Origin of the sequence: Methanoculleus sp. MH98A (assembly GCF_000691865.1) — an archaeon.
In the GTDB taxonomy this organism is placed as follows: domain Archaea; phylum Halobacteriota; class Methanomicrobia; order Methanomicrobiales; family Methanoculleaceae; genus Methanoculleus.
Window position 1 is genome coordinate 1 of sequence record NZ_JMIO01000012.1, and the last position, 54,310, is coordinate 54,310.

At 62.2% G+C, this 54,310-nt stretch carries 54 protein-coding genes and 1 tRNA gene; 15 read left to right on the top strand and 40 right to left on the bottom strand.

The window, feature by feature from the left end; translation table 11 throughout:
* Positions 1–260 precede the first annotated feature (260 nt).
* Together ilvD and EI28_RS02275 are read left to right on the top strand one after the other, a co-directional pair.
* Complete coding sequence (ilvD, locus tag EI28_RS02270; RefSeq protein WP_048112318.1) at positions 261–1,904, top strand: dihydroxy-acid dehydratase; 1,644 nt, start codon at positions 261–263, stop codon at positions 1,902–1,904.
* A 336-nt stretch (positions 1,905–2,240) separates the two neighbouring features.
* Positions 2,241–2,822, top strand: coding sequence for a carbonic anhydrase (locus EI28_RS02275; protein ID WP_048112320.1), 582 nt, complete (start codon positions 2,241–2,243; stop codon positions 2,820–2,822).
* Here the strand turns inward: EI28_RS02275 and EI28_RS02280 are convergent.
* Both EI28_RS02280 and EI28_RS02285 read right to left on the bottom strand, forming a co-directional pair.
* Positions 2,819–3,163, bottom strand: a complete 345-nt coding sequence (locus tag EI28_RS02280; protein ID WP_048112322.1) for a hypothetical protein — start codon at positions 3,161–3,163, stop codon at positions 2,819–2,821. The two genes, EI28_RS02275 and EI28_RS02280, sit on opposite strands and share 4 nt — an antisense overlap.
* A 28-nt stretch (positions 3,164–3,191) precedes the next feature.
* A complete protein-coding gene (locus EI28_RS02285; RefSeq protein ID WP_231476540.1) occupies positions 3,192–4,103 on the bottom strand; it encodes a flavodoxin family protein in 912 nt (303 codons plus the stop codon).
* A 114-nt stretch (positions 4,104–4,217) separates the two neighbouring features.
* Here EI28_RS02285 and carA point away from each other — a divergent pair, with 114 nt between their 5' ends.
* Both carA and carB read left to right on the top strand, forming a co-directional pair.
* The gene (gene carA, locus EI28_RS02290) at positions 4,218–5,273 is read left to right on the top strand and encodes a glutamine-hydrolyzing carbamoyl-phosphate synthase small subunit (protein WP_048112323.1); all 1,056 of its coding nucleotides are present in this window, start codon (positions 4,218–4,220) and stop codon (positions 5,271–5,273) included.
* On the top strand, positions 5,273–8,443 hold the full coding sequence (carB, locus tag EI28_RS02295) for a carbamoyl-phosphate synthase large subunit (RefSeq protein ID WP_048112324.1): 3,171 nt from the start codon (positions 5,273–5,275) through the stop codon (positions 8,441–8,443). Before carA ends, carB begins: the two co-directional genes overlap by 1 nt.
* Positions 8,444–9,061: 618 nt before the next feature.
* On the opposite strand, the gene EI28_RS02300 is transcribed toward carB, so the two are convergent.
* The 3 genes from EI28_RS02300 to EI28_RS02310 form a co-directional block, all read right to left on the bottom strand.
* Positions 9,062–9,931 (bottom strand): glycine betaine ABC transporter substrate-binding protein, encoded by an 870-nt coding sequence (locus tag EI28_RS02300; protein WP_048112325.1) that lies wholly within the window; start codon positions 9,929–9,931, stop codon positions 9,062–9,064.
* A 406-nt stretch (positions 9,932–10,337) separates the two neighbouring features.
* Entirely contained in the window at positions 10,338–11,165 is an 828-nt protein-coding gene (locus EI28_RS02305; RefSeq protein ID WP_048112326.1) for a proline/glycine betaine ABC transporter permease, read from the bottom strand.
* Positions 11,152–12,411, bottom strand: a complete 1,260-nt coding sequence (locus tag EI28_RS02310; protein ID WP_082223057.1) for a glycine betaine/L-proline ABC transporter ATP-binding protein — start codon at positions 12,409–12,411, stop codon at positions 11,152–11,154. Before EI28_RS02310 ends, EI28_RS02305 begins: the two co-directional genes overlap by 14 nt.
* 421 nt (positions 12,412–12,832) lie before the next feature.
* Here EI28_RS02310 and EI28_RS02315 point away from each other — a divergent pair, with 421 nt between their 5' ends.
* Positions 12,833–14,020, top strand: coding sequence for an argininosuccinate synthase (locus EI28_RS02315; RefSeq protein ID WP_048112328.1), 1,188 nt, complete (start codon positions 12,833–12,835; stop codon positions 14,018–14,020).
* Between the two features lie 8 nt (positions 14,021–14,028).
* Here EI28_RS02315 and EI28_RS02320 read toward each other — a convergent pair whose 3' ends face one another.
* On the bottom strand, positions 14,029–14,433 hold the full coding sequence (locus tag EI28_RS02320; protein WP_048112329.1) for a pyridoxamine 5'-phosphate oxidase family protein: 405 nt from the start codon (positions 14,431–14,433) through the stop codon (positions 14,029–14,031).
* 418 nt (positions 14,434–14,851) lie between these two features.
* Between EI28_RS02320 and EI28_RS02325 the strand changes: the two genes are divergently transcribed.
* Positions 14,852–16,348 (top strand): methanogenesis marker 14 protein, encoded by a 1,497-nt coding sequence (locus tag EI28_RS02325; protein WP_048112330.1) that lies wholly within the window; start codon positions 14,852–14,854, stop codon positions 16,346–16,348.
* Between the two features lie 12 nt (positions 16,349–16,360).
* Complete coding sequence (locus tag EI28_RS02330; protein WP_048112331.1) at positions 16,361–16,594, top strand: hypothetical protein; 234 nt, start codon at positions 16,361–16,363, stop codon at positions 16,592–16,594.
* Positions 16,595–17,329: 735 nt separating this feature from the next.
* Here the strand turns inward: EI28_RS02330 and argF are convergent.
* Genes argF through EI28_RS02350 form a run of 4 tightly spaced genes read right to left on the bottom strand, consistent with a single transcriptional unit; the run spans position 17,330 to position 20,581 of the window.
* The gene (gene argF, locus EI28_RS02335) at positions 17,330–18,259 is read right to left on the bottom strand and encodes an ornithine carbamoyltransferase (RefSeq protein WP_048112332.1); all 930 of its coding nucleotides are present in this window, start codon (positions 18,257–18,259) and stop codon (positions 17,330–17,332) included.
* Positions 18,256–19,548, bottom strand: coding sequence for a phosphoribosylamine--glycine ligase (gene purD, locus EI28_RS02340; protein WP_048112393.1), 1,293 nt, complete (start codon positions 19,546–19,548; stop codon positions 18,256–18,258). The genes argF and purD overlap by 4 nt, the downstream gene beginning before the upstream one ends.
* A gap of 26 nt (positions 19,549–19,574) precedes the next feature.
* Entirely contained in the window at positions 19,575–20,087 is a 513-nt protein-coding gene (pyrE, locus tag EI28_RS02345; protein ID WP_048112334.1) for an orotate phosphoribosyltransferase, read from the bottom strand.
* Complete coding sequence (locus tag EI28_RS02350; RefSeq protein WP_048112336.1) at positions 20,081–20,581, bottom strand: CDP-2,3-bis-(O-geranylgeranyl)-sn-glycerol synthase; 501 nt, start codon at positions 20,579–20,581, stop codon at positions 20,081–20,083. Before EI28_RS02350 ends, pyrE begins: the two co-directional genes overlap by 7 nt.
* A 141-nt stretch (positions 20,582–20,722) precedes the next feature.
* On the opposite strand from EI28_RS02350, the gene tes reads away from it, so the two are divergent.
* Positions 20,723–22,192, top strand: coding sequence for a tetraether lipid synthase Tes (gene tes, locus EI28_RS02355; protein WP_048112338.1), 1,470 nt, complete (start codon positions 20,723–20,725; stop codon positions 22,190–22,192).
* Between the two features lie 771 nt (positions 22,193–22,963).
* Here the strand turns inward: tes and EI28_RS02360 are convergent.
* The 12 genes from EI28_RS02360 to EI28_RS02410 form a co-directional block, all read right to left on the bottom strand.
* Positions 22,964–23,905: an ornithine cyclodeaminase family protein gene (locus EI28_RS02360; RefSeq protein WP_048112340.1), complete on the bottom strand. Its 942-nt coding sequence runs from the start codon at positions 23,903–23,905 to the stop codon at positions 22,964–22,966.
* Between the two features lie 256 nt (positions 23,906–24,161).
* The gene (locus EI28_RS02365; protein WP_048112343.1) at positions 24,162–24,833 is read right to left on the bottom strand and encodes a roadblock/LC7 domain-containing protein; all 672 of its coding nucleotides are present in this window, start codon (positions 24,831–24,833) and stop codon (positions 24,162–24,164) included.
* Between the two features lie 4 nt (positions 24,834–24,837).
* Positions 24,838–25,185 carry a roadblock/LC7 domain-containing protein gene (locus tag EI28_RS02370; RefSeq protein ID WP_048112345.1) on the bottom strand — a complete coding sequence of 116 codons (348 nt, stop codon included), beginning with the start codon at positions 25,183–25,185 and terminating at the stop codon, positions 24,838–24,840.
* 11 nt (positions 25,186–25,196) lie between these two features.
* A complete protein-coding gene (locus EI28_RS02375; protein WP_048112347.1) occupies positions 25,197–26,564 on the bottom strand; it encodes a Ni/Fe hydrogenase subunit alpha in 1,368 nt (455 codons plus the stop codon).
* Positions 26,561–27,112: a hypothetical protein gene (locus EI28_RS14655; protein ID WP_231476541.1), complete on the bottom strand. Its 552-nt coding sequence runs from the start codon at positions 27,110–27,112 to the stop codon at positions 26,561–26,563. The genes EI28_RS02375 and EI28_RS14655 overlap by 4 nt, the downstream gene beginning before the upstream one ends.
* Entirely contained in the window at positions 27,067–27,477 is a 411-nt protein-coding gene (locus EI28_RS14660) for a hypothetical protein (protein ID WP_231476542.1), read from the bottom strand. Before EI28_RS14660 ends, EI28_RS14655 begins: the two co-directional genes overlap by 46 nt.
* Positions 27,478–27,487: 10 nt before the next feature.
* Positions 27,488–28,051 carry a hypothetical protein gene (locus EI28_RS02385; protein ID WP_048112349.1) on the bottom strand — a complete coding sequence of 188 codons (564 nt, stop codon included), beginning with the start codon at positions 28,049–28,051 and terminating at the stop codon, positions 27,488–27,490.
* Entirely contained in the window at positions 28,051–28,293 is a 243-nt protein-coding gene (locus tag EI28_RS02390; RefSeq protein ID WP_048112351.1) for a ferredoxin family protein, read from the bottom strand. The genes EI28_RS02385 and EI28_RS02390 overlap by 1 nt, the downstream gene beginning before the upstream one ends.
* A 339-nt stretch (positions 28,294–28,632) precedes the next feature.
* Complete coding sequence (gene minD / locus EI28_RS02395) at positions 28,633–29,421, bottom strand: cell division ATPase MinD (protein ID WP_048112352.1); 789 nt, start codon at positions 29,419–29,421, stop codon at positions 28,633–28,635.
* Positions 29,422–29,452: 31 nt separating this feature from the next.
* Positions 29,453–29,974 (bottom strand): hypothetical protein, encoded by a 522-nt coding sequence (locus EI28_RS02400; RefSeq protein ID WP_048112353.1) that lies wholly within the window; start codon positions 29,972–29,974, stop codon positions 29,453–29,455.
* Positions 29,975–29,995: 21 nt separating this feature from the next.
* Positions 29,996–30,628 carry a hypothetical protein gene (locus EI28_RS02405; protein WP_048112355.1) on the bottom strand — a complete coding sequence of 211 codons (633 nt, stop codon included), beginning with the start codon at positions 30,626–30,628 and terminating at the stop codon, positions 29,996–29,998.
* Between the two features lie 101 nt (positions 30,629–30,729).
* Positions 30,730–31,206: a hydrogenase maturation protease gene (locus tag EI28_RS02410; protein WP_048112356.1), complete on the bottom strand. Its 477-nt coding sequence runs from the start codon at positions 31,204–31,206 to the stop codon at positions 30,730–30,732.
* 96 nt (positions 31,207–31,302) lie between these two features.
* On the opposite strand from EI28_RS02410, the gene EI28_RS02415 reads away from it, so the two are divergent.
* A complete protein-coding gene (locus EI28_RS02415) occupies positions 31,303–32,097 on the top strand; it encodes a RimK family alpha-L-glutamate ligase (RefSeq protein WP_048112358.1) in 795 nt (264 codons plus the stop codon).
* Positions 32,098–32,138: 41 nt separating this feature from the next.
* Here EI28_RS02415 and EI28_RS02420 read toward each other — a convergent pair whose 3' ends face one another.
* From EI28_RS02420 to msrB, 11 genes are all read right to left on the bottom strand, one after another.
* The gene (locus EI28_RS02420) at positions 32,139–32,423 is read right to left on the bottom strand and encodes a UPF0058 family protein (RefSeq protein WP_048112360.1); all 285 of its coding nucleotides are present in this window, start codon (positions 32,421–32,423) and stop codon (positions 32,139–32,141) included.
* 63 nt (positions 32,424–32,486) lie between these two features.
* Entirely contained in the window at positions 32,487–33,704 is a 1,218-nt protein-coding gene (gene dnaG, locus EI28_RS02425) for a DNA primase DnaG (protein ID WP_048112362.1), read from the bottom strand.
* A gap of 258 nt (positions 33,705–33,962) precedes the next feature.
* A complete protein-coding gene (locus tag EI28_RS02430; protein ID WP_048112364.1) occupies positions 33,963–34,280 on the bottom strand; it encodes a DUF167 domain-containing protein in 318 nt (105 codons plus the stop codon).
* A 196-nt stretch (positions 34,281–34,476) separates the two neighbouring features.
* Positions 34,477–35,739, bottom strand: a complete 1,263-nt coding sequence (locus tag EI28_RS02435; RefSeq protein WP_048112395.1) for a dihydroorotase family protein — start codon at positions 35,737–35,739, stop codon at positions 34,477–34,479.
* Complete coding sequence (locus tag EI28_RS02440; protein WP_048112366.1) at positions 35,736–36,650, bottom strand: DUF2156 domain-containing protein; 915 nt, start codon at positions 36,648–36,650, stop codon at positions 35,736–35,738. Before EI28_RS02440 ends, EI28_RS02435 begins: the two co-directional genes overlap by 4 nt.
* Before the next feature lie 2 nt (positions 36,651–36,652).
* Entirely contained in the window at positions 36,653–37,084 is a 432-nt protein-coding gene (locus tag EI28_RS02445) for a GNAT family N-acetyltransferase (protein ID WP_011843865.1), read from the bottom strand.
* Between the two features lie 95 nt (positions 37,085–37,179).
* Positions 37,180–38,175, bottom strand: a complete 996-nt coding sequence (hypE, locus tag EI28_RS02450; protein ID WP_048112368.1) for a hydrogenase expression/formation protein HypE — start codon at positions 38,173–38,175, stop codon at positions 37,180–37,182.
* Positions 38,172–38,513 (bottom strand): hydrogenase maturation nickel metallochaperone HypA, encoded by a 342-nt coding sequence (locus EI28_RS02455; protein WP_048112370.1) that lies wholly within the window; start codon positions 38,511–38,513, stop codon positions 38,172–38,174. The genes hypE and EI28_RS02455 overlap by 4 nt, the downstream gene beginning before the upstream one ends.
* Positions 38,513–38,737 (bottom strand): HypC/HybG/HupF family hydrogenase formation chaperone, encoded by a 225-nt coding sequence (locus tag EI28_RS02460; protein ID WP_011843868.1) that lies wholly within the window; start codon positions 38,735–38,737, stop codon positions 38,513–38,515. The genes EI28_RS02455 and EI28_RS02460 overlap by 1 nt, the downstream gene beginning before the upstream one ends.
* 1,225 nt (positions 38,738–39,962) lie before the next feature.
* Complete coding sequence (locus tag EI28_RS02465) at positions 39,963–40,586, bottom strand: class I SAM-dependent methyltransferase (protein ID WP_048112372.1); 624 nt, start codon at positions 40,584–40,586, stop codon at positions 39,963–39,965.
* 30 nt (positions 40,587–40,616) lie between these two features.
* Positions 40,617–41,102 carry a peptide-methionine (R)-S-oxide reductase MsrB gene (gene msrB / locus EI28_RS02470; protein WP_048112374.1) on the bottom strand — a complete coding sequence of 162 codons (486 nt, stop codon included), beginning with the start codon at positions 41,100–41,102 and terminating at the stop codon, positions 40,617–40,619.
* A 155-nt stretch (positions 41,103–41,257) separates the two neighbouring features.
* Between msrB and EI28_RS02475 the strand changes: the two genes are divergently transcribed.
* Both EI28_RS02475 and EI28_RS02480 read left to right on the top strand, forming a co-directional pair.
* A complete protein-coding gene (locus EI28_RS02475) occupies positions 41,258–41,725 on the top strand; it encodes an FxLYD domain-containing protein (RefSeq protein WP_048112376.1) in 468 nt (155 codons plus the stop codon).
* A 47-nt stretch (positions 41,726–41,772) separates the two neighbouring features.
* Positions 41,773–42,441, top strand: coding sequence for a flavodoxin family protein (locus EI28_RS02480; protein ID WP_048112397.1), 669 nt, complete (start codon positions 41,773–41,775; stop codon positions 42,439–42,441).
* Here EI28_RS02480 and EI28_RS02485 read toward each other — a convergent pair.
* Positions 42,438–45,863, bottom strand: a complete 3,426-nt coding sequence (locus EI28_RS02485) for a HEAT repeat domain-containing protein (protein WP_048112378.1) — start codon at positions 45,861–45,863, stop codon at positions 42,438–42,440. The genes EI28_RS02480 and EI28_RS02485 overlap by 4 nt on opposite strands.
* Positions 45,864–46,080: 217 nt before the next feature.
* On the opposite strand from EI28_RS02485, the gene EI28_RS02490 reads away from it, so the two are divergent.
* Entirely contained in the window at positions 46,081–47,133 is a 1,053-nt protein-coding gene (locus EI28_RS02490; RefSeq protein ID WP_048112380.1) for a hypothetical protein, read from the top strand.
* A gap of 4 nt (positions 47,134–47,137) precedes the next feature.
* On the opposite strand, the gene EI28_RS02495 is transcribed toward EI28_RS02490, so the two are convergent.
* The 4 genes from EI28_RS02495 to EI28_RS13900 form a co-directional block, all read right to left on the bottom strand.
* The gene (locus EI28_RS02495) at positions 47,138–48,292 is read right to left on the bottom strand and encodes a glycosyltransferase family 4 protein (RefSeq protein ID WP_048112399.1); all 1,155 of its coding nucleotides are present in this window, start codon (positions 48,290–48,292) and stop codon (positions 47,138–47,140) included.
* A 192-nt stretch (positions 48,293–48,484) separates the two neighbouring features.
* Positions 48,485–48,943, bottom strand: a complete 459-nt coding sequence (locus tag EI28_RS02500; protein ID WP_082223059.1) for a Mut7-C RNAse domain-containing protein — start codon at positions 48,941–48,943, stop codon at positions 48,485–48,487.
* A 13-nt stretch (positions 48,944–48,956) separates the two neighbouring features.
* Positions 48,957–49,970 (bottom strand): AmmeMemoRadiSam system radical SAM enzyme, encoded by a 1,014-nt coding sequence (gene amrS / locus EI28_RS02505; protein ID WP_048112382.1) that lies wholly within the window; start codon positions 49,968–49,970, stop codon positions 48,957–48,959.
* A 44-nt stretch (positions 49,971–50,014) separates the two neighbouring features.
* Positions 50,015–50,170, bottom strand: a complete 156-nt coding sequence (locus tag EI28_RS13900) for a hypothetical protein (protein WP_155937221.1) — start codon at positions 50,168–50,170, stop codon at positions 50,015–50,017.
* A 41-nt stretch (positions 50,171–50,211) separates the two neighbouring features.
* Here EI28_RS13900 and pyrH point away from each other — a divergent pair, with 41 nt between their 5' ends.
* The 3 genes from pyrH to nth all read left to right on the top strand — a co-directional run bounded on the left by pyrH (position 50,212) and on the right by nth (position 51,721).
* Positions 50,212–50,916, top strand: a complete 705-nt coding sequence (gene pyrH / locus EI28_RS02510) for a UMP kinase (RefSeq protein ID WP_048112384.1) — start codon at positions 50,212–50,214, stop codon at positions 50,914–50,916.
* A gap of 55 nt (positions 50,917–50,971) precedes the next feature.
* Positions 50,972–51,046: transfer RNA gene (locus EI28_RS02515), tRNA-Pro, on the top strand.
* Positions 51,047–51,052: 6 nt separating this feature from the next.
* On the top strand, positions 51,053–51,721 hold the full coding sequence (nth, locus tag EI28_RS02520; protein ID WP_048112386.1) for an endonuclease III: 669 nt from the start codon (positions 51,053–51,055) through the stop codon (positions 51,719–51,721).
* Between the two features lie 832 nt (positions 51,722–52,553).
* Here nth and EI28_RS02525 read toward each other — a convergent pair.
* Positions 52,554–53,720 (bottom strand): inorganic phosphate transporter, encoded by a 1,167-nt coding sequence (locus EI28_RS02525; RefSeq protein ID WP_048112387.1) that lies wholly within the window; start codon positions 53,718–53,720, stop codon positions 52,554–52,556.
* Positions 53,721–53,725: 5 nt separating this feature from the next.
* Positions 53,726–54,310 (bottom strand): DUF47 domain-containing protein (locus tag EI28_RS02530; RefSeq protein ID WP_048112403.1); only part of this gene is annotated, 585 nt, incomplete at its 5' end.

A 54,310-nucleotide genomic window follows, 5' to 3' on the forward strand; every position in this document is an offset into this window, starting at 1 on the left:
CGCCCGGCCTCCGGCCTCCTCCCCCGCCCCCCTGGAGGGGCGGGGGCAGTGCGTGGCGATAGCCACTGGAAATCCGTGTCCGGGTCTGCTGGACTGATAAGATATAAGCACTGGAGGAACAGGCGACGTAAGCGTTCTCAAACATGAGAATTCTCACCTCCCTACCATGCTGGAAAATTCCTTCCTCCTATCCCGCACCACACCCCGCTACCCGGAATACTCTTTTCTCCCCATGCGTTTATTCTCATACGAGGATTACCATGCGGAGTGAGACGGTTACGAAAGGCTACCAGCGTGCTCCGAACAGGTCGCTGCTCAGGTCGCTCGGCATCACCGACCGTGAGATGGGTATGCCCTTCATCGGTATAGCGAACGCGTACAACAACATCGTCCCCGGGCACCTCCACCTCCGGTCGATCTCGCAGAAGGTGCAGGAGGGGGTCGCGGCAGCGGGCGCCGTGCCGTTCGAGTTCGGAACCATCGGCATCTGCGACGGGATCGCGATGGGGCACGAAGGGATGCGGTATTCCCTCCCCTCGCGGGAGAACATCGCCGACGCCGTCGAACTGATGGTCGAGGCGCACCGGTTCGACGGCCTGGTCTGTGTCTGTACCTGCGACAAGATCGTCCCCGGCATGCTCATGGCGGCGGTGCGATGCAACATCCCGGCGATCGTCGTCACCGGCGGCCCCATGCTCCCCGGCTACGCGGCAGGGCGCGAACTCTCCCTCATCGACGTCTTCGAGGGCGTGGGTCGCGTCGCCGCCGGGACGATGAGCGAGGAGGAGCTCGGCGAGCTCGAGTGCGCGGCGATGCCCGGGTGCGGGAGCTGCCAGGGGCTTTATACCGCGAACACCATGGCGTGCGTGACCGAGGCGCTGGGCCTCTCCCTCCCGGGATGCGCGGCCATTCCCGCGGTCGACGCCGCAAAACTCCGCGTAGCCCGGGAGAGTGGGGAGCGGGTGGTCGGCCTTGTCCGGGAGGGCGTCCGCCCGCGGGACATTGTCACCGAAGCAAGTTTCGCAAACGCCGTCAGGGTGGACATGGCGCTCGGGGGATCGACGAACACCGTGCTCCACCTGATGGCCATCGCACAGGAGGCGGGCGTCCCCCTGGATCTCGAGACCTTCAACGCCGTTGGTGAAGTGACCCCGCACATCTGCCACATGATGCCCGGGGGGCCGCACTCGATGCTTGCTCTCCACCGGGCGGGGGGCATCCCTGCGGTCCTGAAGATGCTCGAGCGTCACCTCGACGACGCCCCGACGGTCTCGGGCCGCTCGATCCTCGAGATCGCAAAAGACGCGCGGGTCGCCGACCCGAACGTGATCAGGACGACCGATGCCCCGGTCAGCCCGGCCGGCGGCCTGAAGATCGTGCGGGGATCCCTCGCTCCCGACGGCGCCGTCGTCAAGTGCGCCGCCGTCCCGGAGGCGATGTGGCGGCACCGGGGACCGGCACGGGTCTTCGACGGTGAAGACGCCGCGATGGAGGCGATCCTCCACCGCGAGATCGCGGAAGGCGACGTCCTCGTGATCCGCTACGAAGGCCCGCGGGGAGGGCCCGGGATGCCCGAGATGCTCTCGCCGACATCGGCGCTGATGGGTCTCGGCTACGCCCGGGTCGCCCTGGTGACGGACGGCCGCTTCTCGGGCGGCACCCGGGGCCCGTGCATCGGGCACATCGCTCCCGAGGCCGCGGTCGGCGGGCCGATCGCCCTCGTGGAGGACGGCGACGAGATCGCGATCGACCTCTACGAAAAGCGCCTCGACCTCGTCGTGGAGAGAGCGGCTCTCGAGAAACGGCGGAAGGCCTGGAAACCGCCGGAACGCCGGCTTACCGGTGTGCTCGCCCGCTACGCGCAGACCGTCGAGCAGGCGAACCTCGGTGCCGTCCAGAGGTAACCTTTTTTTTGGCCGGGAAAGGGTGCGCATACTCTCTGCCGGGATCGTGACCCCCGGCGGGGAACATCTTCTAAACAAGCTAGCCCGGTTAAGCGGGTTTACCCGGAGATGATGACTCACTCGGCGTTCCGCGCCTCTACCCGGGCACCGGCGTCCGGGAATGCTCCGGTGCCCCCGACTCCGTCCGGGGGCTGAATAACGTTTTTTGCCCCGCTTTATCGCCGCACGTTTTCTCTGGAAATTCCAACGATCTATATTTTTAAACCCCGGGGCGTAACCCACCTTTCGGGCGTACCCGTCCGGGACCGTCGCCCATATCGTTTACGGAGCATAAGAATGATCGATAGATTTCTTGAGGGTAACAAGCACTTCCTGGAAGAAGATTTCAGAAAAGATCCCGATCATTACGGTCCGCTTGCATCAGGCCAGCACCCCGAGGTTCTCTGGATAGGGTGCTCCGACTCACGAGTAAATCCCGAGCGCATCACCGGTGCGAAGGCCGGGGAGATCTTCGTGCAGCGGAACATCGGCAACATCGTCCCGGTTCATGACTGGAATTTCGCGACCGTACTCGAGTACGCGGTCAATCATCTCAAGGTCGCGGATATCGTCATCTGCGGGCATTCCGACTGCGGCGCCATAAAGGCGCTCGATCACGAGAGCAAGGATGCATACGTTCCGCTCTGGCTGAACAACGCGATGGAGGCGAAACGCCGGGTCGATGCAAAGATCCAGGTGCCGAAAAACTCCGAGGAGGAGAAACTCCGGCGCAGGCTCATCGAGTTCGAGAACGTCGCCCTGCAGATCGAGCACCTGCGCACCTATCCGCCGGTCAGGGCTGCGGAAAAAGAAGGACGGGTTCAGATTCACGGCCTGTACTTCGACCTTGCGAACGGAGAGTTGAAGAAGATACTCTAAGACTCTTCAAGCGCATAATCAATCTCTTCTTTTATCAGGCCGAGCGAGATCCTCCCGATCGACGTGACCCTGCCGTTGACCAGGATGATCGGGATGGGGGGGTGGCGTTCTTCGATGATCTCCCTGATGCGGTCGGGCACCCCCTCGTCGATCAGTGTCGTCTTCACCTCGACCTTCTCGCCATACCCGGCGAGAAGTTCGTCGCGCAGGGCACTGATGGCGTCCATCAGGCTATTGGACGGGTAACAGGTCTCGAGTCCGCAGGATCTCGTCTCGTCGCAGGGAAACGGCCCACATTCGGATTCCGCAAACCCAACAATCTCAACAGTCACTTCTGCCATGCATCATCGGTGGGGGACGAATGCTATATTATCCTTCGTCTCGGGGAGCAAGCAGCGCGGAGAGCGCCGCCCGGACGTCGTCCTCGATTCCTTCGATCTCTTCCACGTCCCGGGTCCGGTCGAGGTCGCCGATAAGCACCGGCTCGGCGGGGAGGATGCCCAGGTTCTCCATGAACGCGTCGACCACGTGTGTGACGCAGATGAACGGTTCGGCCCCCCGCCGTCCCGCGACGGCGATGAGCAGACCGCGGGCGTGCACCTCCTTCCCCAGGATCTTCTCCCGGGCATGAAGCCACTGGCAGCGGTCCATCATCGCTTTGAGGGGTGCCGGGACGGTGCTCGTGTAGACCGGCGTGCATACGACGATGACGGAGGCGGCCTCAAGTGCCCGGATGATCCCGGGCATATCGTCCTCGACCGGGCAGTAGCCGTAGTCATAGCAGGTGTAGCAGCCGATGCACGGGTGGATATCCATCTCCTGCAAGTAGAAGATCCTTGAGGAGAGGCCGGCCCGTGTGGCCTCGTCTTCGCACCACGACGCAATCTTTGCGGAGTTCCCGAACCGGCGCGGGCTCCCCTGCAGGATGACGACATCGGCCGTGCCGCTCTCCGGGAGCGGGCGGGTAAAATGGCGGGGACGGGTATAGGCGTGAGGGCGGGATGCAACGTCGTGCACGAGCCGGGAGAAGACGATCTCCGCCACTTCCTGGGTATCGAAGAGAGAGCCCGGGGGCGCTTCGTAGGAGTTGATCGCGTAGGTGTAGACCGTTTCGCTGCCGTGGAGAACCTCGACGGTATACCTGATCATGCCCGGATAGATGTGCCCGAGGTCATCGAGAACGAGTCTGACGGTAAACGTCCCTTCCGGTGTCTCGATGGATTGGCTTTTCTCCGTTGCGCTCTCGACCATCGTGTGTTCCTGGAGTTCATTGGTCTTCAATATTTCGGGTGGCCGGGAGCCCGCTGTTCCGGGTTTCCTGCAGGGGTGCAGGGGCCGGCGTTCGATCCGTCATTACCGTTAATAAGGAATCGGATCCACATGGTATGGTAATTCATGAAGGCGGTTCTGGGTCTTGAAGACGGAACATTCGTTGTAGGGGATGGTTTTGGCGTTGAGGGGACATGTTCCGGCGAACTCGTCTTCACGACGCAGATGACCGGGTACATGGAGGCATTGACCGACCCAAGTTATGCCGGACAGATCTTGATGTTTACGTATCCCCTCATCGGGAACTATGGTGTAGATCAGCAGAATTTCGAGAGTCCGATGGTTCATGCGCGGGGCTGCGTCGCGCGTGAGATCGCCGCGGTGCCCGCCGCACGACCCTCGGTTGCAGACTATTTTGAAGAAAACGGCCTTTTCGGGATATCGGGCGTCGATACCCGCAGCCTGACGATAAAAACCCGGACAGTCGGCACGCTCAGGGCATCGCTCATCGTCGGCAGCGACGATGGGGCAGAGGCGGTCAGGCGCGCCCGGGCCGTCTCCCCGATCGGTGAAGTCGACCTCATCGGGAACGTCTCCTGCGCTGAACCCTACCGGGTCGCCGGGACCGGAAAGCGGATCGCCGTCATCGATCTCGGGGTGAAACGGCACATCCTTGAGAGCCTCGGCCACCGGGGCGCGGATATCCACGTCTTCCCGCACACCGCCGCACCGGACGAGGTGATGGCGGTAAAGCCCGACGCACTCTTCATCAGCAACGGTCCCGGCGACCCGAAGAGGGCGACGCACGCCATCAGGTGCGTCCGTGACCTCGCCGGCGAGGTGCCGGTCATCGGGATCTGTATGGGCATCCAGGTCGCCGCCCTCGCGCTCGGCGCCGAGACCTACAAGATGAAGTTCGGACACCGGGGGACGAACCAGCCGGTCCGCTACAAGGACGGGAGCATCTACATCACGACGCAGAATCACGGGTTCGCGGTGGACGAAGAGACCCTGCCCGAGGGCTGCACGGTCTCGTACCGGAACGTGAACGACGGCACGGTCGAGGGATTCGAGAACCGCGATCTTGCCGTCACCTGCGTCCAGTTCCACCCGGAGGCGCACGGCGGCCCCCGGGACACGGAGATGCACTTCTTTGACCGCATATACAGGGAGATTCCATAATGCCGAAGAAATCTCATATCAAGAAAGTTCTCATCATCGGTTCCGGCCCCATCCAGATCGGGCAGGCGGCCGAGTTCGACTTCTCGGGGTCGCAGGCCTGCCGCGCGCTCCGGGAGGAGGGCGTCGAGGTCGTCCTCGTCAACTCGAACCCCGCGACGATCCAGACCGACCCCGATACGGCGGACGTCATCTATATCGAGCCGTTGAAGGCCGAACTCATCGCGAAGATCATCGCAAAAGAGAAGCCCGACGGGATCCTGAGCGGCATGGGCGGCCAGACCGGCCTCAACATGACGGCGGAACTTGCGGAGATGGGTGCGCTCGACGGCGTCGAGATCCTCGGGACGCCCCTTGAGGCGATCTACCGGGGCGAGGACCGCGAACAGTTCCGCGACCTGATGAACGCCATCGGCGAGCCCGTTCCGAGGAGCATGATCCTCGAGAGCATGAACCAGATCGACGAGGCGATCCGTGAGGTCGGCCTTCCGGCGATCATCCGGCCGGCATATACTCTCGGCGGCTCCGGCGGCGGCGTGGCGCACACGCCTGAAGAGATGCGGCGGATCATCGAGATCGGGCTCGCCCGCTCCCGGATTCATCAGGTGCTGGTGGAAGAGAGCGTCGCCGGGTGGAAGGAGATCGAGTTTGAGGTGATGCGGGACGCGGCCGATACCTGCATCATCGTCTGCGGCATGGAGAACGTCGACCCGATGGGCATTCACACCGGCGAGAGCGTCGTCGTCGCGCCCATCCTCACCCTGCGGGACGACGAGTTCCAGACGCTCCGGACCGCCGCGATAAAGATCATCCGTGCGCTCGACGTCCAGGGCGGGTGCAACATCCAGTTCGCCTACCGTGACGGCGATTACCGGATCATCGAGGTGAACCCCCGGGTCTCCCGATCGTCCGCGCTCGCCTCCAAGGCGACCGGCTACCCGATCGCCCGGGTCGCGGCGAAGATCGCGATCGGGCTCCGGCTCGACGAGATCATGAACACCGTGACCGGCGTCACCCCGGCATCCTTCGAGCCTGCAATCGACTACGTGGTGGTGAAGGTGCCCCGGTGGCCGTTCGACAAGTTCAAGTCGGCCGACCGGACGCTCACGACGGCGATGAAGAGCACGGGTGAAGTGATGGCGATCGGGCGGACGGTCGAGGAGGCGTTCAAGAAGGCGCTCCGGTCGCTCGACAACGACATGCAGCGGCACACGAACCCGAGCGAGATCCGGATGATCCTGACGTCCCCGACGGACGAGCGGTTCGGGTGCCTCTTCGACGCCTTCCGCGAGGGCTTCACGATCGAGGAGGTTGGCGAACTCACGGCGATCACGCCGTTCTTCCTTGAGAAGGTCAAGAACATCGTCGACCTCGAGCGGAAACTCGAGACCGATTTCGAACCGGAGGACGTCAGAGTCGCCCGGCGCTACGGGTTCTCGGACGAAGATCTCCTGGCGCTGACGAAGAAGACCGCCGACGAGATCGAGGCGCTCTCCGGAACGCCTACCTACAAGATGGTGGACACCTGCGCCGCCGAGTTCCCGGCGACGACGCCCTACTTCTACTCCACCTGGGAGGAGGGGTGCGAGCTCGTCCGGGACGGCGCGAAGAAGGTGCTGATCCTCGGTTCCGGGCCGATCCGGATCGGCCAGGGGATCGAGTTCGACTACTGCACCGTCCACGCGGTGATGGCGCTTCGCGAAGAAGAGGGGATCGAGGTCCATATCGTCAACAACAACCCCGAGACGGTCTCGACCGACGCCGACACCTCCGATCGGCTCTTCTTTGAGCCGATGCAGCTTGAGGACGTCGTGAACATCCTCAAGAAGGACGACTACTACGGCGTCATGGTCCAGTTCGGCGGCCAGAACTCGGTGAACCTGGCCGTGCCGCTGGAAGCGGAGATCAAACGTCTCGGTCTGGCGACGAAGATCCTCGGCACGTCGCCCGATGCCATGGATGCGGCGGAGGACCGCGACCGGTTCAGCCGGCTCCTGACCAGGCTCGATATCCCGAGCCCGGCGAACAGTTCCGCCTACTCCGAGGAGGAGGCACGGAAGATGGCCGGGGAGATCGGCTACCCGGTGCTGGTCAGGCCGTCCTACGTCCTCGGCGGCCGGGCGATGGAACTCGTCCACGACGAGGCCGAACTCGAGAGTTATATCAAGGAGGCCGTCCGGGTGAGCCGGAAGCACCCGGTGCTGATCGACTCCTTCCTCCAGAATGCCGTCGAGGTCGACGTCGATGCGGTCTCTGACGGGACGGACGTCCTGATCGGCGGCATCATGGAGCACATCGAGTGGGCCGGGGTCCACTCCGGCGACTCGGCCTGCGTCATACCGGCGCAGTCCCTCTCGCCCTCGGTGATCGCGCGGGTGCGCGACTACACGAAGAAGATCGCTCTCGGCCTCGGGGTCTTCGGGCTGATCAACATCCAGTATGCCGTTAGAAACGACATGGTCTATGTCCTGGAGGCGAACCCGCGTGCGAGCCGGACGGTGCCGTTCGTCGCGAAGGCGACGGGCATCGCGCTCGCGAAGATCGCGGCGAAGGTGATGGTGGGGCGCAAACTCGCCGATATGGATGTTGCCGAACGGGAGATCGAGCACGTTGCGGTCAAAGAGGTGCTCCTGCCCTTCAACAAACTCCCCGGCGTCGACACTGTCCTCGGCCCGGAGATGAAGAGCACCGGCGAGGTGATGGGCATCGATTACGACTTCGGCCGTGCCTACTACAAGGCATGCACTGCTGCAGAGAACACCCTGCCGACGAGCGGCAACGTCTTCATCTCGGTGACGGACGAGCAGAAAGAGGAACTCCTGCCGGTCGCCCGGAAACTCCGGGAACTCGGCCTCTCACTCTACGGGACGAGCGGGACGGTCGACTTCCTCACCCAGAACGGCGTCGAGGCGAACCTTGTGCGGAAGGTCCAGGAAGGTTCCCCGAACGTCATCGACGCGATGCGTTCCGGCAACATCCGGCTGATCATCAACACCCCGGCGGACAAGGCGTCCCGGCAGGATCACATCCAGATCATGCGGGCCGCCGTCGATTACGGCATACCCTACATCACCACCCTCCAGGCGGCGCGGGCGGCCGCGATGGCGATCGACGCCATCAAGCGCGAGGAGATTACTATCGAGCCGCTCGGGCACTACCACGGGCTGGCGTGATCCCGGGATCTTACCACCCTTTCTTTTTCTTCCAGTGTTCTCATCCAGTTCATCTCACGCGAAGAGCGAGCGTAGCGATCTTGAGCACCGTAGGTGCGAGCTGCGACGGGCCGAACGCGACCGGCCGAAGGGTGCGATGTTCCGTAGGAACGGAGCAGGAGCACCGAAGGTGCGGGGCGGAAGCGCGAGCACCGTTAGGTGCGAAGGGCAGGAGCGTGAGAAGACCCGAAGGTCTTCGAGGTGCGACCTTCCCTGTGGGGGGAGCATGAGAAGCCATCAGGCTCCGAAGGAGAGTTCCTCTCGGATAACCGATCTTCGCGTTCTTCGCGGCTTCGCGTGAGGTAGTCAGGTTGAGCACCGAAACAGTCTCACGCGAAGGACGCGAAGCCGCGAAGTGCGACCTCCCCTGTGGGGAGGGAACATGAGCACCGCCAGGTGCGAATGACATTCCAAAGAAACGTCGTTCTGAATGGTGCTCAAGCTCGCTTCGCTCGCTCTTCGCGTGAGACTACATCGGTTCCCGGCGGTGAAAGCACCCCTGTCAGAGGTCACACTGCCTGCGGTTAGCAACGCAACACCTAGACGGTTGCGTGAGAATTTTTTGCAAAAAAAAGGGGGTTATGCGTTCCCGAGCCAGACGTCGACCTTGTCGCGGTTGGCGTCGACCCACTTCTGTGCGGCTTCCTCTTCGGGCATGCCGTCCGCGATATCGGTCATGACCGACGCGATGTCCTCGCCGGTCCACTCGAACCGCTCAAGGATGGCGTGGGCCTCCGGGTCGTCTTCCGCCAGGCCCTGCCGCGCGAGGGTCACGACGTCCTCGGCTCCGCCGTAGACGCCCTTCGGGTCTTCGAGGAACTTGAGATCGTAGCGGCCGAACTTCCAGTGCGGCGACCACCCGGTCACCACGACCCACTCCTCATTGTTGATGGCGGAACCCAGCTCCGCCGCCATGCCGGCGCTGCTGCTTGAAACCAGCTCGTAGTCGAGATCGTACTCATCGATGGCCTGTTCGGTCCGGGTCATGATGCCCGCACCTGGCTCGATGCCGACGATCCGGCCGTCGAACTGGTCAGAGACACCGTTCATCTCCTCGATCGAGTCGATGGTCACGTAAGTCGGGACGACAAGCCCGATACGTGCCGCTGCGGGGATGTTTTCATTGACGTAATCGATCTGGTCGCCGTACTGCTCCCAGTAGTGCGCATGGGTGTGCGGGAGCCATCCGGTCGTCGTGAAGTCGACGTCTCCGCTGGCGAGCGCCTGGAAGAGCGGTCCTGCGTCGACTGCGACCATTTTGACATCGTATCCCGCTTCTTCAAAGACCTGCTTCATCACGTTGCTGCTGGCAATTGCACAGTCCCACGTGACGTAGCCGATGCTGACCTTTTTTGCCTCAGTTTCCGTACCGGTGCAGCCGGCAGAGAAGAGGCAGAGTGTCAGAATTAAGCCCGTCAGTGCGAGCAGGCTTCCAATTTTTCGAACCATAATTCACCTTATAGATTTTTGTCCCGCCAGAAGGCGGGTAGATTGCATTCAGAACCCGGCTCTGTGGGGTTCCGGGTTCTCACGAACTGTCCGGGACGGCGATTCACCGATGACCCGGATATCGAGCAGAGGTGGCGGTAGATGCCACTCCTGGCGTGTTTGCACCCCAGAGCAAAAAGGCCAGTTTTTGACCGGTTCAACGTATGGCCTTAACCATATATAGGTTTTGCGGGTTCCGTTCGGCGAACGGAGCCCGGTTGAAACTGGATTTTAAAGTGCGTGCAGCCGGGAAATAATCCTCGATGTGCAGGCGACGTCGCCGTTCTGCCGTTGTCCGGTGCACGGGAAGTTCGCGAAAAAAATGTGGGACCCGATCCGCTTTTCCCGGTCACGACCTCTCATTGTGCTACGGCATGAGGTTCTGGGTGATCCGGTCAAGGATGATCGCGATGATCACGATGGCAAGCCCCGCCTCGAACCCCCCGCCGATATCCACCCGCTGGATGCCCACGAGCACCTGGTAGCCGAGCCCTCTGGCACCGATCATCGATGCGATGACGACCATGGAGAGGGCGAGCATGATGCACTGGTTCACCCCCGCCATGATGGTGGGAAGCGCAACCGGGAGCTGCACCTTGAGGAGTTTCTGCCGGGGCGTGGAACCGAAGGCGTCCGCGACCTCGATCAGTTCGATCGGCACCTGCCGGATCCCGAGGTTGGTGAGGCGCAATGCCGGCGGTATTGCGAAGACGACCGTTGCGATGGTGCCCGGCACGTTCCCGATGCCGAAGAAGATCACGGCGGGGATGAGGTAAACGAACGAGGGCATCGTCTGCATGAAGTCGAGGATCGGCCGGAGCGCTGCATTGATCGTGTCGCTTCCTGCGGCCGCGATACCGAGCGGGATCGATATCGCGAGCGCGACGATCGTCGAGACGAGGACGAGCGCCAGGGTGAGCATGGCCAGGTTCCAGAGCTGGAGATCCCAGATCAGCAGCAGGCCGAGCGCGGTGAGCGCTGCCAGTTTGATGTCGCGCCGGGTGACGAACCAGACCAGCACGCTTACCAGGACGATCAGGATCGGTGCCGGTATGGCGATCAGGATGCTCTGAAACCCGCCGATGAGGAACCCGAGCCCTCCGCTGATGGCATCGAGCAGCCAGCCGAAGTACTGCTCGATCCAGTAAACGAGCACTTCGATGGCATCTCCAATAGGAATTTTAGGCAGTTGCATTCACATCCTCCCCCTTTCTTGCCAGAGCAGCAAGGATGGCGCCACGTGATATGACGCCCCTGAGCCTGCCGGTATCGTCCACCACCGCCACAGGATAGGGGCTCTCGACGATCAGCGATATGATGTCGCCAAGCGATGCATCGGGAGCCACGACGGGAACGTCGGTGATGAGGATGTCGGCGAGCTGTTTGCCCTTCTTGACCGCCTCGGCGGCGGCGTCGAGCGTCACCCGGCCCTGGAGTATGCGCTGGCGCGTGATCACGAATATCCCCAGGATGTCGTGCTCCTCCATGAGGTGCAGGGCAACCCTCGGGCCCGCGGTACATTGGGCGACCGGCTCGGGGCGGCGCATCACCTCGCTTGCTGTGAGAACCCTCGTGAGGTCGACGTCGGCGACGAACTTCTCGACGTAGGCGTTCTCGGGGTTCGTCAGGATCTCTTCCGGCGTGCCGACCTGCACGATTGCGCCGTCCTTCATCAGGGCGATCCGGTCGCCGAGTTTCAGGGCCTCGTCGAGGTCGTGGGTGACGAAGATGATCGTCTTGCCGAGCCGCTGCTGGAGGTCCAGCAGTTCATCCTGCATGTCCCTGCGGATAAGGGGATCGAGAGCGCTGAACGCTTCGTCCATCAGGAGTACATCCGGGTCGCTGGTGAGCGCGCGGGCAAGCCCGACGCGCTGCTTCATCCCGCCGGAGAGCTCGTCAGGCATGCTCCCCCCGTAGCCCCCGAGCCCCACCATCTGGAGCACTTCCTCGGCTTTTGTGTGCCGTTCTTCCGCCGAAATGCCCTGGATCTCAAGGCCGAAGGCGACGTTGTCGAGAACTGTCTTGTGCGGAAGGAGAGCAAAACTCTGGAAGATCATCCCGAGCTTGCTCCGCCGGGTCGTTCGGAGTTCTTCCTGGCCCATGCCGACGATGTCCTCGCCGTCAAGCAGTATTTCGCCCGCGGTGGGTTCGATGAGCCGGTTGATGCAGCGCAGGAGCGTTGATTTCCCACTCCCGGACAGTCCCATCAGTACGAACGTCTCGCCCGGCATGACGTCGAACGAAACGTCATCGAGGGCCAGCGTCGAGCCGGTCTCCTCGTAGATCTCCTGTTTCGAGCGGCCTGTTCTATGGAGTTCCAGTGCCTTTTCCGGGTCCTGCCCAAATACCTTGGTCAGGTCCCTGACGCTGATTATTGGTTGTAATGATCTTGTGCTCTCTCTGGGTATCTCCTCAAAAATGACGGACCCCTCCAGCTTCACGATTTCTATGTTATCTGCTTTATATTTTCGGGTTCCTTAAAATCCGATTCATTTCGGACGGTTTTTAATTTTTGGACCATTTTGATGTTTTTTAAACGCTGGGTTGCATGAATGCTCCTTATCCCGTGATTTATCTATATTGTGCCGACTATTTTCTATATAGTGCCCATTCTTCCGGATCCCGGGTCCTCTCCCGGCCCCCGGTGACCTCCGCCCGCGCAGGCAGGCGCCGGGATTGCGTGGTCGCTGCTGCAGTGCCTCCGGGACCTCCGTGCCCAATCCTTTGGCATAAAAACAGGGAATGATCGGGATTCCTGCCGGTGCGTCCGTCCATACCATTTCTTTTATTGGGTGAAAAGTCATATCAATGTAGATTACTCCAGTCTGCCTTCAGGCAGGTAGGAACGCGGAGATCAATACCATGGAACAGGGAAAAGTCGTCCTAGCATTTTCAGGAGGTCTCGACACCTCTATCTGTATCCCCCTCCTGCGCGAGCACTACGGGTTCGATGAGATCGTCACCGTTGCCGTCGACGTGGGCCAGCCCGAGGAGGAGATCGCCCGGGCAACCGAGAAGGGCCGGATGCTTGCAGACAACCACTACACCATCGATGCGAAGGAGATGTTCGTAGCGGACTGCATCTTCCCCTCGATACGAGCGAACGGGTCGTATGAGGGTTACCCGATGGGCACGGCGCTTGCCCGCCCGCTGATCGCCGAGGAGATCGTGAAGGTCGCGAAGCAGGAAGGCGCCTCGAAGATCGCGCACGGGTGCACCGGCAAAGGAAACGACCAGCTCCGGTTCGACTTCATCTTCAGGGCCGCCGGATACGATATCGTTGCGCCGATGCGGGAGATGAACCTGACCCGGGAGTGGGAGATCTGCTACGCACAGGAACACGATATCCCGGTGACGGTGGCGAAGGACAAGCCCTACAGCATCGACGAGAACTGCTGGAGCCGGAGCATCGAGGGCGGCAAACTCGAGGACCCGGCCTTCCACCCGCCCGACGATATCTACGCCTGGACGGTGTCGCCGAAGGATGCTCCCGACACGATGGAGGAGATCCGTATCGAGTTCGAGCAGGGGGTTCCTGTCGCTCTCAACGGGAAAAAGATGCCCGGCCTTGCCCTGATCCGGGAGTTGAACCGGATCGCCGGAAGGAACGGTGTCGGCCGCAACGATATGGTCGAAGACCGGATCCTCGGCCTGAAGGCCCGCGAGATCTACGAGCACCCGGCCGCGACCGCCCTCCTCGCCGCGCACAGCGATCTCGAACGCCTCGTCCTGACCCGTTCGGAACTCGCGTTCAAGCATATCGTCGACGACAGGTGGTCGGAACTCGCCTACATGGGGCTCGTGCACGAACCGCTCTTCCACGCGCTCAATGCGTTCATCGACAAGACGCAGGAGCGGGTGAACGGCACCGTGGACGTCGGCCTCTACAAGGGCAGCGTGAAGGTGCTCGGACGGAGCTCGGACGGAGCGCTTTACTCCGACGATCTCGTCTCCTTCGACTCGACGACGCTCGATCAGAACCACGCCGTCGGGTTCTCGAATTACTTCGGCCTGCAGGCGCGCCTGCTCCAAAACCTCAAGAAATGTTGAAGGGGTGCCTAGAGCACCTTCTTCCCTGCTTCTTTTCCCGGCGTGCACTCGAAGATGTCGGTGATCTTGATGACGATGAGCGATTTCGCCGGGTACTGGTGGCCCTTCGTCCTCACCTGGTCACGGAACTTCTCGTAATCGGGGCCGGATGTCTTGATCTCCGTATCCCCCTTCACCTGGAAGCAGCGCTTGGTCTCCTGGTCGTAGAAATAGAGCGCCGTGACAGGGTTCTCTTTGAGGTTTTCAAGCGTCTTTACCATGTAGTTGTCCATGATCCAGATGGTATCGTCGCCGACGAGCTGGATCGATGCCATCGGCGCCACGTTCGGAACACCGCTTTTGGACGCGGTAGCCATCGGCATGACTTTGGTCTTCGTAAATATCTCTTTAATCTCACCTGAAAGCGCAACCATGCGGTTCACCTCTCCCTGGAAGCGGAACGGGCGCGGCAGAGCCGCCGCAACCTGCCCGGTAATGTGGTTATCCGTGCTATCGATATATAAGCGCTCTGCCGGAACCGGGAGTGCCGGCCGTTCGGTGGTGATCCGTGATGGCGGCGAAAGCGATCTTTCGCACGGTGCGGGGGGCCGGAGGTGCAACGGCTTCTCACGCTCCTCCCACCTGGACGGCAAAGACCAAAGCCTCTTCAAACTCCTGGATTCTAACCCGGGCGCCAAACGCCACCCGAATCAATAAATCTTGCTGGAGAAGCCGGGATGCCGTCACGGGAACCGGAAGAAAATGCTTCCTGGGGTTTCCTCCCTCTCCGTGTCCCTGGAACCGTATGGAATCATGGAAAGGTATAAAGTAGCAGACGGGGAAACGACTACTATGTGTGCCCGCTTTTTGGAGCGCTTTTTCAAACCTACACCCCACATCGTCGAAAGCCCGCCTCCGCCGTCGCTCTCGCATGGGGCGGGCTCGGGTGTTCCCGAGTACCGGGTGAAGCCCTATTTTATCGTGGCGTCTGTTGAGATGGGCAATACCACGACAAAGTGCATCCTGACCGGCACGAATCTGGAGACGGGCAGGTCCTATGTCATCAACAAGACCGTGACCATGAGCCGCGACGTCCGGGCACCGAAACCGGGCGAGACGATCTTCGGGGCGACCCTGGACGGCACGGAACTGACGCGGGAGTCGGTTACGGAACTGGTGCGCGACACCCTGATTCGATGCCACGACGAGGCTCACCTGAGCATCAAGGACGATCTCGACTTCGTCGTCAGGAGCACCGGCGTCGTGGCGGCGATGGACTCTCCCGACCAGGTCGGGGACTTCGTCATTGCTCTTGCGAACGGCTGCCTTGAAGCAGGCGTTCCCCCGCGGAAGATGACCCCGCCGATGTCGATCGACAACCTCCCGCCGAAACTCCGGCAGTTCTCGTTTGCCGATAAAGTGGTCTTCGTCGGTGCGGTGGCCGGCGTCGTGCCGCCGGTCGGGTGCACCGGTGTCGAGATGGTGGCAAACGAGATGGAGGGGGAGCTTGCGATGGCGGGCATCAAGGAGGGCGCAAAGTGGACGCCGGTCGACTTCCGGAACCCCTGCATATCCATCGACTTCGGGACGACGCTTGATGGGCGGATCACGAGTGATGTCGCTCCCGATGAACCGAACCCGTTTGCGCAGACGACCGGGAACTTCTGCGGGCTCGCGGGCGCCATACCGGACGCGATCGTCCGGGGCACCCAGCTCGTGAATGACCAGACGGGAACCGCGCTCGACCTCTTCGGCGACCACAGCATCAGGGGCGCGTTCGGGGGCAGGAAACGTTCCGTCGTCGAGGAGTACGTCGACCGCTGCCACGAGCATATCGATATCCGGATTGTTCCCACCGACCGGACGCGGTTCGGGCGGGTTCCGGTCTGCGCGGACATGGCCGACAAGTCGGGCGTTGCTCTCATCGGATGCGACTCGGGCGTCAACGGCAGCGGGATGCCGGATCTTGAGGCAATCGGGCGCGATATCCACGAGAAACACGGCGTGGCGATGCTGACCGAGGTCGTCGACCGGGTCTGCGCGAGGATGGCGCTCCGGCTCATCGACGTCGCCGTCGAGAGAGGGATGGTTCCGCCGAACTCGTCGATCGGGTTCACCGGGCGTGCGGCGATATCGGGGAGGAAGCCCGAGTACATCCTTGCAGGTGTCGCCGAACGGAATCTCTACGATACCCCGAACGACCACCTGGTCTTCGTGGACGACGGTCTTGCCCGGGGAGCGGCACTGATGGGCCGGTGCATGAATTCTCTCGGGAAACCGAAAGCACCACTCGGCGGCGTGCGGGGAGGGCCATGTATTATGTCCCGCCGGATCAAAATAGGAAAGTAGGATCTGGTAACCATGGCTGAAGAAGAACTCTACGATATGCTCGTTCCCCCCGGTGTGCCGCGGAAGATGATCTACGACGTCGTCGAGAAGTATGACGTCGAAGTGGTGCGCCGGCAGCGGAAGATGTCGTTCGCAAACATGGACGGAGATGCACGGGAACTGATTGCGTTCCGCGGAAAGAAGGAAGTCGTCGAAGAAGTGCAGAAATACCTTTTTGAGCAGCTCAAAGAGTTCGTCGCGGAATAACTGCATCTTTTTTTGTTTGTGCGCCGGGGATTGCCGCCGCGAGGCATAGCCTTGGGGTGCACGGTGAAGACCGGGCGGTGGTATGAGAGGGAGTTGCCGCACGGGGGCTATTTGAGGGGATCTCGGGGCCTTCCTGGCAGTAAAATTCGTTCAAGGATTTTTCAGGGCTCTACGCACCTCGAACTATCGGTGCTCAAACTCTGCTCTTACTGGAGCACCGCCTATTACCATACACGGCTTTCCAGGGGACTACGCACCTGCGGTGCTCGTGCTCCTGACCCGAAACCCTTTGGGTTTCTCCAGCTCCGGCCCTTCAGCCCATCGCACCCTTCGGCCAGTCGCATATCGCCACGCACTACCCCCGCCCCCTGGGCGGGGGAGGAGCGCGAAGCGCGGGTGGGGTGGGGTTACAGGAGTATCTGTATGTAGTGGAGACAGGGGAGGGGGCATGCCCCCTCCCCGTCAGCCCCTCCCCCAATGGCGATACCCCCACGATCCAGTGTCCCGGGATTTCTCACGGCCAGGGCGTATGTTCGAGCTTGAGATGTTACCTGGTTTCGAATCGCAACGATTCCTCAGAACTGGCAACAGAAGCACTGCCTGGTGCGAGTTGCACAGTTCGCTGAAAATCCTTTGACGGGTTCCCCTGCCAGGGGACACCATAACCCCCGGCCGGAACGAGCCCATAACCGTTCTCACCCGTCGAACCCCGGGCGGAACGGGCGCAGTTGTGTTTTAGTCCGTCGACGCCATCCCACCCGCGATCAGGCGCACGAGGAGCGCCTTCTGCGCGTGGAGCCGGTTCTCGGCCTGGTCCCAGACGATGCTCTGCGGCCCCTCCATCACCTCGTCGGTGATCTCCTCGCCCCGGTGGGCGGGGAGGCAGTGCATCACGAGAGCGTCGGGGGACGCCTGCGCGAGGAGGCGGGAGTCTATCGTGTAGCCTTTGAGCGCCTGCAGCCGCTCGGCACGCTCCTGTTCGTCGCCCATGGAGACCCAGATGTCGGTGTAGAGGACGTCCGCGTCCCTGACCGCATCTTTTGGGTCGGTGACGATGGTGACCTTACCCCCCGCCGCCCGTGCCCGGTCGACGATCTCGTCCTTCGGCCGGTAGCGCGGGGGGCCGGCAACCGCAACCTCCATCCCGGTCAGGGCGGAGGAGAGGATCCACGAGTTGCAGACGTTGTTGCCGTCCCCGACCCACGCGAGCTTCAGGCCGTGAAGATCGCCGAACCGCTCGCTGAGGGTCATGATGTCGGCCAACACCTGGCAGGGGTGCAGGCGGTCGGAGAGGCCGTTGACGACCGGAACGTTCGCGTAGCGGGCGAACTCCTCGATGGTGGCGTGACTGTAGGCGCGGATCATCACCGCATCGACGTAGCGGGCAAGGACCCGTGCCGTGTCCCGGATCTCCTCGCCCCGCCCGAGCTGCATGTCCTGGGGATTTAAGAAGAGCGCGTGGCCGCCGAGATCGGACATCCCCACCTCGAACGAGACCCGGGTGCGGGTGGACGCCTTCTCGAAGATCATCCCGAGGCTCTTGCCCCTCAGGAATTCGTGCGCGGTTCCCGCGGACTTCAGTCTCTTCAGGCGCACTGCGTCGGCAACGATGCTCTCGAGTTCGTACTCGTCGATATCGAGGAGCGAGAGAAAATCCTTCTTCATAAAATCTCCCTCATGTGACGGCACCTTTTCTCGAGGATCTCGGGTGTGCCGATGTCCCTGCGGTGAAAAACGCTTCCCGAGACGGAAGATGCCGCTTTCTCGGCTATCGCCTCGGCCTCCTCGAGCGTCTCGCCCCTCCCGACGAACGCGAGCGTCCGCGACGTCAGGGTATGGAGCGTCCCGTTTTGCTCCTCGACGCTTGCGTAATACAGCAGGGCGTCGCCGTAGTCGCCGAGGGTGAGCGGTTCGTTCGCCCTTGGCGCCTCCGGGTAGCCCTCGGGGACGAGGTACTTGCAGACCGTCGCCTTGTTCGCGAACCGGACGTGCGACGGCGCAAGATCGCCCGCGATGATGTGGCCGACGATCCCGGCAAAGTCCGATTCCAGGAGCGAGAGAACGTTCATGGCCTCGGGGTCACCGAAGCGGGCGTTGAACTCGATGACTTTCGGGCCTTCGCGGGTGTTCATGAACTGGCCGTAGAGGATCCCCCGGTAGGGCGTCCCCTCGGCCCGCATGGCCGCGACCGTGTCTGTCATGATCCGGAGGGCTTTCTCGTAGTCCCGACGGGAGACGAAGGGGAGCATGTGATCTTCCAGGGAGTAGGAGCCCATGCCGCCGGTGTTCGGTCCCACGTCCCCTTCGTATGCACGCTTGTGGTCCTGCACGAGCGGCATGGGCACCAGGTGCTCGCCGTCGACGAACGCCTGGAGGGTAAACTCCTCCCCCACGAGCCGCTCTTCCAGGACGACGCTCCCCCCGATCTCCCGGGCATACTCGACCGCCCCCGCCACATCGACGTGCTCGCCCATGATTCGCACGCCCTTCCCGCCGGTGAGCCCGATCGGCTTGACCGCGAGGTCGCCGTCGTAGGACTCGATGAACCGCCGTGCCTCCTCCGGGTCGCGGCAGACCCGGTACTCAGGGCACCCCGCGATTCCGTGCCGTTCCATCAGCCGGCGGCAGAACGCCTTGTCCGTCTCGATCCGGGCCGCGGCACGCGTCGGCCCGAGAGACGGTATCCCCGCCGTCTCAAGGTGGTCGACGATGCCCGCCTCAAGGGGGGCCTCCGGTCCGATGACTGCGGCGTCAACTCCGCAATTGGTGGCGAATGGTAGTATTTTCTCGATATTGGTCTCTTTTTCGAGGAGCACCCGCTCCGCGAGCCGGGCAATTCCCGGGTTCTTGCGTGCCATGACAGAAAAAATCTTCGTGTCGCTGTTGCAGGAAAGCGCCCTGGTGATCGCATGCTCCCTGCCACCACCGCCTACAACGAGTACTTTCATATCCATCATATTTGCCCGCTCTTAAAAAATGTTTATCCGTCCAGCAGTTCGCTGACCCGCACAAGTGCAAGAAGAGACGCGCCTTTTTCTGCAAGCGCCTCGCGAGCGCCCGCTTCCCGGTCGACGACGGTCATTACCCGGTCGACGTGCGCGCCCGCGGCACGAAGGGCCTCAAGACCGTAGAGGGCGCTCCCCCCTGATGTGGTCACATCCTCGACCAGCAGCACGTTTTTCCCGGTAACATCGCCGATGATCGTCCCGGATTTTCCGTGACCCTTCTCCTCCTTCCTGATGATGGCATACGGCCGGCCGCTCGCGAGCGAGACGGCGACGGCGATCGGTACGGCACCGACCGCTACGCCGGCAACCATCTCGAAATCTTCCCTTTCGGCAATGGCTTTCCCGATCTCCCTGAGGATGGCGGGGTTCGTTGTCGCAGCTTTTATGTCGATGTAGTAAGAACTCTGGGCTCCCGAGGCGAGGACGAACTCCCCAAACTCGATAGCCCCACACTCAAGCAACAGTGTCGCGATTGGGTTTACCATGGTACCTCTTTAACTCCGATGTAATAACCGATAATATTCACCACCCGGTGCAGGAGAGGCGTCATGACGATGATCCAGACTGCGATGGGTAAGGTGATGGTTCCGAACAACCACTGGGGGTCGAAGATGAGCATCAGCAGGAAGGAACCGGCGACCAGGTCGTACTGGTCGGCCAGGAACCAGGATTCACCCCGACCCTTGCCCAGTCTCCGCTTCAGGAAACTTTTTGCGAGATCACCGAGGAGCGCGCCGGTTGCAAGGAGGGTGACGGAGAGGAACGTCTGCTGGGGGAGAGCACCCAGGCAGAACGCGGCAGCCGCCCAGATCTCGATGAGACCCACCAGCACCCCCGAGAGGACGCCACCGAAGAATCCCCGGTACGTCTTTCCGTCGCCGAAGATCCTTCTCCCGTCGGAGAACGTCCGCCCGAGATCGATGGGCGTCCCGCCGCCGAAGAGTGCAGCCGCCGAATTCGGCACGTATGCCGGAATCATGATCCACAGTGCCGCGAGCCCGGAAAAAATCCAGTAGCCGATGTCTGTACTGATAACTGTCAATATTCAGTACAATCAGTAAATATAAAGATTAAAGTGTCGAAACATGAGATACGAATGAAAGGTGGGCACGGTGAGAGAATGCTGATAAAAAAGACGAAGAGCCTCTGCCCAACATGCGGTCGCGTGCTCGATGCCGATATCGTTGAGGAGGGGGGGGAGGTCTGGCTGGTCCGTACCTGCCCCGAACACGGCGCGTACCGGGGCCTCTACTGGTCCGATGCAGAGATGTACCGGAGATTCGATGCTTACGAGCGTATCGGAAACGGGATCTCGAACCCGCAGAAGGTTGTCTCCCCGGCAGGATGCCCGAACGACTGCGGCATCTGTGAAAACCACCGGTCGACGACGCTGCTCGCGAATATCGACCTGACAAACCGGTGCAACCTCAACTGCGACTTCTGCTTTGCGAACGCCAGGGCATGCGGTTACGTCTACGAACCGACGTTCGACCAGGTCATCGGGATGCTGCGCATGTTGCGCGAGGAAAAGCCTGTACCGGCGCCTGCCGTCCAGTTCTCGGGCGGCGAGCCGACAATGCGCGATGATCTGCCCGAGATCATCCGGAAGGCAAAAGAACTCGGGATGTCCCAGGTGCAGGTCGCGACGAACGGTATCCGGCTCGCACAGGACCCCGACTACGCCCGGCAGCTCAAAGAGGCCGGGCTCTCCACCGTCTACCTCCACTTCGATGGCGTGTCCCGCGAGACGAACTCGAAACTCGCGAGTGACTGGCGGGCAATAGAGAACTGCGAGAGGATCGGCATGGGAGTGGTGCTGGTGCCTACGGTCATCAAGGGCAGGAACGACCACGAGGTGGGCGCCATCATCAAATACGCCGCCGAGCATATCAAGACCATCCGGGGCGTCAACTACCAGCCGGTGGCGTTCACCGGGGCCGCAAGCGAGGATGACGTCAGGAACGAACGGATCACCATCCCCGAACTTGCGGAGCGGATTGAGGAGCAGACGGACGGCGTGATCAAGAAGGACTACTTCTACCCGGTGCCCTGTGTCGTCCCGATCTCCGAACTCGTCGAGGCCTATACCGGTAAACCCCAGATCTCGTTCACCACGCACCAGCACTGCGGCGCAGCGACCTATGTCTTCGTCACCGACGAGGGGATGGTTCCGGTCAACAAGATGGTGGACGTCGATGCCTTCTTCGAGTCGGTCGAGAAGATGACGGCGAAACTCGCGAAAGGCGGCTCGCTCAACAAGTACGTGACCCTCGTCGAGGGGGTCAAAGACCTCTACGGCTCCACGAGGAAGGCGGAGCAGAAGAACACCGGGGAGTTCGTGAAACTGATAGCAAAGGCTCTCGTGATGCAGAACTTCGAGGCCCTGCGTGAGTTTCACTGGAATGCCCTCTTCATCGGCACGATGCACTTCATGGACCGGTACAACTACGACCTCTCCCGGGTGCAGCGGTGCTGCATCCACTACGCGACCCCCGACGGCCGCCTGATCCCGTTCTGCACCTACAACAGCGGTCCGGTCTACCGCGAGCAGGTCTGGAAAGCCTTCGCGCAGCCCCAGAAGGACGAGTGACCGCCTGCCTTATACGAGACGGGGAGGAGTGACTGCTCGCTCGCACCTAACGGTGCTCAAGCTCGCTTCGCTCGCACTCCCCCCCGGCGGCTTTTTATGTGCACCCTATCTTTTGCGCGAAGTATTGGAGATTGTAACTTCGCTGAATCTGGTGTGGGTGGGGGCTATTGATAGAGCCTTACGCGATAGAGACAGGGGGGATGCTCCTGCCGTCCTGGCAGTCGCGCTCTGGAACATCGCACTCCCCGTCGGCCCCTCTCCCGATGGCGATACCCTCACAGCCCAGTGTACGGGGAGTACCTGGAGAAGAACCATGCACGGCTGCCCACCGGGTATCGCCATGACTGCCCCCGCCCCGAGGTGTGGGGTGCGACGGGCCATAGGGCCGGAGCATGAGCACCGAAGGTGCGGAGGAGGAGGCCGAAGGCCGGGCGGGGTGGGGGTTACAGATATACCGAAGTGGTGGGTGATACCGGGAGAAACCATATGCGATAGAGACAGGGGAGGGGGGCGTGTCCCCCCTCCCCGTCAGCCCCACCCCAGTGGCGATACCCTCACGGTCCACTGCACCGGGGAGATACTGGAAATGTGATGTATGCGCCCCGAACCATGTTTTTTCCACCGGCTATCGCCATGACTGCCCCCTTCCAGCGTGGGCGGGGGAGGGCCGGGTGGATTTCTCCCCCGATGAGGCGGGGGCAAGTTTGGCAAAGACGGGGTCATCTTCATTCATACAGCATGGACACCCAATCATCTGGCCTCGTGCAAGCGTCACGGAAACGGCAGTTCGTATCCCCCGTCCCCGTCCCGCAGGACGAGGGCGGCGATGGCGAGGTCCTGGATGGCAAGCCCGGTGGAGTCGAAGATTGTAATGGCGTCCGGGGACGACCGCCCCTTCTTCCCGATGACGACCTCGCCGAGGGTTCCCGCGATCCGGGCGGGGTCGTAGTACCCGGTGCCGACCGGGACGTTGACCTCGCCCGAGTGGGTTGCCTGGCCGGGATCGTCGACGAAGACCTCGGCATTCTCCAGGATCGTGGGATCCAGTTCCTGTTTGCCGGGGGCGTCCGCGCCGATCGCATTGATGTGCGTCCCTTCGTGGATCCAGTCCGCCATCACGACCGGTTTCGTCGACGGCGTCGTCGTGGTCAGCACGTCGCAGTCGCAGGCGCGCTCAAGCGAGACGCTCCGGGCATTGTAGTCGGAGTAACGCGCTGCAAAAGCCTCCGCACTCTTCTCAGTCCTGCTCCAGACCAGGATCTCCTCGATCGCGAGCGAGGCGGCCGTCGCCTCGACCTGCGCCTCCGCCTGTCGCCCGGCCCCCACGATCCCGAGGGTGACGGGGTGGCGGGGCGCGAGATACTTCGCCGCAATGGCGCCCGCCGCCCCGGTTCGCAGCGCGGTGAGTTCGGTGGCGTTGATGATCGCCGTCGGGGTACCGGTCTTTATATCGATGATGACGGTGAGCGCCATGACGGTGGGAAGGCCTCTCGTGCGGTTATGCGGGTGGACGTTGACGATTTTCACCCCGGCAATCCCCCGGGCCGGGAGGTATGCCGGCATCGTCCGGAAATCTCCGCTCTCGACGAACGTCACGTAGACCTTCGGCGGCATCTGAACATTGCCTCTCCCGTGCTCGGCAAAGGCTGCTTCAATCGCCGGGTTCACCTCGGCATACGGCGGGTATCCGGCATGAACCGGGTAATACTTCATAGGTCGATCACCCCGCGAAGGCAGAGCCGCCTTGCCGTTCTCCTCGATTCGATGGAGAGATGCATAGAACTACTCCGGTGGACGGAGATATCAACTGTTTGGTGCGGGGGAATCCGGTGCGTTCATGCATGCTCCGGGAAGTCTTACAGCATGGTAGAAAAAGAGTGCGAGCGGGATTTCCCGTAAATAGGCCTCACGTACACCGTCGGTGCGGGTCGCCGGGAGAGAGAGAGCGGGGGTGTTGGAACCCCGGCTCTCACTCGGGGTTCTCCTGCATCCCCCGTATCGAAAGCCGGATCAGGCCGAGATTGGCATCCGACTTCGTAAGGATGCAGAGAGAGAGGTCGCCGTAGGGCGCGATGATGAGCTTCCCTGCCGGTGTCTCGAGGATTATCTGGGAGAGGTCGCCCATCTCCATATCGCCGGTGATGCGGGTGCCGGCACGGAGCAGGTCTTCAGCGACCGCGGCTACCTGCTCGAAGTCCGCGGAGCCGAGCGACTGAAGGGCAAACCCCTCGTGGAAGACCGAGACTGCAACGACGCCCGGCTGGCGCACGATCTGGTCGAGGCAACTCGTATCCACCGACCCTATCCGGGAAGAAGGCTTTGCACCGCTCTCGCTGATCAGGCACTCCGCCTCACGGGAGGCTTCCCGGGCCGCCTCGGTTTCCTCGCCCGTGTAAGCGATGAGTTCCGAATCGAGGGACGGCCGTTCAAACAGGTAACTGTAAGCTTCGTCTCCGCTGAGCAGCAAACCTTTGCTACTGTTCTCGAACGCGGCTGCGTACGGCTTCCCGTTCTGAACCAGGACAAAACCGGTTCCTCCGGGCTCGTTGATGCGCACCGCTCCGGTGAAGTGAGGGCTGATTGAAGCAAGGGCCGAGAGAGGCCCCTGCAGTCGTCCGAGTGAGATGCCGTCGGGTAGCATCGTCTCACAGAGCAGCAGTTATCCGATCCCTGTTCTTCTTCAGTTCGTAGCGGATTCTCCCGACATTAACGTTCGCGTTCGCCACAATGGCGATCAGCTCGTCCTCCGAGAGCGGGGAGAGCAGGATGGGACCGTTCTCCAGTTCGATGAGCATCTGGTTCATCTCACCCTTCCCGAGTTCGTCGCTCATGGCTTCGGACGTACCCATACCTGTCGATGCCATGGCACCCAGGGCCTCGACGTCCACGTCCCCGGCAACGACGCTCTCGATCACAAAGCCGTCCCGCCCCGCCACGACTGCGGCGGTAACCCCGTCAAGTTTCAGGAATTCTCCCAGGATCTGTTTTAGCATGTTCTATCTCCTCATGTTCTCCGAACGCATTCGATCTTGAGGGGCATCCTCCCGATTGCGTGCGTCGCGCACGAGATACAGGGATCATACGCCCTGATGATCATCTCGATGCGGTTTGCTGCCCCGTCGGTCAACGCTCCGTTCTCCACCACCCGGCGTGCCATATCCTCCACACCGCGGTCCATCCCGTAGTTGTTCTGGCAGGTCGCCACGATCAGGTTGCACCGCTCGATGACGCCGTTTTCATCGACGGAATAGTCGTGGATCAGGGTTCCCCGGGGTGCCTCGATGAGCCCGATACCCCGGCGGTTCACGACCGCTCCCACAGGCGTCCGGATGTCTGAGCCGGTGATGCCCGGGTCGGAGAGCAACTGGACGGCCTGCTCGCACGAGGCGAGGAACTCGATGTAGCGTGCCAGATTGTATGCGAGCGTGGCCTGGGTGACGGTGCCGAACCGCTCGCGGTACTCCGCGAGAGCAGCGTCCGCGTGCTCCGTGCCCATCTTCTGCACGATGTTGAGCCGGGCGAGCGGCCCGACCCGGTAGTAATCGCCGCCTTTGAACCGGGCAAACTTCAGGTACGACCAGTCCTCCGAGTACTCCTCGATGAAGTTCGTGTAGTCCTGGCCCGAGAACGAACCGAGCTGACCTCCGTCCGGCCCGACCATCATAGCAGGCCCTTCGTAGGTCGAGTAGACCCCGTTGTTGGCCATGCCCAGGAAGCCGGTCGTTACGGCCCCGAACTCCATATCGACGCCGTCGAGGAGACCGCGCGCGACATCCCATCCTTCACGGGCGATTCCGAGCGCCTCGTTTGCCATGGTGAGTAGTTCCGCTTTCTTTCCTTCCGTGAGCGCCGTCGACATCCCGCCGGGCACCGCGTTAGACGGGTGGATGGGTTTGCCGCCGACCGCTTCCGTCAGACGCTGACCGAACTTCCGGACCGCGATCGCCTTCTTCGCGAGATCCGGTGAGTGACGGGCAAGCCCGATGACGTTCCGCGTCTCTGCCGGTGCGTCGTGGCCCAGGATGAAGTCCGGAGCCGCGAGCATGAAGAAGTGGAGGGCGTGGGAGTGGATGAACTGCCCGATGCTCAAGAGCTCCCGGAGTTTCTTCCCGGTTGCAGGCGGTTCGACGCCGAAGATCTGGTCGGTCGCCTTCGCTGCGGCCAGGTGGTGCGCCGAAGGGCATATCCCGCAGATGCGGGGCGTAATACGGGGTGCTTCCTCAATCGAAGCGCCGATAAGGAACTTCTCGAACCCCCTCAGTTCCACGACCTGGAAGTGGGCCGAGTCGACCTGCCCCTGGTCGTTGAGGTAGATCCTGACGCCTGCATGACCCTCGATCCGGGTCACCGGGCTGATTGTGATCTCTTTCATCTGCTCCTCTCCTTTACCAGATCCCGGATCTTTGAGTTCTCCTTGTCCTCCATGATCAGGCTCCCGATAGTGAAGGCGTACATCGTGTGCGCGGCGTCGTAGAGTTCCTTCTCCACCTCTTTCTGTGGCTTACCGGTGAGATCCGAAATTCTCCGCGCCATCATGCCGTAGATGTCCCGGCAGGGTTCGCGAAGGATGTCAAGCGAGGGGCCGTTGCACCCGTGGCACGGGATGTTGTTTTTGGGGCACGACGCCCCGCATCTCCCGAAGGTGACGCTCCCGAGACAGAGGTAGCCCTGCCCGAGCAGGCAGTGTTCGCGGTCGGGAACGCCCTCGTGCCGATGCTTGAGCGTCCAGTTCTCGACCGGTCCCATGATCCTGTCGCATTCCGAACAGACGGACTTGCGCGAGAGTTCGAGGGTGTCTCCCGCGACCATTGCCGGGATGATCTGTTTCAAGAACGCCTCTTTTGGCGGGCAGCCCACGATGTAGTAATCGATCTTCACGAGGTCGCCCACCGCGAACGCCCGGTAGAGGAACGGCGGCACGTCTGTTGGGATAACCCCGTCGGCTTCGTCGTTTCAACCTCCCGGTAGACGCAGGAGAAGAGGTCTTCGTTCGAGCTCAGCATCGAGAGACCCGATACCCCCCCGTAGCAGGCGCAGGTTCCTAGTGCGACAAGCGTCTTTGACCGTTTCCGGATCTTCTCGAGGCGTTCGCGGTTCTCAACGTTTCGGACGGCCCCGGTCACGAACGCGATATCGATATCCTCGGGAGGTTCCTTGACGTCCATGATAACCGGGGAGTAGACGATGTCCGCTTCCGCGATGACGTCAAGGAGCATTTCATGGAGATCCAGCACTGCGATCGTGCATCCCGAACATCCTGCCAGTTCTTCGATAGCAATCTTCATCGTCTTCGCCTCATTTCAGGATCAGTTTCTTAAGGCAGGCGTTCGGGCCGGTGTGAACGATCTCCAGTTTGGCTTTCCTGCCGGTGATCTCCTCGATCGCGCCGACGACGTAACCGAAGAGCGTCTGGCAGAGCGGGCCGCCCTGTTCAAGACCGTTGCGCCGGAGCGTCTGGCGAACGATGCAGTCGTGGAAGACGAGGTAGATGAACGTCTCGCCGTTTTCCTCGATGATGAACGTCTCCTTGTCTTCGGGCTTCCAGACCTCGAACGAGTACTGGCCGCGGAGCAGGTCGGAGAGCTCGTGAAGCGCCCCTTCCACGTCTTCGCGTTTCTGGAAGTACTTGGCGACCTCGTGGCCGAACTTTTTTCCGGCACGGTAGGTGACCGCGTTTGCCCCACGGCCCGCGATCTCCTCAAGCGACCTGATCACGAGGCCGTTGAGTTTCATCACGCCGTGGAGCGTCTGTTCCATCTCTCTGGGCTTTGGTGAACACTCGAGGGGAATATCCTCGGAACGATAGACAAGATCGGAGTGAAAAGCCTCGTGCATTTCGTCGATGTATCCAGCGCTCATCAGACCACCTTCCGAAGCATTTCACAGACCTTGATGTCGATGTAGTGTCTCCGGGCAGCGTAGATGCCCCGGTGCTCGAGTGCCTGAGCCGGGCAGATCTCGTGGCAGGAAAGGCATCCCATGCAATTGTTCGGCCTGACTGCGACACTTACGTTGTTCTGGAGTTCGTACACGTTCATCGGGCAGTCCTTGACACAGAGACCGCACCCGACGCACGCGTCCTTATCCACATGTATCTCCATTGCGAGCCTCAGAAGGTGATTAACACTTCCTGCTATTAAAAGTATATAGTTTGTTCGCTAACAGGATCCATCATGTCGAAGAATATTTCGGATTTTATGCAATTTTATTCAACTTGTTGACTGTACAGGCCGTTTCAGGGTTTGCAGATAAAATAACCGCGCTCCTGTGCCGGCGGTGATGACCGGTCGCGGAGATCGGCCGCTCCGAATGGACTCTCTCCCCGATGCGTCGTGCAGCCGGAACCGGCGTTTGCACGGCTCATTACCTGGTGCTTCCCGTGCGAAAACCGGATAGAAAAAGGTGGTAATAAGCGTGATAGGCCTTGTCGGCCGTAAAGATCACGCTTTCGCCCGGAAGAGGGCGCGGGCAAGCCGGTCGACAAAGCCTTCTCCGGAAGGCTGTGTCTCTTCCTCGGCATACTCGATACCGGCTACGTCGGCGGAAAGACGCTTGAAGGCACGGGATGCGCCGGACGTTGGGTACTTCACCACGATCGGCGACCTCCCGGCAGATGCGCGCCGGATGTTCGGATCCTCCGGTATGATCCCGAGCACCCGGACCCCGAGGAGTTTCTCCATCTGTGCGCTGTTGAAGTCGTTCCCGGTGGCCGCGACCCGGTTGATGATCGCCCCTTCGATGTGCCCGCCGACTGTCTCGGTCAGGATCTTTGTCTTTAACGAGTCGACAATCGAGGAGATCTCGGGGTTCACGACGAGAATCACCCCGTCGGCAATCGTCAGCGGGATGACGCCGTCCCTGCTGATCCCTGCGGGAGCATCCAGGATCAGGATATCGAACTCGCTCACAAGGTCGGTCATAATGTCCTTGAGCCGGTCGGGGTTCGACTGCTGGAAGCCCTGCAGAGAGAGACCGCACGGCACAACCTTCACGCCGAACGGCCCGTCGTAGATGGCGTCCCTGACGCGCGCTTTGCCTGCCAGCACCTCGTGCAGGGTCACCGGCAGGTTTTCAAGCCCGAGAATGAGCCCGAGATTCGCCATTCCGACGTCGGCATCCAGAATACATGTCTTCTTCCCGTATTGGGCAAGCATCGCGCCCAGATTTGCTGTGACCGTTGTTTTGCCGGTACCGCCCTTACCGGACGCAATCGTGTATACTTTTACCATGTAATCACTCGCTGTTTTGATTTTCCCGGTCTTACACCCAGTGCTGCAGGGTTTCCCGGATATCCTGTTCGAGTGCGTTCGTCTGTTCGTCGGAGAGATGCTCCGAAGGGTGGGCGATGCCGACCACTGTCTCCCCGCGGTAGGGGACACCAAGGAGTTCCACTCCTTCTTCGTCGTGCAGTTTTCCCTCCGAGTAGAGGTGACTGTACCGTGCGGCCTCGTCCTCGCTGCCGGGCTTCGTCGAGCCGATCAGGAGACCGTCTGCGGCCGCCAGCGTCAGGGATGCAAGGCTGTATTTTTCGCTGATTGCACCAAGTGTCTCCTCAAGACTTTCCGTGTTTGCGGGATCGATAACTCTGAGGGGGGGCGTGGACACGGGCTCGGCGAGATCCGGGCCCGAGGAAGCCTCCGGCGTTACTGAAGCCTCTGGAGAATCCTGCCTGTTGATAGCCCGGGAGATCTCCGCAAGGTAGTACGCAATGCCGGCAAAACCGGCTACCGTTATTATCGTGAGGAAGATGAGGAAAAACTGGATAGTACCTGTTGAATCCATTCTGTTACCAGCTCCTGAAGTTTAGGTCTCTTTGTCCCTGATGAGGTGGTCGAGGTGAATCTTCTTGAGCATGTCCTTGCAGTTTACTTTGAAACTGCCGACCAGTTGCTCGACGTCCATCTCTTCCATGTTCTGGACGAGCGAATCGATCTCGTTGCCTCCTGATTGAGACGCCTCGGCCGTCTCCTGCGCGGGTTTCACTCCCGGCATGGGAATACGATGCCCCTCTGCGGCCGGTTCCGGACGGCGTCTGGATGAAGGTGCCGCACCGGCACCCCTCTGTCCTGAGGCTGGCGTCGCTCCTCCCGGAGCCCCTCTCCTCGCCGACGACCGTCCCGGTTTTCCGGGATCTCCGGTCGCAAACGGGGAATTGAACTCCAGGGCGAGCTGTACCTGCTCGGGCGTCAGAAGATTCAGTTCTGCCGCCACCTCGTCCTCTTCGCCCTCCAGCACCGTGTCAAGTGCGTGTTGCCCCTTTGTGCCCCCATATTCGGCAAGCACGACAAGACCTTCGTTCAGCACCAGGGTGGCACTCTCGTTGCCAAGGACGATCGTGCAGATCCCGGTAAACTGTGCTGAACTCATCTCTTCTTTCAGCGCACGGGCTGTCGTGGACTTGATAAGACGATGGAACCGACCGCGTGGCAGTTGCATTCAGACAACTTTAGTTCAGTGGTATAACATAAACCTTGTCATTTATACCGCTCATGAGAGAGCCTGGTACGCAAAAAATAGGATGGTACGGTGACGCCTATCTATGATTGCACCCCCGGACCCCCGATCCACTCCCGGAGAATGGTGAGGATCGTCTGCTCGGCAACCCGGATCCCCTCTTCGACCGCAGGATCGATATCCCTGCTGAACGCCTGGATCTCGCCTACTTCAATCCCAACGGTCACAATCTCTCCGGCGTACCCGAGCTCACGGGCGATCGTCACCACCTCACCGATCCCGATCTCGTGGAGCGCGTATGCCGGAAGATCCCAGGACGGCGGCACCTCAAACGTGAGGACTTCCCCGATACGGTCGCCGATACCCGTCATCGCATCGACGATCACCACCCTCTCGTAGCCTTCCATCAGCGGGATCAGGCCGAATCCGCCGGTGCCGCCGTCGATTGCATCCACTCCGGTGAATCTCCCTTCAAAGAGGTGCATCACCGAGATTCCCGCCCCGTCGTTTCCCATGAAGGGGTTCCCGCACCCGATGATACATACCCGGTTCTTCTGCATGGTACCTTCCCTACCGGTTATATCCGGCAAGGTACAAAATGGTACTGGAAACCCCCTGACCGCGAACTGCTGTTCCGGGAGCGGGATGTGAGGCGCATGATCCACATCGTACCAAAACCGACCGATACGCCGGACGACAACTCGACCGGCGCTGTTATGCGGGAGCTGGAGAGAGCCGGTGCCCGATACGGGGTTCTCAAGCTCGGCGCAGTCGACCCCCTCGATTCCGGACTTGAGAACGAACTTGTATGGGTCTGCGGTATCCGGCAGGACGGGCACCAGTTCGAGACCTTAAACGTGCTCTCGCTCCATAACCGGGTGATCAACACACCCGAAAGCATCGTTGCCTGCGCGTCCAAGGTGATGACGACGGCACTCCTCCTCGCAAACAATGTGAGGACGCCGGAGACGGCCTACATGCAGTCGGAGGAGCGGGCGCGGGAATTTCTCCTGCGGCACGGAAAAGTCGTCTATAAGCCGCTGTATGGGTATGACGGAAACGGCATCCGGCTCGTGACAGAGCCCGGGGAACTCGGGCCGGGGCCCTGGTACCTGCAGGAGTACGTGAAAAACGACCGGGACTTCCGCGTCTTCGTCCTCGGCGGCGAGGCCGTCGGTGCGATAGCCCGGGTCTCCGATACCCTGATGCACAACATCCACCAGGGCGGGACCGGGATGCCGGTCGCGATCGACGAGGAGATGCGCGCCACTGCCGAGTCGGCGGCGGCGGCGATCGGGATCGACTACTGCGGGGTCGATCTTCTCCGTGACCGGGAAGGCTATACGGTCCTCGAGGTGAACGGGACGCCGAACTGGCACTGCATGGCGGCACCCATCCCGGAGTTGCTCGCTCGATACCTCATCGAGCGCGAACGCGAGATGCGTGCCTGAGGAGAGGGAGGAGCAGAGAACTTTCGCACCCGCGTGCGTTCTTACTGGAGATACTCTATCTCTTTCAAGGTCTTCTCTGCAAGTTCCTTCATCCGGGCGGAGATCCGGCCGGATGACGAGAACTCCACATCCTTCATGGCGTTCGCAAGTTCCGTGCCGAGCACGAATATCGCGTACTTATGTTCCATCTTGCTCTTATGCACCTGAGAAGGGTCTATCTTCAACGCGTAATATTGTGAAAATTTCAGTTCCGGGTTCTGCAACTCAAAAAAGTCTTTAATCTCAGTAAGTATCCCATGTAAGGCTATTAACTCTTCCTTGTGCATATTCTCTCCCAGAGATAAAAATGGTGGATGTAAATATATATAAATTTGCACCCGGGATAGCCGTCACCCTATCTTTATGAGTCTGATGGAGAGCGGGCGCTTTATTATCCCCTTAAAGTCCCGGGCAGCCACAAACTCGATGTCTCTCCCCCCGAGCTGATCGAGGAGTTTCTGGTCGATGATGCGATCGACGACGAGCCCTTCGACGTCGCCGTTCAGGTTCTGGAGTGCGCCCTCGACGTCGGTTGCGTTGGATTCCAGAAGGACGGTGTAGTCCGGGGAGAGGAACCGCGCAATCTTTTTGTCCCGGACGTCGGCCATGTGCTCCCCGAGCGTCGAGGAGGGCTTTGAATCCCATTCTCTGCGCGGCGGCCGCTCGTCTTCGCCTGCGCCGGCAGGAGCCTGCACCTCGGCGGGGGGCGCATACGCAGGCAGCCGCTCGACGTTCTCCTCGGCGGGAGGCTGGTCGATGATCCCCACCGCAGGCACTTTGTTCCGGAGCGCCTTGACGATCTCTTTGCGGCTCATCTCCTCGACGCTCTTTCCCCGGGGACTGTAGGCCACGAAGTCGATCTCGGCGACCTGGAGGAGTTCGCGGAGGATCAGTTCTCCGCCCCGGTCACCGTCGAGCAGGGTCGTTGCGGTCTTCCGCGAACAGAGATCGATGATGATGCGCGGGACGTTGGTTCCTTCGACCGCGACGGCGTTCTTGATCCCGTACCGTAGCAGGTTGATGACGTCGGCTCGTCCTTCGACGATGATGATGGCGTCGGAGTCTATGACGTTCGGCCCCGCGTGCACCTTCTCTTCGCCGAGGTACTCGAGTTTCTCGATCCTGATGGCTTCCCTGACTTCGTCGAGCAGATCGTCGCTGTTGATGGAACCCTCGTCGAAGTCCTCGAGAAGGAGTTCTTTGGCGCGTTCGACGATCTTGCGCCGTTTGGTCACCCGGATGTCCTCGATGCGGTCGACCCTCACGTGCGCCGTGCACGGCCCGACCCGGTCGATCGTCTCGAGCGACGAGGCGAGGAGCGCGGTCTCCGCCCGGTCGAGTGAAGACGAGATGAGTATCACGCCTTTTGTCTCTCCTCGTTTCGTGGTGATCTGGACATCGATCCGGCCGACGCGGCCGGTTCTCTGTAAATCACGCAGGTCGAGGTCTTCGCCGAGCAACCCTTCGGTCTGGCCGAAGATCGCGCCCACTACGTCGGGTTTGTCGACCACCCCCTCGATCTGCAGGATAAGATGAATGAGATACTTTGTTGTATCCGGTGAATACATGGAGTATTGCCTCCTTTTGTATGGATAAGTCTGATCGCCGTAGCCACGCGGGGTTTGATCTGCGCGGACGTACGGGTTAATCATATATCTAGGGTGCAATTACTTAAATCAGATGGCGGCCTTGACGCAAGATTTTTTAAAAGATAAATCCAAAATTAAGTTCTTGAAAGGCAGCATTTTGAAAAATCCTGCTGTATCGTTCTTTCACGGGAACCGTCGTTCGGCACCTGGTGTCCTGCTTTTCCCGCCCGCATCGGGTCACGAGCCGGCTGCGTTCAGGCACGCGAGAGCATGAGATTTCGATACGCCGGCGACTGCCACGGTCTTTGAGGAAGACGTGTGTCCGGCGATGATCTCCACGTCGGCGCGGGGGACATTGAACGTCTCCGCGAGAAGGTCGGTGATAGCGCGATTTGCTTTTCCGCCGACGGCGGGGGCTGCTATCTGGCACTTAATGCTTTTGCGCCACTCGTTGTAGCCCGCCGGAAACGCGGAGCGTTTTGCACCCGCCGTGACGTCGAGCGTGAGAGTCACCCCGTGCGGGGTTTCGGCGACGGCATCGGCATAGGTGTCCATGAGAATAGTCCTCTCGAAGGGATGTCGCCCGACACTAACGATCGGTGTTCACAGGCGGCTTGTGCCGATCCTCCCCCGATCGAACCCATATGCCGGGCGTGCCTGTCGCGCACCTGGGTTGTCCCGCGGATCATTTCCGGGCGTCTCGCCAGATGATCACCCGGGGACCTATAAGGTGCGCTTTATCGGCCCTGTATTATTTATTCTCCCGGGATAAATATCCTTGCCCGGGATACCACAACGGACGCGCCTCACGGTAATCGCCGTGGACATAGACCCGTGTTCCCCCGACGATCACCTCCTGCGGGAAGACCGCTTCGAGCCCCTCGAACGGCGACCAGCCGCACTTCGCGTGGAGGTGGGAGGCGTCGATCCGGGTGATCTCGTCCGGGTAGAGGGCAAAGTCCGCCCGGTCGCCCGGCTCAAACCCCGCGCGCGGGATACCGAGGATGGCGGCGGGCTTCCACGACGTCTTCTCGATCACCGAGGCGAGGGTGATCCGCCCTCTCTGCACGGCCGCCATCAGGAGCGGCACCATCGTTTCGACCCCGGGGATGCCGGAGGGGGCGGTCTCGAACGGCACGGATTTCTCTGAAAACGTGTGTGGGGCGTGATCGGAGGCGACCACGTCTATCCTGTCCCAGCACGACCACAGATCGCGCCGTGTCTCCTCGTCCCGGAGCGGCGGATTCACCCGGGCCCGGGTGTCGTCCGGATCAAACATCCCGTGCGAGAGGAAGAGGTGGTGCGGCGTTGCCTCCACCGTGCCGCGCGCGGCCTCGATCGAGGCGGCGGTGCTGAGGTGGCAGAAGTGGAGCCGCATCCCCGCCGGGGCGAGGCCGGCGATCTTCTGCACGGCGCGGGCCTCCCCCTCGCCGGGGCGTGCGAGGTCGTGATCGGCGAGCGTCGCCGGCGCCTGGCCGCTGACCTCCTCGGCGTGGACGGTCACGAGCCCTCCGAGGGCGTGAATGCGGGCAAACAACTCTCTGAGCGTCTCCGCATCAAGCCCCTCGCCGTAGCTCGACGGTGCCGCGAAGGTCTCCCCGAACGCCATCGCGCCGGCATCCCGCATCCCGGCAAGATCGGCCTCCGGCACGACGCCCGCGTTCACCGCAAACCCGCATACGGCCCGCTCCTCCGCCTCGCGGATGCGAGCCCGGAGGAGTTTGGGCGTGGTGATGGGCGGGACGGTGTTCGGCTGGTCGACGACGACCGTCACCCCGCCGGCGACCGCGCTCGCCGTGCCCGTCCGCCAGTCTTCCTTCCCGGCCTGCACTCCTCCCCGCATGTGGACGTGCATATCGACCGCTCCCGGAAGGCAGGTATACCCGGTGCAGTCGACCGTCTCCTCGCCACGCACCGCCGCGCCGACGTGCCGGACGAGGCCGTCGGCGACGACAATGTCGGCGCGCCGCCCCGTCGGGAGCGTCACGTTTCGGAGCACCAGGTCGGCGTTCATCGGCAGCACGCCTCCAGGTCGCGCCGGGTTGCAGAGTGAACCTCGACCATGTACGCGGGTCGGTAACGCGTCTTCGACTCGCGGAGCCCGGGCACGCCCATGTCGCACTCGCGATTGACGTAGGGGTAGCGATCCCGGAGCCCGGCCGCCGTCTCGGTCGCGATCACCTTGTAGATGTCGCGATAGGTCTCGGGGAGCGCTTTTTCGAAGTGGACGACCGCCATAGATGCGTTGACCTGCCCGACAATCGATATCGCCCCGATGGTGCCGCCGATCCTGACGATCCAGCCCTCGAGCCCGATGGTGAAGAAGTTGTTCACGGCAAAGAGGATAGCATCTTTTTCATAAGCAAGGACGGGCACCGAGTCGCAGTCCCGCCACTCGCACCAGACGACCAGGAACTCCCAGACCTCATCGATGTTCTCCTCCGTGATCTTCTCGACCACATACTCGTATTCCCGCTCGAACCGGTTGACCTGCCGCCGGATGGTGGCGTAGCCCTTCCCGGCGAGTTCGGCGAGGTCTTCGGTCCGGTAGACGTAGTCGAAGAAGTCCCGGTTCTCGTGCAGCGGGAGGTCCGGGTAGCGTTCCCGGAGCCACTCCTCGTTTGCCGGGTCGAGGACCCGCAACGGTATCTCGCCGCCCTCCCGGAGCGCGAGGTCGATGACGTCCTCGAGGAGATCCGGGTTTTTCGGGCCGATCGGCATGCGAAACGCTGTCACGCCGTCGATGGTGCTTGAGAGGACGATCGAGCCTTCGGCCTCTACGAAACGGTAGTCCGCGTAGTGGTTCCAGCAGACCATGTTCGCGAACGTGTTGTCGCTGTGCACCTGGGGGAACTGCCGGTAATGCCTGGATAAGAGGTCGCGATCGTCCAGGCTCACGGGCTTGAAGTCGGTCAGTTTCAGCATGCTTACCTCCTATCCGGGTACCACCGCATGGGTGTGTGCCCTTCCATCCTCCGAAAACCGAGTGCGGTGTAGAACGGCTCGGTTCCGGGTTCGGCGACGAGGGCGATCCAGGCGACACCTGCAGACGTACAGTAATCGAGCAGCGCAGATAAGACCATCGTTCCGATGCCCCGGCCCCGGTAGCGCGGCAGGACGACCAGATCCTGGATGTAGCCGTCCGAGACCCCGTCCGAGATCACCCTGCCCATGCCGACCGCTTTGCCGGTCGTCCGGTCGATGGCGACGGCGAAGGCGAAACTTCCCGCGATGAGGGCGGCGAGATCGGCAGGGTCCCATCGCTCGTTCCACCAGCCGCCCGCCCGGTAGAGGTCGGCGATCGTCTCCACGTCCCAGACGTTCACCAGACGCACCTCGATGCCCGCCTCCTCCGTCATCGGTTCATGCCTCTCCATAGGAGTGCTCACGGCGTTTATCGTATATGACAGGCGCGGGTCTCACCCGGGTTGTGCAAAAAAGTGTTGTCGTCCTTTTAGCAGACGCGCGGAACCGGATCGCCGACCGGCGGTTCGATGAACCGCTCTCCGCCGATGGCGGTTCGCATGACCACGTGCGAGCCTTCTACGACCTCACCGACGATCGCGGCGTCACGCCCGTAGGGATGACTCCGGAGCGCCGCGAGGACGGCCTCTGCCTCCTCGGGGGCGACGCCCATGATCACTTTGCCCTCGTTCGCCACCTCGAGGGGATCGAGGCCGAGCATGCCGGCGGCGCTCCGGACGCTCGCCCGGAAGGGGAGGGCTTCTTCCTCGATGACGACACCGACACCGCTCTTACTCGCCATCTCGTTGATGGCGTTCGCAAACCCGCCTCTCGTCGGGTCTTTCATGGCGTGGATCTCCCCGGCCGCGAGCGCCTTCTCGACGAGCGGCCAGAGGGGGGCGACGTCGGACTTGATCTGGCCGCCGAAGTCGAACCCCTCGCGGTGGGCCATGATGGCGATGCCGTGGTCGCCGATGGTGCCGCTGACCAGGATCTTGTCGCCGACCTCCAGGCCGTTGTCCCGTACCACCCGCTCGGCGACGCCGATCCCGGCGGTGTTGATGACGAGGGCATCAAGCGCGCTCCGCTCGAGCACCTTGGTGTCGCCCGTGACGAGGTTTGCCCCGCACTCCCCGAGTGCTGCGTCCATCGACGCGACAATCCGCTCGAGGTCGGCGACCTCGAAGCCTTCGGGGATGACCATGCCGCACGAGAGGGCGATCGGCCGCCCGCCCATCATCGCGAGGTCGTTGATGGTTCCGCAGACGGCGATCCTTCCGATATCCCCGCCGGGGAAGAAGATCGGCGAGACTACGTGGTTGTCGGTCGTGAAAACGATGTTCTGGCCGTTAAGGGGGATGACCGCGCCGTCGTCCAGCGATTCGAGCCCGATCCCACCGGCGTTGTTGTGCTCGAGGTTGGTGATGACGTGCAGGAGCTCGCCCATCACCTCGCCGCCGGCACCATGCATGAGGTTGACTTTCATTCTTCGTCCACTTCTATCTCGATGTTGGTAACTACTATTTCCATTCCTGCAACGATTTCAGGGAGTTTCCCGCACTGAGGACAGACAAACCGCTCGTTTCCCTCGTAGCCGCATGAGCAGCGGGTGTGGGCCTCGACGTCCCGGCACGAGAGGTGTGCTCCAGAAAAGAGCGGGTCGTCCTCGATGATGACGTTGAAGAGGAACTCCACCTGTTCGGGATTCACCATCGCCAGTTTGCCGACATCCACACTGACGCACTTCACCTCTTTTGCGTCGTTCTCGATCGCGGCCCGGCGGGCGGTCGTGTAGATGTCGTAGGCGATGCTGTACTCGTGCATTACTCCTCCATTGCGGCGTAGACCTGCCTGAAGACCTCGCGGGTCTCGAGCCCCTCCTCTCTGCTGAGGCGCTGGATGGCGAACCCGACGTGGACGAGCACGAACTCCCCGACCTTCACGTCGACGAGGTCGAGCCTGACCTCCTGCTGCAGGTCGCCGAAGTCGACGACGCCGATGTTGCCCTCTTTTATCTCGAGTACCTCAGCGGGCATTGCAATACACATGTCCTCTCTTCCTCTCCTGTTATTTTGTTCCGTTGTCAAAAAAGGTTGACCATGCTGCACGGAGGAACCCGGAGCAGCCGTTGTGGCCGGCGCGATTCCCCGGACCCTCCGTATTCAGGTACCTATAGATCGATTTGGGGGGTAAAAAAGATATGTTTGTCTCCGGTTCCGGCCCCCGGAGGGGCGGAGGGCGGGGCCGACCGTGGTGCGCCGGCCCCGGTGCCGCCGGCCCGCGGGCGTTGCGGTGTTTGTGCCCGGGAGCGTAATGTTACGGGAGTACTGTATCTGCTTATTCCCGCCTGTCCCCGTGCAGTGGACCGTGGTGGCCTGCGCACCGCCGGTGCTAGATCCTGAATCGAAACTTTTCGGTTTTCTCATCCAAACCTTCGGCATACCCTAATCGGAGAGCATAATTCCTAGAAATCTGCCATATGAGGCCAATTCTAGGCGTTGAGGGTGAAACGGCTTTCCATTGGGTATCGCCATTGGGGGAGGGGCTGACGGGGAGGGGGCGTGCCCCCCTCCCCTGTCTCTACCTTGTACTCGGACATCTGTAACCCCCACCACCCGCGCTTCGCGCTCCTCCCCCGCACCTTCGGTGCTTCAACTCCGCTCCTTGAAGCCTGATGGCTTCTCAAACTCCCGTCCTGCGGACGGTCGTTCCTAGCGGAGCGTCGTTCCGCCCCCAAGGGGGCGGGCAGTGCGTGGCGATAGGCGATGGAAATCCGTGCATGGGGTTATGCGATGTTCCGATGGGAACGACAGTCTGCAGGATGCGATGGCCCGGAGAGTGCGACGTTCCAACGGAATGCGACTGCCCGTAAGGGCAGGAGCTTGAGCACTGATAAGTGCGAACGGAGAATGAGAAGACCAAAGGTCTTCGAGTCCAGAGTTTGTCTTTTGGGACGACCTCATCCTCAATGGGGTAGAGACCGGGGGGATGCGCCCTCGCACCTAACGGTGCTCACGCTCACTGCGTTCGCGCCTCGCACCTGCGGTGCTCAAGCTCGCTATGCTCGCGCCTCGAAACCCTGCGGGTTTCTCGAACTCCGTCCCTTCAGGACGTCGTTCCCCCAATGGCGATATCCCCATGGTCCAGTGCATCGGGGTAGGAGGGAAAAATGGATCTTGTCTATCTCAACCGCTTACTGAAGACTTGCAGATGTAATGTATGCCAACCTGTCAGACTGGGATTCGGCCGCCCTGAGTGAGCGCAGAACCTCCTCTACCTCTCCCGTCGAAACACCCCCTCCACCTCCGCCCGGGGGAGGTCCTGCCCCCTGATCCGCATCGGCCAGCGGTGTGTTCGGACCGAGACCGCCGCGAGCGGTGCGAAGAGTTCCGCCGTCTCGGCCTCGGTGAAGTAGTGGGTGATGATGCCCTCGCCCCGCCGGAACGTCCACGGCTCCGTCTCCGTCCCTTTCCCGGCGCGCATGTCTTCGACGGAGAAACCCCGGAAGAAGAGCGTTCCGCCGGGCCCGAGCACCCGGACGGCCTCGGAAGCCAGTGCTTTGCGACCCTGCTCCGGGAGGTGGCCGGCGACGTGAACCAGGAAGACCGCATCGAACGCCCCGGGCCGGAACGGCAGGTGCCGGGCGTCGGCGACGGCGAGACCGATCTCCGCCGTCCCCGGGCGCCGCCGGGCGAGGGCGACGGCTTCGGAAGAAATGTCGACCGCGGTCACACGCGGAGAACGCCGGGCGAGGGCCGCAAGGGTCTTGCCGTTCCCGCAGCCGACCTCGAGGACGGCGGCATCGGCGGGGAGGTCCGGGAGCGGCGCGGGGGCTCCGCCCCAGAGGTTTCCCCGCCTCCGGTAATCCTCGTCCCAGGGGGATGGATGGACAGTCACTGATCAGAGGTCGGCGCCGCTCCCGGATAATCATTCGCGCCGGGCGAGATCCTCCCGGCGCACGAACCGGAGCGATGCCGAGTTCATGCAGTAGCGCTGGTGGGTCGGCGGCGGTCCGTCGTCGAAGACGTGGCCCAGGTGGGCGTCGCACCGCCGACAGAGCACCTCCGTCCGGTTCATGAAAAACCGGGTGTCGGGTTCCGTCCTGATGTTTCGGTCCGAGACGGGCTTGGAGAAACTCGGCCAGCCCGTCCCCGACTCGAACTTCGTCTCCGAGGAGAAGAGGTGGTTGCCGCAGCAGACGCAGACGTACAGCCCGTCCTCCTTGCAGTCCCAGTACTTCCCGGTGAACGCCGGCTCCGTCCCCTCCTTCCGGGCGACGGAGAACTGCTCCGGCGTCAGCTGGCGCCGCCACTCCTCGTCGGACCTGACGACCCTCTCGACCTCTTCCACCTCTCCGGTCACGGCGTTGCAGACGTTCACCGTTTCGACGGTTTCTACGGCTTCCCTGCTCATCGGTCACCCTCCGGTTCCTCCCGGCCCTTGACCGGAGAGCAGATAAATCGTTCCCCGCCGCTGCCCGGGTGACGGGCCACTAGCCGGCGGGCACGCCGTACCCGTCCCGGATGCGTTTTCGCATCCGTTATATATCCGCCGGTCGATGAACCATCATGGAGAACTATTCCCTTCCGGGAAGGAGGCTTGTAGCACTCCTCCTCCTCTGCTGCCTCTTCGGCGCTGCCGTCACGGCAGGCTGCACGGGGACTTCCGCGGAGCCGGAACCACAGGTTCCGACGTCGGAGGCGACACCGGGCGCTCACACCATCTACTCGCCCGCCGGGCCGAAGCCGTCGTTCTCGGCCAGCGTCACCACGCCCGAGAAGCATATGCGCAGCGACGGGTCCTGTTACTGGATCGTGACCGGGACGGTGACCAACGACGGTGACGGGCCCGCGAGAAACGCCGTCATCCGGTTCATGCTCGTCGACGACGAAAGCAATATGATTCGGGCGACCGAGACCATTCTCGCCCCCTGGTTCCAGGCGGGCGAGACGAAGATATTCACCATCGACGCGTTCCCCGGCGACTGTGACCGGCAGTACCACGCCGAGATCGACGTCACGCACGATATCCCGTAAGGCCGGGGATGAGCGTTATCCGGATACGGGTTTACAGAGGAGATGAGATGAAGATACTTGGGATAAATGGAAGCCCCCGCGGCGCAAGGAGCCAGACACTCCGGCTCGTCCAGGCCGTTCTCGACGGGGCGGAGAGCGCCGGGGCCGATGTGGAGCTCGTGGACGTCACGAAGCTCCGGATCGAGTACTGCAACGGGTGCCTGGTCTGCTGCGAGCGGGGCGAGTGCGTCAAGAACGACGATTTCGCCGAACTCTACCACAAGATGCTTGAGAGCGACGGGATTGTCCTCGGGTCGCCCAACTACATCGACTCGGTCACCGCCCAGATAAAGACGATGCTCGACCGGATGGCGGACGCCATCCACTGCCAGATGTTCATCGGGAAGTACGGGTGCGCCGTCTCCACGGCGGGCGGCTCCGGGGCGGACGAGGTCGTGGCGTACCTGAACCGGGTTCTCCAGACCCTGGGCGCGAACACCGTGGGCGGCATCGGCGTGGTTCTCGCCGGCGACCCGGAGACGATCGTGCCTGCGGAAGGGAGGGCCTACGAGCTCGGGAGGAAACTCGCAAGAGCCATCGAGAAGAAGGAGACCTATCCCGATCAGGAGGAATTCCACGCCGCGATGTGTGATCGGATGCGGGCGCTGGTCACGGCGAACAGGGATCGCTGGCACCACGAGTACGACTACTGGAAGGAAGCCGGGCGAATACCCTAGGTCTTCTCCTTGACGCGGATCTCCTCGATGATCCGCTGCAGTCCTTCCCGGGCCTCCGGCTGCGCCTCATCGAGCGCCAGGTCGAGAGCCGGGATAACCGCCCCGCCCATGCGGATCAGGCCCCATTCGGCCCGCTTTCTGACCACAAGCGCATCGTCCTTGAGTGCCCGGACGAGCGGGGCGACGGCACCCTCTCCCCCGATCCGGTTGATGGCCCGGACGGCGTTCGCCCGCACCTCTATCAACGGATCGGTGAGCGTCTCCGCAAGTACCGGGAGCGCGTCGGCACCGACCCGTTCCACCTCGGCCCATCTTCCCTGCGCCATGAGGCAGAGCGTGAGTTCCGCACGGGTTTCCGGCTTCCAGCCGCCTGCTTTCAGCGCTTCGGCGACCCCCGCCCGGAACGTCTCGTCCCCCGAGCGGAGCGCGCCGACCAGGTGGCGGCGTATCGTTTCGCCGGGATCCTTGAGAGCCTCGAGCGCGGCGTACCTGACCCGGTCGTCCACGTCGCTCAGGGCCTGGATGAGCGGTTCGAGGGCGCGAAGGTCCCCGATGTAGCCGAGCGAGCGGGCGGCGGCAACCTTGACCGCCTCGTCCCTGTCCTGCAGCGCCAGCGTCAGCGGTTCTATCGCCTGTTTGCTTCCCATGTACCCGAGCGCCTCCGCTACGGCTGCCCGGACCACGCTGTCGCGCTCGCTTTTGAGGGCTCCGCTCAGGGCTTCGATGGCCCGTGCGTCTCCGATATTGCCCAGGTTTCGGGCAGCAACCAGCCGGACAAACCGGTCGGTGTCGTTCAGGGCGTCCGTGAGCGGTCCGAGTGCCGCTTCCCGCATCTCCCCGAGAACCCCGGCGGCGGCGCGCTGCATCTCCGGGTCATCGTCCTTGAGCACCCTGAGCAGCCCTTCGGCGGCCGGCCGCCCCATTGCGATAAGCCGGGTGGCAGCGGACGCCTGCACCTCCACCGATCTGTCATTGAGTGCAGTGATGAGCGTATTGATCTCTTCCCGGCTCTCCTGCCCGACGGAACTCTTCACGGAGGCTTCTTTCTCCTCCCGGGCCCTGTTGCCGAAGGTGCTCTGCCACATGCTCGCTGCGCGCCGTCTCATGAGCGTGGTAGCCGCCTTTTCCCGGACCTCCCGGTCCTCGTCGCTCAGGGCATATGCCAGTGCCTCGTCCGCCCTTCCCGGCTCAATCCCCCCGAGGGCATCGACTGCTGCGAGGCGCCCTCCTTTACCTCCTTCGCGCAACACTGCCGCGAGCGGTTCGACTGCGAGGTTCCCGAATCCCCCGAGAACCCGGGCGGCAGTCACGCCGACTTCCCGTGCGGGGTCCTCGAGATGCCTGATAAGGAGCGGTATCGACCGGGGGTTCCCGATGATCCCGATCGCTCTCGCTGCCGTCAACCGGACTACCGGCACCGGTTCCTCGAGTGCCGCTTCCAGCGGCTCAAGCACATCCGGCCCGAACACCGCAACGGTCTTGGCCGCCACGGACCGGACTCCGGGGTAGTCGTCGCCGAAGAGGCGTATGAGCGCTTCGAGTGCACGCGCGTCCCCGATTTGCCCGAGCGCGGCGGCAGCGGCACTGCGAACATCCTGCCCGGCGTCGCCGGTGAGCAGGATCAGCGCGTCGACGCCGTTCTCGTCGCCGATATCGCCGAGCCCCTCTGCGGCGGCGATACGGACAGCGTCGTGCGGGTCGGAGAGCGCGGCGATGAGGAACTCGACGGCCGGCGCCCCCAGGCTCCGCAACGCCGCAACCGCCGCCGCCCGGATCTCCGCGTCGTCGCTCTGCAGGGCGTTGAGGTACCGTTCGAGCGACGCCTTCCCCGGTGCCTGCTCCGGCGGTTCCGGGGGTGCGGCGGGATCGTCCGGCTCCGGCAGAACGGTTCTGCCCGGCTTTCGGGGAGCAGGAACTTCCTCGTTTGTGCGCTCTTCGTCGTCGATTTCCTGCTCGACGCCTGTGGGGGGGACGATCTCGTCCAGTGAAACCGGTTTTCTCGTTTTCGGCCGGATATTTTCGCCGGCCCCCGCTTCGGCCTCCGGTCTCTCCTCCAGGAGTTTCTCGACCTCTTCGGCATCGTCCGGTTGTTGGGCGACAGGTTTCTCCTCCCCGCCGGTGACCGGCTGCCCCGCTTCCGCCCGTGCCGCCGGCGGAGGTCCGCGACGAGCCGGCCGGTCGGGTGGCCGGGAGACCGGTCCGAAGCGGTCTTCGATCCGCTTCCTGGCGGCAAGCCCCTCCCTGAGTTCCCGGTCGTAATCGGAAGACACAGTCTGTACCGGTCTTGCCCGGGAGTTCTCCTCGTTGCGCGACCTGATGTAATCCAGCACGACGGCTGCCTGCTCGCGGATTTCGGGGCTGTCGGAATTCATCGCCGCGTGCAGGGCATCGAGCGCGGGTTGCCCCAGTTGCCGCAGCGTCTCGCTCGCGCCGGTGCGGACACCCGAGTACTCGACCTCCAGCGCCCGGATGAGCGGCGGGATTGCCGCCCTCCCCATCCGGGCAAGTTCGTTCCACTGCTCCTTTGCGATCAGGTACCCCGCTCTCTCAAGATCGTTTTCCGGAATCCAGTCCAGCCGGTCCAGCGCCCAGGCTGCCTCCATCCGTACCGGGTGGCAGGGGTCGTCGAGGGCTCCGACCAGGGCAGGTTTTCCCCGGTCGTTGCCTATCTCCCCGAGCGCCTCGGCAGCACGGACGCGGAGGTCCACCTGGGGGTCTTCCATCACCCTGACGAGCGACGGGACGGCCCGGGAGTCGCGTATCTTCCCGAGCGTTCGTGCCGACTCGCTCCGAATCCGGGGCTCCTTGCTGTCGAGGCCCTTGACAAGGATCGGAACGGCTGCCGCCTGGAGTTTTGCGAGTTCCGCCCAGTCTTCCAGGAGGAAGTAAAACCACACCTTCTCGGAGAGGTCGTCGGGCACCCACCGCAGTGCGGCAAGCCCGGCGGCGGCCTCTCTCCGGACCGAGTGGTTTCTGTCGCGGAATGCTTCAGTGAGCGCCGGGATTGCCTTTTTGCCTGTTCCCCGGATCGCTATCACGGCGGCACGCCGAACCGCCGGCTGTTTGTGATGCAGCGCGAACTGCAGCGTCTCGGAGAGCGAATCGCCCTCCTCCGCGACTGCACGGGTGATGGCTGCCTGCAGGGCCGGGCTTGCCCGGAGGATCAGGGCGAGGAGCAGGGGGATGGAAGGAGCGCCGGCCGAAGCCAGCGCCCCGAGGATTCGTGCCCGTGAGACGCGGTTGGCATTCTCAAGTCTCTCGAGAAGGTCGGGGACGGCGGAGACCCCGAGGGTACAGATAGCTCGCGCTGCATCGGCGCGGTTGCCGGCTTCTTCACCGTCCAGAACCGCAATCAGGCCGGGACAATCCTTCGTCTGCCGTAGTCCCTCGATATTCGCTCGGAGTTTATCAAAGAATGCCATGTCCTCGTATCGGTAAAGTGCGCGTCCGGGGTGCCGTCTGGCCGGATCTCCTTTTATTCAGATTATATTCGTTATCCGTTATCAATAAATGTTCCATTTCATGTCTTGCGGCGTACCGTGGTTTCAAACGGGATCGGTTTGTTGTCTTCCGGCTTTCCTGCATCCCGCCCGGCCGATGCGAATCTTTATCGGTGCATGTCCGGTATACGGGGACCCTATGGTAAGGCTGGAGATCACCAGGCTGCCGGGCATCGTGCAGGAACTCGCGCCGGATATGGAGGAACTCGCAGGCCGGATCTACTCCTGGTACGTCGAAGCCGGACACCTGGTCTTCCCCGATCCGATGCGCGAGTGGGTGCGGGAGAAGTACGGCGATATCGAGACACAGCAGATCGTGAGGGTGACCAATAACCAGACCGGCGAGAGCACGCTTTTCAACTCCGTCCGGGCACGCCGGCCGGTCATGACGCCCCGCGCCGAAGAGACGCGGGATCTCCGGGCGCTCTCGGCGGAGGGTCCGTTCGCAAACCCCCTCGAAGAGACGCCGGCCGATACGTTCGGGAGGATCGACGGCGATTACTGGGTTACGGCGAGCAATATCGCCAAGTACGATTACCTCCACGCCGTCATCATCGCGAAAGAGAACGACCCCTACGTCACCAGCGAACCGCAGATCGCCGATATGATCAGCGTGGCCGTCCGCTGGTGCCAGGATGCACACCGCGCGGATCCCCGGGCTATCTACCCCTTCATCATCTGGAACTTCCTCTGGCGTGCCGGGGCAAGCATCGTGCACAACCATGCCCAGGTGCTGCTCACCCACCAACCCTATGCCGCTCCGGCACGGCTCGAGCGGGTCCGGGAGGAGTACCGGTGCCGCTACGGGAGCGAGTACTACGACGACCTCTTCACCGTCCATACCGCCGTCGGCCTCGGGCTTGTCTATAAAAACGCCCGTGTCATGGCGCACCTCACCCCGAGAAAGGAGCACGAGGTCGCGATCGTCACGGAGTCGCCGCACGATCTCGCGGGGGCGCTCGCAAAGGTGCTCGAGTGTTACCGCAATATCGGGGTGCAGAGTTACAACGCGGCGGTGTACATGCCCCCGCTCGGGGAAGAGGGGCATTACGCCGCGTGGGTGGTCGACCGGGGGGACCTCCATTCCCGGACGTCGGATATCGGGGGGATGGAGGTCTATGCCGGGACGCCAATCGTCTCGTCCGACCCGTTCCGCCTGATGGAGCACCTTACGGCCGCCATGCTGCCGTGACCGTTCAGCAGAGGATTGTGTCGTGGTTCGGGAGTTTCCGGTACACGCCTTCCATCCGTTCCGCAACGCGGGTCCACGGGAACTCTTTCTTCACTTTGTCGAGCCCCTCCCTGCCCATGGTAAGCGACTTCTCGGGGGAATCCGCCACCCGGGAGAGCCCTTCGGCAATCGAGTCCGGGTGCGGCCGCACCTTGACCCCGTCGGTCCCGTGCTCGATGTTCTCCGAGAGCCCGCCGACGTCGGAAGCGACGACGCACCGGCCGGCGCTCCACGCTTCGAGGAGCACGAGCCCGAACGGCTCGTTTCTGCTCGGGATGGCGACGATATCGCTTGCGTTGAGAAGTTGCACGTAGTCCGCGTCGGTCAGCCGTCCGAGGAACCGGATGGGAAGCGACCGGGCCCGGGTCTCGAGTCCCCGGCGCATCTGCCCGTCGCCGATAAACGCGAACTGGCCGTCGGCGTGCTCCCGGAGGAGTCCGGGGGCTGCGTCCACCAGCATGTCGGGCCCTTTCTGCCATGCAAGCCGCCCGACGAAGAGTATCATCGGGGAGTCCGGGTCGAATCCGTAGCGCCGTTTCACCGCTTCCGGGTCGACGTCCGCCTGGTAGTGGCCGGGCACGATGCCGTTATGGACGACGTCGATCTTCCAGTCCGGGATCTCGTAGAGGCTCATGGCCTCCTGCCGGAGGGTCGAGGAGACCGCGGTGATATGCTTTGCAATCGATGCGCCGCAGTGTTCGATCCTGGTAATCTCCGTGAACGGCCGCCCGGTGCTGAACGTATTCCCGTTCCTTCCGAATTCCGTCGAGTGGTAGGTGAAGACGGTCTCCCTGTCCCGGAGCCGCTGGAGTGCGTCGACCACGTGCCAGTCGTGGAAATGGAGGAGATCGAACGACGGTGCGTCGAACTCGCGGAACCGATCGAGCATCTTCCCGCTCATATCGGAGCAGTACCGGACGATGTTCTCTCCCGACGGCCGGCAGTAGTGGTACCGCACTCCGTTGATCTCGGCGTCCTTCCCTTCTCCCCGGGTGAAAAAATGCACCTCGTGGTTTTGTGCCAGCGTCTCGGCAAGATTTGTTGCCGCGTTCGCGAGCCCGCCGACCCGCTCCGCATACAACGACTCCCAGCAGAAAAATGCGATCTTTAGATTTTCCATGGTATTCCTCATATCGGGCATATCGTTTCCGCCGACCACCGGGGCTTATGGTCCCTTCCGATACTTCAGGATCCGTATCGGGCCGGCCGGCCTGCCGCCTGTGCGCTTCATATCGCCTCTGAGTTGATATATCTTTCCGGGATTCTCTAAAAAAGTCCGAAATGAGGTTTTTCCGGGTTCCAACGCACCCGGTCAGGAAGAGAAGGATTCTTTCAGGCGCCGCTCGAGGCTGGTGCTGTGCGAACCCATCCAGTAGAGTTTCCGGCACCTGGGGCACCAGGAGAACTCCTTCCCCCGGGTCGACCGCGGGGCGTAGTGTGCCTCCCGGATCTCCCGCAGGGTGGCCGGCCTGAGGCGCGTGTTGCAGAGCGAACAGCGGCTCATCCTGATCTCGGGCTCGATCAGCCCGAGGTCGGCGATCTGCCGTACCTGGGCCATGATCTCTTCCGACGCGATGTAGACGGCCTGCTCCCCGCCCCGCCGTGCGAGTTCGCGGTCGCGGGTCAGAAGAAGCCGGTCGTCCCTGACGGCGATCTCGAGGAGGAGGGTGTCTTCCCGGGAACTCCCCGGGGTGAGGCTGTTTGCGCTCATGGTGTCGTAGCCCATGAACCGGAGGTAGCGGGTGAGCGTCCCGAGCATCCGGTCGGTCATGAATCTCTGCCGTTCACCGGATCTCCGAGACATACTCGATGCGCCCGCCGCATTCGGTGCAGGTGTGTCCTTCAAGCCCCCGTATCCTGACTGCGTAGCCCGACCGCTCGATGACGATGCTGCCGCAGGAGGGGCAGTAGGTGCTCTCGTAGGGGTGCCCCCCGACGTTGCCGAGATATGGGTAATGAACCCCGAGTTCTTTTGCACGCTCGTAGATCTTCTCAAGAGCCCTGATCTCGGTCGGCCTCGCGTCAAGCATCCTGTAGTCGGGGTGGAACCGGGTGAAGTGCATCGGGGTGTCGGGGCCGAGGTTCTCGAGCACCCACCGGATAAGCGCCTCCATCTCTTCCATCGAGTCGTTCTGTCCCGGGATGACCAGCGTGACCGTCTCGACGTGCATCCCGAGTTCCTTTGCAAGCGCCGTCGCGTCGAGGACCGGCTGCAGCCGCCCGCCGCAGACCTTCCGGTAGAAGGCATCGGAGAACGATTTGATGTCGACGCGGAAGGCGTTGAGCATTCTTGCAAGTTCGCGGAGCCCCTCTTCGGTGATGTAGCCGTTCGTGACGTAGACCGTCCCGAGACCTTTTTGCCGCGCCAGCTCCCCCATCGCGAGCGGGTATTCGTGCCAGATGGTGGGCTCGTTGTACGTCCACGCGATGCTTGCAGAGCCCGACCGGATCGCCCGTTCCACGCCCTGCTCCGGGCTGATGTCCCTGAGCGATTCCATCTCCAGCGTCTGCTGGGAGATTTGCCAGTTCTGGCAGTGCGCGCAGTGGAAGTTGCACCCGATGGTGCCGAGCGAGTAGGAGAGCGTTCCGGGCAGGAAGTGGTAGAGCGGCTTCTTCTCGATGGGGTCGACCGCTTCGGCGATGACCTTGCCGAAGGTGGCGGCATAGAGCGTGCCGCCGCGATTGATCCGGACGCCGCAGATCCCCTGTCTCCCCTCCTTGATGGTGCACCGGTGAGGGCAGAGCGAGCAGTGGACGGTGTCGTCCTCCAGTTTCTGGTAGAGTCGCGCCTCGTGCATACGATCACCGCGTGAGGGGAACCATGATAGTTATTGCGGGCGGGCTACCGGTCACCCCGTTCATCGTCTTCTTCATCGTACTCGACGACAAGGGCCCCACGGTAGCCGCAACGCTTGCACCGGTAGATACAGCCGGTATATCCTCCGGTAACCGCCCAGACATCCGTAGAGTTGCATGCAGGGCAGTGCAGCATCTTCACAACAGGTATATGAGTGATATTGGGGATAATAATAGGGTGGGATGAAGAAGATCGTAATTTCTCTGGGCGGGTCGGTTCTGGTTCCTTCGCTTGAATCGAACAATATCGATCGATATGTTTCTGTTTTGAAGAAGATCTCCGGAACGTGCCGGATTTTCGTCGTCGTCGGCGGCGGCGGGGAGGCGCGCCGGTATATCGGGGTCGCCCGCAGTCTCGGTGCCGGGGAGGCGGCGGCGGACGAGCTCGGCATCATGGTGACCCGGCTGAATGCGCGTCTTCTCATCGCCGGACTCGGGGATGCGGCCTATCCGCGCGTTGCGGAGGACTACACGGAGGCGCAGGAGTTCGCACAGGCCGGCAAGATCGTCGTCATGGGCGGCATCACGCCCGCGCAGACGACCGATGCGGTCTCCGCGGTTCTCGCCGAGAGCGTCGGTGCCGCCCTCCTCATCAACGCCACGTCGGTCAACGGGATCTACAGCGCCGACCCGAAGAAGGATGCCGGTGCGGTGAGGCACGAGCGTCTCACGCCGCAGGAGCTCCTCGATATCATCACCGGGAGCCGGATGGATGCGGGCGCGAACACGGTGCTCGATATCGTGGCCGGGAAGGTGATCGAGCGGTCCGGCATCCCGCTCCTGGTTCTCGACGGCCGCGACCCGGAAAACCTCTACCGGGCGATCGTGGAAGGTGCGTCCGTCGGCACCGTCGTCTGCGAAGAGGATTTGGCTCCTCTGTTGTCCTGAATCTCTCTTTCATCGGCAACTATTTTTGCCTGGATTCCCAACGTATGGTGGTACGGGGGCAGTAGGGTAGCCTGGTCCATCCTAGAGCGTTTGGGACGCTTTGACGGCAGTTCGAATCTGCCCTGCCCCATCTATCATGAACCGCACGACCGCCTGCGAGATCTACCGCCGTCTTCTTGAGCATTATCCCATTGTCGACGGCAGGCGGCATTTTCTCGAGTTTCATAACCCGTATGAGACGCTGATCCTCACGATCCTCTCGGCGCAGACGACCGACCGCGCCGTGAACGCCGTCCGCGACGATCTCTTCTCCCGCTACCCGACGCCGGAGGCGCTCGCCCGCGCGGAGCCCGGGGAGGTGGAGCCGCTCATCAGGACGATCGGGTTCCACCACACGAAGGCGCGCCATATCGTCGGGGCGGCAAGAAAACTCGTCGCCGAGTTCGGTGGCGAGGTCCCGCGGACGATGGAGGAACTTCAGACGCTGCCCGGCGTCGGGAGGAAGACGGCAAACATCGTTCTCTCCCACGCGTTCGACATCAACGTCGGCATCGCGGTCGACACCCACGTCCGCCGGGTCTCGAAGAGGCTGGGGTTCACCGACAGCACGAACCCCGACATCATCGAGCGCGATCTCATGGCTCTCTTCCCCGAGGAGGCCTGGCGGGACATCAACTACCTCCTGATCCGCCACGGGCGCGCCGTCTGCACGGCAAAGAACCCGAAGCACGAGGAGTGCGTCGTCGCGGACCTCTGCCGGTATTACCGGGAGCTGGGGGCTGCAAAAGAGAAGGGCGGAGAGTAGGCCGGACGGGGGCGGCTCGCGGTTGCGCTCTGAGCTGTTGTTCTCCGGGACTCCCGCAAAGCCCATCTACGGATTTTTTCGGACTCTGTTCTTATTGGAATGCTGCCTATCCCATGCACGGCTTTCCAGGGGACTACGCACCTGCGGTGCTCGTGCTCCTGCCCTTCGGCCAGTCGCCAGTCCAAGACCTTCGGTCTTCTCCAGCGATGTCCCTATGGGACATCGCTTATCGCCACGCACTGCGCCCCCCCTCGGGGGCGGGAGGAGCGCGAAGCGCGGGCGGTGGGGGTCACAGGTAGAGCCTTACGGGGTAGAGACAGGGGAGGGGGGCTGCACCCCCCTCGAAGACCAAAGGTCTTCTCATGCTCACTTCGTTCGCACCTCGCACCTATCGGTGCTCAAGCTCGCTTCGCTCGCACCTCAAAGGCCTTCGGCCTTCTCGTGCTCCGTTCCTGTCGGAACATCGCACTCCCCGTCAGCCCCTCCTCGCACTTTCGGTGCTCGAACTCCGCTCCTGCGGAGCGTCGTTCCCCCAATGGCGATATTCCCACGGTCCAGTGTACCGGGATCTCCCACAGTTATGATGTATGTTCGAATTTGAAACGTCATCTGGTTCAATCGCAACTGTTCATGAGAATTGGATAAGAGCACTACCAGGTTCAAATTACGTAACCGACGGAAATCCGTGGATGGGTTTGTGCGATTGCCTGGGGTTTCAGGAGAGTATAACCGTATCAGACTTCGTCCCGCGATCGTCAACCATCACGAAGGTCGATTAAAAGGAGCACGGGCGACCGGGCAGAGAACCGGTTTATTCAAAATCCCCCGCCGATCAGGCCCGCGCGGCGAGGTAACACCCGCCGGCCACGATCGCCGCCGCCGGGATCGTCAGGACCCACGCGACCAGGATCTCCCGGACAACCCCCCACTTGACCGCCGAATAGCCGCGGGTTGTGCCGACGCCCATGATCGCGCCGGTTGCCGCATGGGTCGTCGAGACCGGGACGCCGAACGCGGTCATCAGCGAGAGGACGCTCCCGGCTGCGGTCGATGCGGCAAATCCCTGGTAGGGCCGGATCCGCGTGATCCGGTTGGCCATCTTGTCGATGACGCGCCATCCGCCGAGGAGCGTTCCGAGGGATATGGCAAGCGAAGATGTGAGGATGACCCAGAGCGGGACGGAGAACTCGGTGATCAGGCCGCCGGCAAGGAGCATCGCGGTGATGATGCCCATCGCGTTCTGGGCGTCGTTGCTTCCGTGGCCGATGGCCTGCAGCGAGCCCGAGAAGATCTGGAGGTTCTTGAACATACGCGATAAGCGCCGGGGAGGATGGTTGCGGAAGATCCAGGTGACGAGGGTGCCGAGGGCGAAGGCGGAGAGAAATCCAAGTGTGGGGGAGATGACGATGAAGATCACGACCGCGAGGATGCCGCTGATCTTCAGAAACCCGGTTGCGATGGCGAGCGGAATTGCCACCGTCACCCCGATGAGCCCGCCGAGGAGGAGGTTCCACGGCTTGAAGTCGCCTCTCTGGCGTGCAATAACGCCCGTGATGACTGCACCGAGGATCGCGCCCGCGAACCCGTAGAAGACGGTCTGCTCGATGACCACAAGCGACGGCCAGAGGATCGACCCTGTTCCCGCAGCTGCAATCCCGGCACCGAGCAGCCCCCCGATCAGGGCGTGGCTGCTCGAGACCGGGATCCCGAAAAACGAGGTCGTGAAGACCCAGAGAACCGCGCCGAGCATGCCCACGAGGATCAGCGTCGGCGTGAGAGATACGGGATCGACGATCCCCCTGCCGATGGTTGCCGCAATCGCCGTGGTGAAGAGGAGGGGGCCGAGGAGGTTGAAGACGCCGGCAAGAAGCACCGCCTGCAGGGGTGTTAAGGCCTTTGTCGCGACGATGGTAGCGATCGAGTTTGCGGCATCGTTCAAGCCGTTTGCAAAATTAAAGAGTAAGGCAAGAAGGATGCCGAGAACGATGATCGGGTCCATAGTGGTCAGGAGTGCCTGATGGCTATGTCGCTTAAGACATTCGCGACGTCTTCGCACTTGTCGGTCGCCATCTCGAGGTTCTCGTAGATATCCTTGAGTTTGATGATGGTAATGGCATCCTCCGTTTTGAAGAGATTCATGATGGCGTGGCCGAGGACGTTGTCCGCGACGTTCTCCAGGCGATTCACCTCGATGCACCGCTCCTCGATCAGCCCCGGGTTCTTGATCGTCCGGATACCGGTCACGGCCTTCTCGATCTCGATGACACTCAGCCGGATCAGTTTTGCAAGTTCGATCATCGAGTCGTCGGTCTCGGCGATGCCGTAGCTGTACATCTGGTGTGCGGTGCCGTCGATGTAGTCGAGGATGTCATCGAGCGCCGATGCAAGGCGGGAGATCTCTTCCGGCTCGAGCGGCGTGATGAACGTCCTGTTCAGCTGCTCGTAGATCTCATGCGAGATCTCGTCTCCCTGGTGCTCGATCTGCTTCATCCTATGGCACTGCTCTTTCACGTTCTCGAAGTTCTCGACGAGTTCGACGAGCAGATCGGCTGCGGAGACGACCGTCTGGGCCATCCTGTCGAAAAGATC

Bases quoted from the DNA above. Each gene is read 5' to 3' on its own strand.
- ilvD (WP_048112318.1), top strand. From the start codon at position 261: ATGCGGAGTGAGACGGTTACGAAAGGCTACCAGCGTGCTCCGAACAGG.
- EI28_RS02275 (WP_048112320.1), top strand. From the start codon at position 2,241: ATGATCGATAGATTTCTTGAGGGTAACAAGCACTTCCTGGAAGAAGAT.
- EI28_RS02280 (WP_048112322.1), bottom strand. From the start codon at position 3,163: ATGGCAGAAGTGACTGTTGAGATTGTTGGGTTTGCGGAATCCGAATGT.
- carA (WP_048112323.1), top strand. From the start codon at position 4,218: ATGAAGGCGGTTCTGGGTCTTGAAGACGGAACATTCGTTGTAGGGGAT.
- carB (WP_048112324.1), top strand. From the start codon at position 5,273: ATGCCGAAGAAATCTCATATCAAGAAAGTTCTCATCATCGGTTCCGGC.
- EI28_RS02300 (WP_048112325.1), bottom strand. From the start codon at position 9,931: ATGGTTCGAAAAATTGGAAGCCTGCTCGCACTGACGGGCTTAATTCTG.
- EI28_RS02305 (WP_048112326.1), bottom strand. From the start codon at position 11,165: ATGCAACTGCCTAAAATTCCTATTGGAGATGCCATCGAAGTGCTCGTT.
- EI28_RS02315 (WP_048112328.1), top strand. From the start codon at position 12,833: ATGGAACAGGGAAAAGTCGTCCTAGCATTTTCAGGAGGTCTCGACACC.
- EI28_RS02320 (WP_048112329.1), bottom strand. From the start codon at position 14,433: ATGGTTGCGCTTTCAGGTGAGATTAAAGAGATATTTACGAAGACCAAA.
- EI28_RS02325 (WP_048112330.1), top strand. From the start codon at position 14,852: ATGTGTGCCCGCTTTTTGGAGCGCTTTTTCAAACCTACACCCCACATC.
- EI28_RS02330 (WP_048112331.1), top strand. From the start codon at position 16,361: ATGGCTGAAGAAGAACTCTACGATATGCTCGTTCCCCCCGGTGTGCCG.
- argF (WP_048112332.1), bottom strand. From the start codon at position 18,259: ATGAAGAAGGATTTTCTCTCGCTCCTCGATATCGACGAGTACGAACTC.
- purD (WP_048112393.1), bottom strand. From the start codon at position 19,548: ATGGATATGAAAGTACTCGTTGTAGGCGGTGGTGGCAGGGAGCATGCG.
- pyrE (WP_048112334.1), bottom strand. From the start codon at position 20,087: ATGGTAAACCCAATCGCGACACTGTTGCTTGAGTGTGGGGCTATCGAG.
- EI28_RS02350 (WP_048112336.1), bottom strand. From the start codon at position 20,581: ATGATTCCGGCATACGTGCCGAATTCGGCGGCTGCACTCTTCGGCGGC.
- tes (WP_048112338.1), top strand. From the start codon at position 20,723: ATGCTGATAAAAAAGACGAAGAGCCTCTGCCCAACATGCGGTCGCGTG.
- EI28_RS02360 (WP_048112340.1), bottom strand. From the start codon at position 23,905: ATGAAGTATTACCCGGTTCATGCCGGATACCCGCCGTATGCCGAGGTG.
- EI28_RS02365 (WP_048112343.1), bottom strand. From the start codon at position 24,833: ATGCTACCCGACGGCATCTCACTCGGACGACTGCAGGGGCCTCTCTCG.
- EI28_RS02370 (WP_048112345.1), bottom strand. From the start codon at position 25,185: ATGCTAAAACAGATCCTGGGAGAATTCCTGAAACTTGACGGGGTTACC.
- EI28_RS02375 (WP_048112347.1), bottom strand. From the start codon at position 26,564: ATGAAAGAGATCACAATCAGCCCGGTGACCCGGATCGAGGGTCATGCA.
- EI28_RS14660 (WP_231476542.1), bottom strand. From the start codon at position 27,477: ATGAAGATTGCTATCGAAGAACTGGCAGGATGTTCGGGATGCACGATC.
- EI28_RS02385 (WP_048112349.1), bottom strand. From the start codon at position 28,051: ATGAGCGCTGGATACATCGACGAAATGCACGAGGCTTTTCACTCCGAT.
- EI28_RS02390 (WP_048112351.1), bottom strand. From the start codon at position 28,293: ATGGAGATACATGTGGATAAGGACGCGTGCGTCGGGTGCGGTCTCTGT.
- minD (WP_048112352.1), bottom strand. From the start codon at position 29,421: ATGGTAAAAGTATACACGATTGCGTCCGGTAAGGGCGGTACCGGCAAA.
- EI28_RS02400 (WP_048112353.1), bottom strand. From the start codon at position 29,974: ATGGATTCAACAGGTACTATCCAGTTTTTCCTCATCTTCCTCACGATA.
- EI28_RS02405 (WP_048112355.1), bottom strand. From the start codon at position 30,628: ATGCAACTGCCACGCGGTCGGTTCCATCGTCTTATCAAGTCCACGACA.
- EI28_RS02410 (WP_048112356.1), bottom strand. From the start codon at position 31,206: ATGCAGAAGAACCGGGTATGTATCATCGGGTGCGGGAACCCCTTCATG.
- EI28_RS02415 (WP_048112358.1), top strand. From the start codon at position 31,303: ATGATCCACATCGTACCAAAACCGACCGATACGCCGGACGACAACTCG.
- EI28_RS02420 (WP_048112360.1), bottom strand. From the start codon at position 32,423: ATGCACAAGGAAGAGTTAATAGCCTTACATGGGATACTTACTGAGATT.
- dnaG (WP_048112362.1), bottom strand. From the start codon at position 33,704: ATGTATTCACCGGATACAACAAAGTATCTCATTCATCTTATCCTGCAG.
- EI28_RS02430 (WP_048112364.1), bottom strand. From the start codon at position 34,280: ATGGACACCTATGCCGATGCCGTCGCCGAAACCCCGCACGGGGTGACT.
- EI28_RS02435 (WP_048112395.1), bottom strand. From the start codon at position 35,739: ATGAACGCCGACCTGGTGCTCCGAAACGTGACGCTCCCGACGGGGCGG.
- EI28_RS02440 (WP_048112366.1), bottom strand. From the start codon at position 36,650: ATGCTGAAACTGACCGACTTCAAGCCCGTGAGCCTGGACGATCGCGAC.
- EI28_RS02445 (WP_011843865.1), bottom strand. From the start codon at position 37,084: ATGACGGAGGAGGCGGGCATCGAGGTGCGTCTGGTGAACGTCTGGGAC.
- hypE (WP_048112368.1), bottom strand. From the start codon at position 38,175: ATGAAAGTCAACCTCATGCATGGTGCCGGCGGCGAGGTGATGGGCGAG.
- EI28_RS02455 (WP_048112370.1), bottom strand. From the start codon at position 38,513: ATGCACGAGTACAGCATCGCCTACGACATCTACACGACCGCCCGCCGG.
- EI28_RS02460 (WP_011843868.1), bottom strand. From the start codon at position 38,737: ATGTGTATTGCAATGCCCGCTGAGGTACTCGAGATAAAAGAGGGCAAC.
- msrB (WP_048112374.1), bottom strand. From the start codon at position 41,102: ATGAGCAGGGAAGCCGTAGAAACCGTCGAAACGGTGAACGTCTGCAAC.
- EI28_RS02475 (WP_048112376.1), top strand. From the start codon at position 41,258: ATGGAGAACTATTCCCTTCCGGGAAGGAGGCTTGTAGCACTCCTCCTC.
- EI28_RS02480 (WP_048112397.1), top strand. From the start codon at position 41,773: ATGAAGATACTTGGGATAAATGGAAGCCCCCGCGGCGCAAGGAGCCAG.
- EI28_RS02485 (WP_048112378.1), bottom strand. From the start codon at position 45,863: ATGGCATTCTTTGATAAACTCCGAGCGAATATCGAGGGACTACGGCAG.
- EI28_RS02490 (WP_048112380.1), top strand. From the start codon at position 46,081: ATGGTAAGGCTGGAGATCACCAGGCTGCCGGGCATCGTGCAGGAACTC.
- EI28_RS02495 (WP_048112399.1), bottom strand. From the start codon at position 48,292: ATGGAAAATCTAAAGATCGCATTTTTCTGCTGGGAGTCGTTGTATGCG.
- EI28_RS02500 (WP_082223059.1), bottom strand. From the start codon at position 48,943: ATGACCGACCGGATGCTCGGGACGCTCACCCGCTACCTCCGGTTCATG.
- amrS (WP_048112382.1), bottom strand. From the start codon at position 49,970: ATGCACGAGGCGCGACTCTACCAGAAACTGGAGGACGACACCGTCCAC.
- pyrH (WP_048112384.1), top strand. From the start codon at position 50,212: ATGAAGAAGATCGTAATTTCTCTGGGCGGGTCGGTTCTGGTTCCTTCG.
- nth (WP_048112386.1), top strand. From the start codon at position 51,053: ATGAACCGCACGACCGCCTGCGAGATCTACCGCCGTCTTCTTGAGCAT.
- EI28_RS02525 (WP_048112387.1), bottom strand. From the start codon at position 53,720: ATGGACCCGATCATCGTTCTCGGCATCCTTCTTGCCTTACTCTTTAAT.